This window comes from uncultured Bacteroides sp. (genome assembly GCF_910586915.1).
Taxonomy (GTDB): Bacteria; Bacteroidota; Bacteroidia; order Bacteroidales; family Bacteroidaceae; genus Bacteroides.
The window spans coordinates 1-57671 of record NZ_CAJULN010000007.1 but is presented as its reverse complement, the minus strand read 5'-3'; the positions used below and the strand labels follow the sequence as shown (position 1 = coordinate 57671).

Annotated in this window: 34 protein-coding genes (1 of these 34 running past the window's edge); 32 read left to right on the top strand and 2 right to left on the bottom strand. The window is 48.2% G+C overall.

Translation table 11 applies throughout. The features are described 5' to 3' along the window. From QZ331_RS04650 to QZ331_RS04635, 4 genes are all read left to right on the top strand, one after another. Window positions 1-241, top strand: partial view of a right-handed parallel beta-helix repeat-containing protein gene (locus QZ331_RS04650; protein ID WP_294628459.1) — the final stretch only. 1628 nt of this gene lie to the left of the window's left edge; 241 of the gene's 1869 nt are visible here — the last part of the coding sequence; the start codon falls outside the window, past its left edge; the stop codon is at window positions 239-241. A gap of 20 nt (window positions 242-261) precedes the next feature. Continuing rightward, window positions 262-2466 (top strand): alpha-L-rhamnosidase C-terminal domain-containing protein, encoded by a 2205-nt coding sequence (locus QZ331_RS04645; RefSeq protein WP_294628457.1) that lies wholly within the window; start codon window positions 262-264, stop codon window positions 2464-2466. Between the two features lie 263 nt (window positions 2467-2729). Then, a complete protein-coding gene (locus QZ331_RS04640) occupies window positions 2730-5429 on the top strand; it encodes a glycoside hydrolase family 20 zincin-like fold domain-containing protein (protein WP_294628455.1) in 2700 nt (899 codons plus the stop codon). Window positions 5430-5438: 9 nt separating this feature from the next. Beyond that, window positions 5439-9638, top strand: a complete 4200-nt coding sequence (locus tag QZ331_RS04635; protein ID WP_294628453.1) for a malectin domain-containing carbohydrate-binding protein — start codon at window positions 5439-5441, stop codon at window positions 9636-9638. A gap of 144 nt (window positions 9639-9782) precedes the next feature. Here QZ331_RS04635 and QZ331_RS04630 read toward each other — a convergent pair whose 3' ends face one another. Beyond that, on the bottom strand, window positions 9783-11306 hold the full coding sequence (locus QZ331_RS04630) for a TlpA disulfide reductase family protein (RefSeq protein ID WP_294628532.1): 1524 nt from the start codon (window positions 11304-11306) through the stop codon (window positions 9783-9785). Between the two features lie 131 nt (window positions 11307-11437). Here QZ331_RS04630 and QZ331_RS04625 point away from each other — a divergent pair, with 131 nt between their 5' ends. The 22 genes from QZ331_RS04625 (at window position 11438) to QZ331_RS04520 (ending at window position 49042) form a co-directional block, all read left to right on the top strand. Further along, window positions 11438-14716, top strand: coding sequence for a glycoside hydrolase family 2 TIM barrel-domain containing protein (locus QZ331_RS04625; RefSeq protein WP_294628451.1), 3279 nt, complete (start codon window positions 11438-11440; stop codon window positions 14714-14716). A 23-nt stretch (window positions 14717-14739) separates the two neighbouring features. After that, the gene (locus tag QZ331_RS04620; RefSeq protein ID WP_294628449.1) at window positions 14740-17592 is read left to right on the top strand and encodes a glycoside hydrolase family 2 TIM barrel-domain containing protein; all 2853 of its coding nucleotides are present in this window, start codon (window positions 14740-14742) and stop codon (window positions 17590-17592) included. Window positions 17593-17828: 236 nt separating this feature from the next. Further along, window positions 17829-21125 carry a glycosyl hydrolase gene (locus QZ331_RS04615; RefSeq protein ID WP_294628447.1) on the top strand — a complete coding sequence of 1099 codons (3297 nt, stop codon included), beginning with the start codon at window positions 17829-17831 and terminating at the stop codon, window positions 21123-21125. Window positions 21126-21178: 53 nt separating this feature from the next. Then, complete coding sequence (locus QZ331_RS04610; protein ID WP_294628445.1) at window positions 21179-22612, top strand: sialate O-acetylesterase; 1434 nt, start codon at window positions 21179-21181, stop codon at window positions 22610-22612. Window positions 22613-22621: 9 nt separating this feature from the next. After that, on the top strand, window positions 22622-24940 hold the full coding sequence (locus QZ331_RS04605) for a DUF5703 domain-containing protein (protein WP_294628530.1): 2319 nt from the start codon (window positions 22622-22624) through the stop codon (window positions 24938-24940). 7 nt (window positions 24941-24947) lie between these two features. After that, window positions 24948-27590: a glycoside hydrolase family 2 TIM barrel-domain containing protein gene (locus QZ331_RS04600; RefSeq protein WP_294628443.1), complete on the top strand. Its 2643-nt coding sequence runs from the start codon at window positions 24948-24950 to the stop codon at window positions 27588-27590. 312 nt (window positions 27591-27902) lie between these two features. Further along, window positions 27903-32330 carry a two-component regulator propeller domain-containing protein gene (locus QZ331_RS04595; RefSeq protein WP_294628441.1) on the top strand — a complete coding sequence of 1476 codons (4428 nt, stop codon included), beginning with the start codon at window positions 27903-27905 and terminating at the stop codon, window positions 32328-32330. A 60-nt stretch (window positions 32331-32390) separates the two neighbouring features. Continuing rightward, window positions 32391-35486 (top strand): DUF6298 domain-containing protein, encoded by a 3096-nt coding sequence (locus QZ331_RS04590; RefSeq protein WP_294628439.1) that lies wholly within the window; start codon window positions 32391-32393, stop codon window positions 35484-35486. Window positions 35487-35660: 174 nt separating this feature from the next. Next, complete coding sequence (locus QZ331_RS04585) at window positions 35661-36212, top strand: sigma-70 family RNA polymerase sigma factor (protein ID WP_294628437.1); 552 nt, start codon at window positions 35661-35663, stop codon at window positions 36210-36212. An 84-nt stretch (window positions 36213-36296) separates the two neighbouring features. Then, window positions 36297-36548 (top strand): hypothetical protein, encoded by a 252-nt coding sequence (locus tag QZ331_RS04580; RefSeq protein ID WP_294628435.1) that lies wholly within the window; start codon window positions 36297-36299, stop codon window positions 36546-36548. Between the two features lie 57 nt (window positions 36549-36605). Further along, the gene (locus tag QZ331_RS04575; protein WP_294628433.1) at window positions 36606-37373 is read left to right on the top strand and encodes a threonine/serine exporter family protein; all 768 of its coding nucleotides are present in this window, start codon (window positions 36606-36608) and stop codon (window positions 37371-37373) included. 1 nt (window position 37374) lies between these two features. After that, window positions 37375-37863 (top strand): threonine/serine exporter family protein, encoded by a 489-nt coding sequence (locus QZ331_RS04570; protein WP_294628431.1) that lies wholly within the window; start codon window positions 37375-37377, stop codon window positions 37861-37863. A gap of 52 nt (window positions 37864-37915) precedes the next feature. Next, window positions 37916-39001 (top strand): tetratricopeptide repeat protein, encoded by a 1086-nt coding sequence (locus QZ331_RS04565; RefSeq protein ID WP_294628430.1) that lies wholly within the window; start codon window positions 37916-37918, stop codon window positions 38999-39001. A 126-nt stretch (window positions 39002-39127) separates the two neighbouring features. After that, window positions 39128-39289 (top strand): hypothetical protein, encoded by a 162-nt coding sequence (locus QZ331_RS04560; RefSeq protein WP_294628428.1) that lies wholly within the window; start codon window positions 39128-39130, stop codon window positions 39287-39289. A gap of 84 nt (window positions 39290-39373) precedes the next feature. After that, entirely contained in the window at window positions 39374-42508 is a 3135-nt protein-coding gene (locus QZ331_RS04555; protein ID WP_294628426.1) for a DUF2723 domain-containing protein, read from the top strand. 14 nt (window positions 42509-42522) lie between these two features. Further along, a complete protein-coding gene (locus QZ331_RS04550) occupies window positions 42523-42768 on the top strand; it encodes a DUF3098 domain-containing protein (protein WP_294628425.1) in 246 nt (81 codons plus the stop codon). Window positions 42769-42881: 113 nt separating this feature from the next. Continuing rightward, window positions 42882-44360 (top strand): 4Fe-4S binding protein, encoded by a 1479-nt coding sequence (locus tag QZ331_RS04545; RefSeq protein WP_294628423.1) that lies wholly within the window; start codon window positions 42882-42884, stop codon window positions 44358-44360. Window positions 44361-44383: 23 nt separating this feature from the next. Then, window positions 44384-45787, top strand: a complete 1404-nt coding sequence (locus QZ331_RS04540; RefSeq protein ID WP_294628421.1) for an aldo/keto reductase — start codon at window positions 44384-44386, stop codon at window positions 45785-45787. A 4-nt stretch (window positions 45788-45791) separates the two neighbouring features. Next, a complete protein-coding gene (locus QZ331_RS04535) occupies window positions 45792-46196 on the top strand; it encodes a DUF1893 domain-containing protein (RefSeq protein WP_294628419.1) in 405 nt (134 codons plus the stop codon). 39 nt (window positions 46197-46235) lie between these two features. Further along, window positions 46236-46766, top strand: a complete 531-nt coding sequence (locus QZ331_RS04530) for an ECF transporter S component (RefSeq protein WP_294628418.1) — start codon at window positions 46236-46238, stop codon at window positions 46764-46766. 146 nt (window positions 46767-46912) lie between these two features. Beyond that, window positions 46913-48406: a proline--tRNA ligase gene (proS, locus tag QZ331_RS04525; protein WP_294628416.1), complete on the top strand. Its 1494-nt coding sequence runs from the start codon at window positions 46913-46915 to the stop codon at window positions 48404-48406. Between the two features lie 198 nt (window positions 48407-48604). Then, window positions 48605-49042, top strand: a complete 438-nt coding sequence (locus QZ331_RS04520; RefSeq protein ID WP_294628414.1) for a PepSY-like domain-containing protein — start codon at window positions 48605-48607, stop codon at window positions 49040-49042. Between the two features lie 64 nt (window positions 49043-49106). Here the strand turns inward: QZ331_RS04520 and QZ331_RS04515 are convergent, their stop codons facing one another. Then, window positions 49107-53498 (bottom strand): translocation/assembly module TamB domain-containing protein, encoded by a 4392-nt coding sequence (locus QZ331_RS04515; protein WP_294628412.1) that lies wholly within the window; start codon window positions 53496-53498, stop codon window positions 49107-49109. A gap of 200 nt (window positions 53499-53698) precedes the next feature. On the opposite strand from QZ331_RS04515, the gene tsaD reads away from it, so the two are divergent. The 6 genes from tsaD to ftsY all read left to right on the top strand — a co-directional run. Continuing rightward, a complete protein-coding gene (gene tsaD / locus QZ331_RS04510) occupies window positions 53699-54718 on the top strand; it encodes a tRNA (adenosine(37)-N6)-threonylcarbamoyltransferase complex transferase subunit TsaD (protein WP_294628410.1) in 1020 nt (339 codons plus the stop codon). A gap of 64 nt (window positions 54719-54782) precedes the next feature. Further along, window positions 54783-56015, top strand: a complete 1233-nt coding sequence (locus QZ331_RS04505) for a competence/damage-inducible protein A (RefSeq protein ID WP_294628408.1) — start codon at window positions 54783-54785, stop codon at window positions 56013-56015. 122 nt (window positions 56016-56137) lie between these two features. Beyond that, on the top strand, window positions 56138-56398 hold the full coding sequence (gene rpmB, locus QZ331_RS04500) for a 50S ribosomal protein L28 (RefSeq protein WP_004314359.1): 261 nt from the start codon (window positions 56138-56140) through the stop codon (window positions 56396-56398). 21 nt (window positions 56399-56419) lie between these two features. Next, window positions 56420-56608 carry a 50S ribosomal protein L33 gene (gene rpmG / locus QZ331_RS04495; RefSeq protein ID WP_002560155.1) on the top strand — a complete coding sequence of 63 codons (189 nt, stop codon included), beginning with the start codon at window positions 56420-56422 and terminating at the stop codon, window positions 56606-56608. A 14-nt stretch (window positions 56609-56622) separates the two neighbouring features. Further along, the gene (locus tag QZ331_RS04490) at window positions 56623-56781 is read left to right on the top strand and encodes a DUF4295 domain-containing protein (RefSeq protein ID WP_294628406.1); all 159 of its coding nucleotides are present in this window, start codon (window positions 56623-56625) and stop codon (window positions 56779-56781) included. A gap of 139 nt (window positions 56782-56920) precedes the next feature. Beyond that, window positions 56921-57671 (top strand): signal recognition particle-docking protein FtsY (gene ftsY / locus QZ331_RS04485; protein ID WP_294628404.1); only part of this gene is annotated, 751 nt, incomplete at its 3' end.

Here is a 57671-nt window from a genome sequence, read left to right as displayed (position 1 = left end):
TTGCGTGCATAGTATTTACAAACCAGGCTATGTGCACGATCCGAACCACTGGTTTTATCTCTATACCGACGAAGGCTCTTCATTTATTACCGTACGCGACAATTGGACGGAGGGAGAAAAGTTCCTGCAAAATGCCAACGGTCCCGGAAACGTGTGGGAGAACAACGGCCCGGGAGTAGACAAAGCCGTCAGGGAACGTGCCGGACTGGAGAGTGAATACAAGGAATTATTGAAACTTTGACTCCAAATTGAAGATACGAAATGAAAAAGAAATATAAGATATTACTTGCTGCCTTGTCTTTGGCAAGCAGTACCGTTGCACAGACTTGGATATGGTATCCGGGAGATTATGAAATCTGGTTGGGCAACCAAATGAACAACCGCCGTACGGAGCGTGGTGCTTTCTTCCCGCCTTTTTGGAAGACGGATAGTCATTATGTGGTGGTAGAGTTCAGCAAACAACTGAATCTTGCCGAACCGGAAGAGATTCGGATTGTTGCCGAAGGGAAATACAACATCAAACTGAATGGCAGGCTCCAATTCGGTATGCCCGAAACAATGCGGCTTCCGGCAGGAAAACACAACTTAAACATCAAGGTGTGGAATCAGGAGACTCCACCTGCTGTCTATGTAAAAGGAAAGACCGTAAAGTCCGATTCCTCCTGGCGTGTGACGTATGAGGACAAGGAATGGATTGATGAAAGCGGCAAGGCAAGCGACACTTCCGCCACCGTCTATATGGATGCCGGATGCTGGAACTTTGACGATGCCGCCCAACGTCCTTCCCGGTTTAGGCTGATGCGCCGGCCGCAGCAGCCGGTTGCCCGTACCGAACAACCCGAAGGAGGGTTTTTTTACGATTTTGGGAAAGAGACATTCGGGTTCGTCACACTGAAGAATTTGTCCGGACAGGGTAAAATCGAGCTATACTACGGCGAAAGCCTTGAAGAAGCCAAAGACAAAGCGCATTGCGAAACATTGGACAAATTGCTGCTGGAGCCGGGACAAATCACCGACCTTGCAGTCCGCACTACTTCGCCTTTGCAACATCCTGACAACGCATATACGTTGAAGAACAGCAAGGCTTTCCGTTATGTTTATATTACCCACGAACCGGGTGTGAAGATAGGCGGGGTATCCATGCAATATGAATATCTTCCCGAAGAATACCGTGGCAGTTTTCGATGCAATGACGAAGAGTTAAACCGTATTTGGGAGGTGGGCGCATACACCATGCACCTTACAACCCGCGAATTTTTCATTGACGGCATCAAACGCGACCGTTGGGTGTGGAGTGGCGACGCCATTCAAAGTTACCTGATGAATTATTATCTTTTCTTTGATAGCGAAACTGTCAAACGTACGATTTGGCTGCTTCGTGGCAAAGACCCCGTAACCAGCCATAGCAATACCATCATGGATTATACCTTTTATTGGTTTCTCAGCATCTATGATTATTATATGTATAGCGGCGACTGTCGTTTCGTGAATCAACTTTATCCCCGTATGCAAACCATGATGGATTACGTACTTGGGCGCACTAATGAGAATGGCATGGTAGAGGGGATGGCAGGCGACTGGGTGTTTGTGGACTGGGCAGACGGTTATTTGGATAAGAAAGGAGAGCTCTCCTTTGAACAAATCTTGTTTTGCCGGAGCCTGGAAACGATGGCTTTGTGTGCCGGCCTGGCCGGAGATACGGATGGCAGGCGGAAATATGAGCAACTGACTGCTGCTTTGAAAGCCAAATTAGAACCCGCTTTTTGGAACAGCCGGAAGCAAGCCTTCGTGCACAACCGCGTGAACGGGCAACAGAGCGATGCAGTGACCCGCTATGCGAATATGTTTTCCATATTCTTCCAATATCTGGGTGCAGACAAACAGCAAGCCATCAAACACTCCGTCCTTCTGAACGACAGCATCCTGAAGATAACCACTCCTTATATGCGTTTCTACGAACTCGAAGCCCTATGCGCTCTTGGCGAACAAGAGGCGGTAATGAAGGAAATGAAAGCCTATTGGGGTGGAATGCTGAAAGAAGGCGCGACTTCGTTTTGGGAGAAATATAATCCCGCCGAGAGCGGCACACAACATCTTGCCATGTACGGACGTCCCTACGGAAAGAGCCTGTGCCATGCTTGGGGAGCAAGTCCGGTTTATCTGTTGGGCAAATATTATTTGGGAGTGAAACCCGTAAAAGAAGGTTATAAGGAATTTGCCGTCACCCCAGTCTTGGGAGGATTGAAATGGATGGAAGGCACTGTCCCTACTCCGAACGGCAACATTCATGTCTATATGGATTGCAGGACAATAAAAGTAAAAGCAACGGAAGGTCAGGGGTATCTCACCATCAAAAGCCGTCGCCAACCGAAAGCAAATATAGGAACTGTGCAGAAAGTCTCGGCAGACACATGGCGGCTTTGGATTGATTCGCCGGAAGAAAGAACGGTTACTTATCGCTTGTAATCTATTTGTTGTTCCTGTTCTGGTACATATCATTCATTTCATAGGATGAAACGGTAGTTTCAATGGGTTGAAACTTTTGTTTCCATGCGGTTGAAACTATAGTTTCTTCCCAATGAAACTTTCGTTTCAACCAATCGAAACTGTAGTTTCATGCGGAAGAAACTGATTTGAAACCCGCATCTCTGAGTACAAACAAGCGTTTGTTCCGTCCTTTTCTCAGATAGAAACTGAATTTCCATAATTAACATATATATATCAGAAGAATGAAAAATACCAGATTGTTCATGTTGGCTGCCTGCGCACTCCTATTGACAGCGTGTGGCAGGCAGACAGTGAAAATTATCACTCCGCCCGACGCATCGAACCGCGTCCTGTTTGGGGCGGAGCAGTTACAGGCTACCCTGAATGATGCAGGTTACCAAGTAATGATGCAACAAGGGGACACCACATTCTCCCACCCGGAAATAAAGACGATTCTGCTGACCGAAGTAAATGATACCACACTGAAAAAAGAGGGTTTCCACATTACGACTGCCGGCAATCTTACCACAGTTGCCGGAAAAGACGGCAGTGGCGTCATCTACGGATGCCGTGAACTGATAGACCGCATGAACGGTTCGGAAGGAGAGCTGAACTTTCCGGAAGAGTTGAAAGACAGCCCCGAAATGGTGCTTCGCGGTGCGTGCGTCGGCTTGCAGAAAATGACTTACCTGCCGGGACACGGTGTTTACGAATATCCTTATACTCCCGAAAGTTTCCCGTGGTTCTATGACAAGGAGCAGTGGATAAAATATCTGGATATGTTGGTTGCCAATCGCATGAACTCGCTTTATCTTTGGAACGGACATCCGTTTGCATCGTTGGTGAAGCTGGAAGATTATCCCTTTGCGCTGGAAGTAGACGAGGAGACATTCAAAAAGAACGAAGAGATGTTCTCCTTCCTTACCGCAGAAGCCGATAAGCGCGGTATTTTCGTTATACAGATGTTCTATAACATCCTGCTTTCGAAACCGTTTGCCGAGCACTACGGGCTGAAGACCCAGGACCGCAACCGCCCCATCACCCCGCTGATAGCCGATTACACCCGCAAGAGCATTGCCGCCTTTATCGAGAAGTACCCCAACGTAGGACTGCTGGTCTGCCTGGGCGAAGCGATGTGTACGGTAGAAGACGACGTGGAATGGTTTACCCAAACGATTATCCCGGGAGTAAAGGACGGATTGCAGGCGTTGGGACGGACAGACGAACCGCCGTTGCTGCTGCGTGCGCACGATACGGACTGCAAGCTGGTGATGGATGCCGCCTTGCCTCTATACAAGAATCTCTATACGATGCATAAATACAACGGCGAGTCGCTGACAACCTACGAACCGCGCGGTCCGTGGGCGAAGATTCATACGGATTTGAGCTCTTTAGGCTCCATCCATATCAGCAATGTGCATATCCTGGCAAACTTAGAACCGTTCCGTTGGGGCTCTCCCGATTTTGTTCGGAAAGCCGTGCAGGCCATGCACGACGTACACGGCGCGAATGCCCTGCACCTGTATCCGCAGGCTTCCTATTGGGACTGGCCTTATACTGCCGACAAACTGCCGGAGGGCGAGCGTGAGTTCCAGTTAGACCGCGACTGGATTTGGTATCAGACGTGGGGACGCTATGCCTGGAATTGCCGCCGCGACCGCACGGAGGAAGCCGCTTACTGGAACCGTCAGTTGGCAAAGTTCTACGGAACGTCCGATGAAAATGCAGGCAATATCCGCACGGCTTACGAAGAGAGCGGCGAGATTGCTCCGAAACTGCTCCGCCGCTTCGGTATAACGGAAGGAAACCGGCAGACATTGCTGTTGGGTATGTTTATGAGCCAGCTTGTCAATCCCTACAAATATACCATCTATCCGGGATTCTACGAAAGTTGCGGCCCCGAAGGCGAAAAGCTCATCGAGTATGTAGAGAAAGAGTGGAAAAAACAACCCCACACAGGAGAGCTGCCTTTGGACATTGTGGCGCAAGTGGTGGAACACGGCGACAAGGCAGTGGCGGCAATAGATAAAGCAACCGCCTCCGTTACTTCCAATAAGGAAGAGTTCGCACGTTTGCAGAACGACATACACTGCTATCGCGAATTTGCCTATGCCTTCAATCTTAAAGTGAAAGCAGCGAAATTAGTTTTGGATTATCAGTGGGGAAAAGAGATGAAGAACCTCGAAGCAGCCATTCCCCTCATGGAGCAAAGCCTCGGACACTACCGCAAGTTGGTGGAACTCACAGACGGACATTACCTGTATGCCAACAGTATGCAGACCGCACAACGCCGCATTCCCATCGGCGGAGATGACGGGAAGAACAAAACCTGGAAAGAATTGGCAGTGCACTATGAGAAGGAGTTGGAGAACTTCAAGAACAATCTTCTTCTGTTGAAGGAAAAGCAGCACGGCAATGCCGTTTCCCAAACAGCCGAACCCGCCGCCTGGACGCCTGCCGATGTGAAACTGACCTCCGGCTGTCTCACCGTGAACTTAGACGAAGGAGCCTCCTTGTTTACCGACCTTCCGGGCAAGATAGAAGCGATAGCTCCCGAACTGAAGGGAATGAAAGCATTCCGTTTCAGTGGCAGCAAACAACGCGAGCAGGGAACAAGCATCACCTTTGAAACGAATGCTCCGGTAAAATTGATGGTGGCCTATTTCAAGGACGACCAGAAGAAATATGCCAAAGCTCCGAAATTGGAAACGGACGCTTCCGCCAATGACTACGGACAGGCGGAACCGGTACTGACAAATGCAGTGCGCATCAGCGGAATGCCTTTGGCAAATGTACACGCATACAGCTTCGCGGCAGGAAAACATACACTGATGCTGCCCAAAGGGTATTTGCAAGTGTTAGGATTTACGGCTGCCGACACACAAGCCCGCAATGCCGGGCTTGCCGGAGACGAAGAGACAATGGATTGGCTGTTCTATTAATATCTGACCATGAAAAGAGTATTATTGGCCATCTCCTGCATCGCATTTGCATTGTCTGTTCTTGCGCAACGCAACGTTCCGCAAGAACGGATGAAACAGATTTACGAGGAGGTGAAGACACCTTATAAATATGGACTTGCCGTGGCTCCGGCAGACAATCATCACAAGATTGACTGTCCCACGGTTTTTCGTCACGGCAACAAGTGGCTGATGACTTACGTCGTTTATAACGGCAAAAGCGGAACAGACGGTCGTGGCTACGAGACTTGGATGGCAGAAAGCGACAACCTCCTCGAATGGCGCACCTTAGGACGTATCCTCTCTTATCGGGACGGAAAATGGGATTGTAACCAACGGGGCGGTTTTCCTGCGTTGCCCGATATGGAGTGGGGTGGAAGCTACGGACTGCAAACCTACAAAGGACGCCATTGGATGACTTACATCGGCGGAGAGGGTACCGGCTACGAAGCTGTGAAAGCACCGCTCCACATCGGACTGTCGTGGACAAAGGAGGACATTTCCACTGCCCACGAATGGCGCGCTTCGGACAAACCGATTCTCAGCATCCATGATAAAGATGTCCAGTGGTGGGAGAAGCTCACTCAGTATAAGAGTACGGTCTATTGGGACAAGGACGAGACTTTGGGTGCTCCTTTCGTCATGTTCTACAACGCAGGCGGACACCATCCGGCAACGGGGCTGAAAGGAGAGCGCGTAGGCCTTGCCCTTTCCAAAGACATGAAGTCGTGGAAGCGGTATGCCGGAAATCCCGTCTTTGCCCACGAGGCAGACGGAACCATCACGGGAGACGCGCACATCCAGAAAATGGGGGACCTTTATGTGATGTTCTACTTCTCTGCTTTCGACCCTTCGCGCAAGTACAAGGCGTTCAATACCTTTGCCGCAAGTTACGATTTGGTTCACTGGACGGATTGGACGGGGGCGGACCTGATTGTTCCTTCCAAAAGCTACGACGAGCTGTTCGCCCACAAGAGTTATGTGGTGAAACACGACGGGGTGGTTTATCATTTCTATTGCGCGGTAAATAATGCGGAACAACGGGGTATTGCCATCGCCACAAGCAAACCGATGGGACGCTCGGCAGTCCGTTTTCCCAAACCGGAGACGAAGAACCGCCGCATGATTACGGAATTGAATAAAGGATGGAAAACCTGGTTGACGGAAGCCACTCATCTGAAAGGTTATTTCAGGATGCCGGCAAAGACGGTCGACATCCCTCACAACTGGGACGATTATTACGGATACCACCAGTTGACACACGGAAATATGCACGGCACGGCTATGTATGTGAAAGACTTCACCACGGAAGTAATAGCCGGCAAACGCTATTTTCTTCGTTTTGAGGGAGTAGGAACTTATGCAACTGTCACTTTGAACGGAAAGGATTTCGGTCGTCATCCCGTAGGGCGCACTACTTTGACGTTGGATGTGACCGATGCATTGAAACAGGGAGCCAATACATTGGAAGTGAAAGCCGAACATCCCGAAATGATAGCCGATATGCCCTGGGTATGCGGCGGATGTTCGTCCGAATGGGGATTCAGCGAAGGTTCTCAGCCTATAGGGATTTTCCGCCCTGTCGTGTTGGAAGCTACGGATGAAGTACGCATCGAACCCTTTGGCGTACATATATGGAATGACGACCGCGCGGCAAATGTATTTGTAGAGACGGAGGTAAAGAATTACGGCAATACGGCAGCTACCATCGAAGTGGTGAATAAGTTGAGTGATGCCGACGGCAGACAAGTATTCCGTTTGTCGGAGAAAGTGACTTTAGCGGCGGGAGAAATGAGAGTGATTCGCCAGCAGGCTCCTGTAGAGAAGCCGATATTGTGGGATACGAAGAATCCGTATCTTTATAAATTGGCAAGCATGATTAAACGTGACGCAAAGACAACGGACGAGATAGCGACTTCCTTCGGTATCCGAACCATCAGTTGGCCGGTGAAGAGGAACGACGGTGACGGCCGTTTCTACCTCAACGGGACTCCCGTCTTTATCAATGGTGTCTGCGAGTATGAGCATCAGTTCGGACAAAGTCATGCTTTCAGCAAGGAACAAGTGGCTGCTAGAGTAAAACAGATGCGTGCAGCAGGTTTCAACGCTTTCCGTGACGCCCATCAACCACATCACCTCGATTATCAGAAATATTGGGATAAAGAGGGAATCTTGTTTTGGACACAATTTTCCGCTCACGTATGGTATGATACACCTGAATTTCGTGAGAACTTCAAGAGATTACTTCGTCAATGGGTAAAAGAACGTCGTAATTCTCCGTCGGTAGTGATGTGGGGATTGCAGAACGAAAGTACTTTGCCTCGTGAATTTGCACAGGAGTGCAGTGAGATTATTCGTGAAATGGACCCGACTGCACATACGATGCGTGTTATCACAACTTGTAATGGCGGTGAAGGTACAGACTGGAATGTAATTCAGAACTGGAGCGGTACGTATGGCGGAGATGTGACCAAGTATGGGCGTGAACTCGCTCAATCCAACCAATTATTGAATGGAGAATACGGGGCATGGAGAAGCATAGATTTGCATACAGAGCCCGGAACGTTTGAAGTCAATGGAGTATGGAGCGAAAGCCGTATGTGCCAGTTGATGGAAACTAAGATTCGCTTGGCTGAACAGGCTAAGGATAGTGTCTGCGGACAGTTCCAGTGGATATACAGCAGCCATGACAATCCCGGACGCCGCCAGCCGGACGAAGCCTATCGGAAAATAGACAAAGTAGGGCCGTTTAACTATAAGGGACTGGTGACTCCGTGGGAAGAACCGCTGGACGTATATTATATGTATCGTGCAAACTATGTTCCTGCGGCCAAAGACCCGATGGTTTATCTGGTATCGCATACATGGGCGAACCGTTTTGAGAAAGGACGTCGCCGGGCTACGATTGAAGCGTACAGTAATTGTGATTCCGTACTACTCTATAATGATATGGCGGATGACAAAGTTACTTTCCTCGGACGTAAAAAAAATAATGGCGTAGGCACTCATTTTATGTGGGAGAACCGGGATATCCGTTATAATGTGCTTCGTGCCGTAGGATACTATCAAGGTAAGCTGGTGACAGAAGACATAATTGTGCTTAACGGATTGGAACAAGCCCCTAATTTTAATTCCCTTTATCAGAATGCAAAGCCGATATTGAAAGGAGAAGACGGATATAATTATATCTACCGTATCAACTGTGGCGGAGATGATTATACGGATAGTTTCGGGCAACTGTGGATGCAGGATAATACGAATTATTCCCGCTCGTGGGCAGAAAACTTTAAGGAACTGAATCCTTACCTTGCAAGTCAGCGTACCACTAATGACCCGATTCGGGGAACCCGTGACTGGAAGCTGTTCCAGCATTTCCGTTTCGGACGTCATCAACTGGAATACCGTTTTCCGGTATCAGATGGTACCTATCGCATAGAGCTATATTTCACGGAACCTTGGCATGGAACAGGTGGCAGCGCTTCTACCGATTGCGAAGGGTTACGTATTTTCGATGTTGCCGTAAATGATTCGCTGGTATTGGATGATTTGGACATTTGGGCGGAAAGTGGCCACGACGGGGCATGCAAGAAAGTGGTGTACGCCACAGTAAAAGGTGGAACGTTGAGAATACATTTCCCGGAAGTGAAAGCTGGGCAGGCTTTGCTGTCTGGCATTGCCATTGCTTCTATTAATCCGAATCTGAAACCGGTAATCTTTCCGGCATCCGGCTGGAGTTGGGAAAAAGCCGATAAGGAAGTTATGGAGAAAACTCCGAAAGAACTGCTGCCTGAAGACAAGAATGCCCGCGTTAGCGTGGCTTATGAAGCGGAAACTGCTGCACTGAAAGGCAAATTCCAAAAGAAAGAACATCGTAAGCAGATGGGAGTGTTCTTCGGCAAAGGAAAAGACAATAGTATTGAGTGGAATGTCTCTACTGGGTTGGCTCAAGTCTATGCCCTTCGATTCAAATATATGAATACAAGCGGCAAACCAATCCCTGTATTAATGAAGCTCATTGATGCGAAAGGAGTAGTATTGAAAGAAGATACTCTGACCTTTCCGGAAACACCGGACAAGTGGAAAATGATGAGTACCACTACCGGGACATTTATCAATGCCGGACATTATAAGGTGTTGCTTTCGGCAGAGAACATGGAAGGACTGGCGTTTGACGCATTGGATATTCAATAGCTTTTCTAATGAGTTAATCTGTAAATATAAGTAATGATAGAAGCGGGATACAAGGAAGTTCGAACAACTTCCCGTATCCCGCCTTTTATTTTCAAATAGTTTTCTTATTATAGAATATAGATGTTATTTTTTAAGATTCGATACTCATTTCGTAAGTTTTACTCCATTTATTTGCCAATCATTTTTGTCTGGTCCTTCTGCAAAACTGAACGATTTCATTTGGGGAGACAATGGTTCAAATGTCAGTGAAAATTCAGCTTCTCCACTTTCGGGCAAAAAGAAATGTTCACCAGGTGTAATGCCGTTGGCGCTCTTTAAAGTATATGCCGTTCCTTTCTCGTCAATTAACTTGGCATTAGGGCTCACTTGTATCCAGTATTTAGGAATATAGTAGGCATAGAAATGGATGATTGTTGCCGTATCTGTCAGCTCCACCTGCTTTATCTCAAGAATATCTGTATTGGTCGATTCTATAATCGGATGGTTTACTAATTTCGTGTTGCCGTTTTGGATGATACTCATCTCATGTTTCGATGCATCCAAGTACCTGCGCATTTTTAGTTTCAGGCTGCCTTTTCCATATCCCGACCACATCTTTATGATTTTACCTTCGGGAGAAATAAGAACATAATTGGGGATACCACGAACACCATACTTTGCATATAATCCTGCTGTTTGTTTCAGGTCGCTTAAGTTCTGCCACGTCATCTCATGTTGTGCCGAAGCGGCTTTCCATCGGCTTTGGGTGTCTGAGCTAAGGCTAACGATAGTAAGACGCTCTTTATATTGTTCCTGAATCTCTTTCATCTCAGGCAAAGCCATAACACAAGGTCCGCAACCGCTACTCCAAAAATCGAGTAGGATATATTTCCCTTTGAAATCAGCCAAATGATGAATATTCCCGTCCAGGTCGAAAAGGTCGGTATCTGCCAAATCGTCTCCTTCTTTCACAACCGTAGGCGGAAAGAGGTTGACTGTAATTTCTTGTCCTAGATTAGATGCTTTTTGTTCTTCGTTCAATCTGTTATACAAAGCCAGTGTTTCCTCTTTATATGAGAACTTCGGATTATATTTTGCAGAAAGACTTAGTCTGTGTAATTTTTCCACCCAAACAGAAGAGATGGGAAGTTCCTGCATTAGTTTCAATTCACGGCTACTGATTATAGCAGATATACTGTCTTCTTTTGCACGTATTGCCTTTCGGTCGGCTTCCGGTGCAGAACGCATTTTTCTTGCTTCAATGGATAGGCGTTGATACTCATCCCACAAATCACGTGATGCATCTATGAATTTGTTATATTCCTGTTGTTCCTTTACAGGACTGTCTACTTTCCAAGTGTAGATTAACGTGTTTGTACCGGTTACTTTAATTTTGGCATTGGGAGTTGCATAGATTTTCAGTGACATAGAGGGGAAATCTGCGTCACGGGTACACATAAGAGATAATTGGTCTAAACCACTTTCTCCGGCATTACGCTTAAAGAAGAAGTTTCCATTGCGTATGCTATCTGTGGCAACAGTACTTCCCACATTGCCGTCAAGTAAAAACAGAGAGACAAGAGTCCCGTCTTTTACTCCTTCTACATGTCCTTCAATCGTATATTCGTGTTGTGCTTGCGAAGTGAGGCAGCTTAGTAAAAAGAAGCTGATAAATAGTAGTTTTCTCATAATAAAATCATTTAAGATAATAATAATCTGCAAGGTAGGGCTTTTCTTTGTAGAATGTTTTTCTTTTATTATTCTTTAATATTTCCGTGAGGGAAGGGGGTACAAAACGGCGTTTCATCCGTCTACTTGATATGAAGAAAAAAGAACGAATGAAAATATATACTTTACTGCTCGGAGCATTGATAGCTTGTCCGATGCACGCACAAACTATCAATGATTGGGAGAATCATCATGTACTTCAAATCAACCGGGAGCCGGCACGGGCTGCGTTTATTCCTTTCTCCGCACAGAAAGGAGATTGTTCAATGTGTTTGGACGGGATGTGGAAATTCAGATGGACTCCTGTGCCTGACCAGCGAATCGTTGATTTTTATCAGACGAATTTTAATGATAAAGCCTGGATTGACTTTCCGGTTCCCGCCAATTGGGAAATAAACGGATATGGCACACCTATTTATGTATCGGCAGGTTATCCGTTCAAGATAGACCCGCCACGGGTAATGGGAGAGCCGAAAGCAGATTATACGACCTATAAGGAGAGGAATCCGGTAGGGCAGTATCGCCGTACTTTTGTCCTGCCTGCCGGATGGGAAGCCAAAGGACAGACATATCTTCGTTTTGAGGGAGTGATGAGTGCCTTTTATGTTTGGATAAATGGTGAGCGGGTAGGGTATAGCCAGGGAAGTATGGAACCGAGTGAGTTCAATATCACAAAGTATCTGCACTCCGGAGAGAATCAGATAGCATTGGAAGTCTATCGGTATAGCGACGGCTCTTATCTGGAAGACCAGGACTTTTGGCGTTTCGGAGGCATTCATCGGAGCATTCATTTGGTACACACGTCGGATGTTCGTATTCGTGATTATGCGGTGCGCACTCTTCCTTCATCTGCTGGTAATTATGAGGATTTCATTTTGCAGATTGACCCGCAGTTCAGTGTTTATAGAGGATTCACAGGTAAAGGTTATACTATACAGGGAGTTTTGAAAGATGCTTCCGGAAAAGATGTGGCAACTCTTCAAGGAGACGTGGAAGATATTCTCGATTTGGCACATAAGGCAAGCCGGATGAATGAGTGGTATCCGCAACGTGGTCCTCGCAAGATGGGACGATTATCCACCGTCATAAAATCACCGGAAAGATGGACTGCGGAAACTCCTTATCTCTATAAACTACTCATTACTTTGCAGGATGCAGAAGGAAAAGTGGTGGAACAAGTAGAGCAGCCGGTAGGTTTCCGCTTGGTGGAGATTAAGAAAGGACAGCTATTGGTAAATGGCAATCCGGTTCGTTTTCGTGGAGTAAACCGCCATGAGCACGACCCACGGACAGCACGGGTAATGAGTGAAGAACGAATGATTCAGGATATTCTCTTAATGAAACAGGCCAATATCAATGCGGTGCGTACCAGCCATTATCCCAATGTGAGTCGTTGGTACGAGCTTTGTGACAGTATCGGGCTTTATGTCATGGACGAAGCGGATATTGAAGAACACGGATTGCGGGGAACTTTAGCCAGTACCCCCGATTGGCATGCCGCATTTATGGACCGTGCAGTCCGCATGGCGGAACGTGATAAGAACTATCCGAGTATCGTAATGTGGAGCATGGGAAATGAAAGTGGTTACGGCCCTAACTTTGCGGCTATCTCGGCATGGCTGCATGATTTTGACCCCACGCGCCCTGTTCATTACGAAGGGGCACAAGGGGTAGACGGTAATCCTGACCCAAAAACAGTTGATGTAATCAGCCGTTTTTATACACGGGTGAAACAGGAATACTTGAATCCGGGTATTGCGGAAGGTGAGGATAAAGAACGGGCGGAAAATGCACGTTGGGAGAGGCTGTTGGAGATTGCCGGACGTACCAACGATAATCGTCCGGTAATGACAAGCGAATATGCTCACTCGATGGGAAATGCATTGGGCAATTTCGGGGAATATTGGGAGGAGATATACAGCCATCCCCGTATGTTGGGCGGATTTATTTGGGACTGGGTAGACCAGGGTATTTACAAGACCCTGCCCGACGGGCGTACGATGGTAGCATATGGCGGCGACTTCGGAGATAAGCCCAACTTGAAAGCCTTCTGCTTCAACGGCTTGCTGATGAGCGACCGCGAAACCACTCCCAAGTACTGGGAAGTGAAGAAGGTATATGCTCCCGTCCGGTTGAGCATGGAGAACGGAATGCTGAAGATAACCAACCGTAATCATCACACGGACTTGTCATCCTATCGTTGTTTGTGGACACTGTGGGTAGATGGCAAAGAGAAAGACCGGGGAGAACTCACACTTCCCGAAGTAGCTCCGGGAGAAACCGGAATCCTTCCTTTGCCAGCTTTCCGTTCCTTGCCTAAAGAAAGCCCTTTCCGTCAAAATTTTACGGCGGATTGTCAGCTTAAAGTAAGCATTGTCTTAAAGTCGGATGCTCTTTGGGCGAAAGCCGGACATGAAATAGCGTGGGAACAGTTCTGTTTGCAGCAGGGCGGTCTGTTGCCTGCCGATTTAGCCAATAAGGGAGAGTTGCAAATCAAAGAGGAGGATGAAACCTTACAGGTCGGCGGGCGTGCTTTCTCCATCCGGTGGGAAAAGAGATTGACCGGAGGAGTTGCTTCCCTTATCTACAACGGCAAAGAGATGCTGGCGCATCCCGAATATTTTCCGTTCCAGCCCCTAACGCAAGCCTTTCGTGCTCCTACCGATAACGATAAGAGTTTCGGCAACTGGCTGGCGAAAGACTGGAAACAGCACGGTATGGATGCTCCGCAGGTGAGTTTGGAATCTTTCAGTCACCGGATGCGTGAGGATGGCGCGATAATTGTCCGTGTATGTACCAACTATATATATAAGGAGGGCAAGATAACGACTACGGCCATTTATACAGTCTTTGTCGACGGCACGATAGACCTGAAAACTTCTTTCCTGCCGCGAGGTGTGCTTCCGGAACTTCCCCGTCTGGGAATTGCTTTCTGCTTGGCTTCGCCCTACGACACTTTCACATGGTATGGCAGAGGGCCGCAGGACAACTATCCCGACCGTAAATCTTCTGCCGCAACAGGGCTTTGGCAAGGCACGGTAGACGAACAATATGTACACTACCCCCGTCCGCAGGATAGCGGGAATAAAGAAGACATACACTTTCTGACACTGACCGACAAACGGAAGAGGGGTATCCGTATCGATGCGGTGGAGAGCACTTTCTCTGCATCCGCCCTGCACTACACGGCACGGGACTTGTACAGAGAGACACACGACTGCAACTTACAACCCCGTTCCGAAGTAATTCTCAGCCTCGATGCCGCCGTGCTCGGACTGGGCAACAGCAGTTGCGGCCCGGGTGTGCTGAAAAAGTATGCCGTCGAAAAGAAAGAACACACCCTGCATATACGCATAACAGCCATTAAATAACCAATACAATAATAAAAGTAACAATGAAAAAAGTAACCACCTTATTATCTGCCTTCGCGTTGGCGACTACCTTGACCGCCCAACATCTTCCGCAGACGGAGCGGCAGTACCTATCCGGTCGCGGATGTGACGACATGGTAGAATGGGACTTCTTCTGCACCGACGGACGCAATTCAGGCAAATGGACGAAGATAGGTGTGCCCTCTTGTTGGGAGTTGCAAGGTTTTGGCACTTACCAATACGGTATCAGTTTCTACGGTAAAGCATTTCCCGAAGGAGTAGCCGATGAGAAGGGAATGTATAAGTACGAATTTGAGATTCCCGAAAAATTTCGCGGACAACAGGTAAACTTGGTCTTTGAAGCCTCCATGACAGATACGGAAGTGAAAGTGAACGGTCGGAAAGTCGGTCCGAAGCATCAGGGAGCTTTCTATCGTTTCTCCTACAATGTCACGGATTTCCTGAAATACGGCAAGAAGAACCTGTTGGAAGTGACAGTAGCCAAAGAGAGCGAGAATGCAAGCGTCAACTTAGCCGAGCGGCGTGCCGACTACTGGAACTTTGGCGGTATCTTCCGTCCGGTATTCTTAGAGGTGAAACCTGCCGTCCACTTGCGTCATATCGCCATAGATGCGCAGATGGACGGTACTTTCCGTGCAGACTGTTATACGAACCTGTCCGACAACGGAATGAGTATCCGCACACAAATCTCGGATGGCAAAGGCAGGAAACTGGCCGAAACGACCGTACCGGTGAAAGCCGGCGGAGACTGGACTTCCGTCCGGTTCAATGTATCCCGTCCCGCCTTGTGGACGGCAGAGACGCCGAATCTCTATAAAGCGCACTTCTCCCTGCTCGACAAGCACGGAAAGGTGTTGCACAACGAAACGGAAACATTCGGCTTCCGCACCATTGAAGTCCGCGAGAGCGACGGGCTTTACATCAACGGAGTCCGCATCAACGTGCGTGGCGTCAACCGTCATAGCTTCCGTCCCGAAAGCGGACGTACGCTGAGCAAAGCGAAGAATGTGGAAGATGTGCTTCTGATAAAAAGCATGAACATGAACTCCGTCCGTCTGAGCCATTATCCTGCCGACCCGGAATTTCTGGAAGCGTGCGATTCGCTCGGTCTGTATGTGATGGACGAATTGGGCGGTTGGCACGGCAAGTACGACACCCCGACCGGCACACGCCTGATTGAAGGGATGATTGGACGTGACGTCAACCATCCTTCCATCATATGGTGGAGCAACGGCAACGAAAAGGGCTGGAACACGGAGCTGGACGGAGAGTTTCACAAATACGATCCGCAAAAGCGTCCGGTGATTCATCCGCAAGGCAACTTCTCGGGTTTTGAAACCATGCACTACCGTTCGTACGGCGAGAGCCAGAACTATATGCGCCTGCCCGAAATCTTTATGCCGACGGAGTTCCTGCACGGTTTGTATGACGGCGGTCACGGTGCCGGGCTGTATGATTATTGGGAGATGATGCGCAAGCATCCCCGTTGCATCGGCGGCTTCTTGTGGGTATTGGCAGACGAAGGTGTGAAGCGTGTGGATATGGACGGCTTCATAGACAATCAAGGCAATTTCGGTGCTGACGGTATTGTAGGCCCGCATCATGAGAAAGAGGGTAGTTACTATACCATCAAACAGTTATGGAGTCCGGTGCAGATAATGAATAGCTCCGTCGACCGAACATTTGACGGTAAGTTCGCTGTCGAAAACCGTTACGATTACCTGAACCTGAATACGTGCCGCTTCCTCTGGCAACAGATGAAATTTCCTTTGACAACGGATGCTCCCAAAGCAAAGGCGCAGGTGTTGAAGCAGGGAGAGGTGCAAGGCAGTGACGTCGCCGCCCATGCTGCGGGTACCTTAGATATCGGAACAACGATTCTCCCCGAAGCGGACGCTCTCTTCGTCACGGCCATCGACAAGCAGGGACACGAACTTTGGCGTTGGACATTTCCGGTAGATAAACTGCACCGGTCGACAGCAGAGGAGTCTCCATCGTCCGGCAAAGCCACTTATACGGCGACGGAAAACGAACTTACCGTAAAAGCCGGCAATCGTACTTTTGTCTTTTCGAAGAAAGACGGCCAACTGAAAGGTGTATCCGTCAACAACCGCAAAATCAGCTTTGCCAACGGTCCCCGCTTTATCGCTGCCCGCCGTGCCGACCGTTCGTTAGACCAGTTCTATAACCACGATGACGAAAAGGCAAAGGAGAAAGAGCGCACCTACAGCGAATTTCCCGATGCGGCGGTATTCACTAAGTTGGATGTAAGAGAAGAGGGCAGTAATCTGATTGTCACCGCAAACTATAAGTTGGGCAATCTGGAGAAAGCACAATGGACAATCGCCCCGAGCGGAGTAATGACACTCGACTATACTTACAATTTCTCCGGCGTGGTCGATTTGATGGGAATCCGTTTCGACTATCCCGAAGAGCAGGTAGTCGGCAAACGCTGGTTAGGGGCAGGCCCGTACCGTGTATGGCAAAACCGCATCCACGGCACGCAGTACGACGTTTGGGAGAACGATTACAATGACCTTATTCCGGGCGAAACGTTCACTTACCCCGAATTCAAGGGATACTTCGGCAATGTATCCTGGATGAATATCCGTACCACGGAAGGCACTATCAGCCTGACAAACGAAACACCCGATGCTTACATCGGAGTATATCAGCCGCGCGACGGCCGCGACCGTTTGCTCTATACGCTTCCCGAAAGTGGGATTTCCGTTCTGAACGTAATCCCGCCCGTACGCAATAAGGTGAACGCTACCGACTTGTGCGGCCCTTCTTCACAGGCCAAGTGGGTAGACGGCTCGCAAACGGGACGGATTGTGTTCCGGTTTATGGAATAAGACGGCTACTTGCCGAATCGACCTGTATATCCGGTCGGTTCGACAAGTATATTTGAACAAATCATACGGTCGATTGGATGGAAACGTACGTACGAATCTATCCAATCGACCGTATGATTTAAGCCAATGATACAATCGTTTCAGGCAAATGGAAAGGACGTTTGAAAAGGAACGGCAGGTAGTGAGTACAAAATCACCGGATTTCCGTCTTTACTTTAGTAAAAACAGATATTGGAATGAAAAACCGACTGAAACAACGAATATTTGCAATCACCCTGTTGGCCTGTACTGCCGTATCGCCTTCCGGGGCCCGGCAGACGGATTCGCTCCGCGAACGGTTCCTCAACCCGTCGGACGAAGCAAAGCCCTGGACCTTTTGGTATTGGATGTACGGCGCTGTCTCCAAAGAGGGAATCACCGCCGATTTGGAAGCAATGAAGCACGCCGGATTGGGAGGTACTTATCTGATGCCCATCCGGGGAGTCGCAGAAGGAGCGCAATACAACGGAAAGGCACAGCAGTTGACACCGGAATGGTGGGATATGGTACGCTTCAGCATGGAGGAAGCCGACCGGTTGGGATTGAAACTGGGGATGCATATCTGCGACGGATTTGCGTTGGCAGGCGGTCCGTGGATTGCTCCGGAGGAATCCATGCAAAAGGTCGTCTGGAGTGATACCATCGTTGCCGGCGGCACACTCAAAGCCCTGCATCTGCCGCAGCCGGAAGCATATGAGGGGTATTATGAAGACATTGCCCTCTTTGCGCTTCCCGTAGAGGACGCGGCAGATGAGATGCCGGCAAAGATTACCTGTGTCAATACTGCCGAAGGCACTCATGTCGATATTCAAAAGACGGTCAACAGGGATGCCGCAGGCGTGATTCGCTCCTCATATCCCTGTTACATACAGTATGAATACGAGCATCCTTTTACTTGCCGCAACATCGAAATCGTCCTGAGCGGAAACAATTATCAGGCACACCGCCTGAAGGTGATGGCAAGCGACGATGGCCTTCGTTATCGTTTGGTGAAACAATTGGTTCCTGCCCGTCAGGGATGGCAGAATACAGATGAAAATTCCACGCACGCTATTCCTACAACTACGGCGCGTTATTTCCGTTTCTATTGGACTCCCGAAGGAAGCGAACCCGGAAGCGAAGATATGGATGCCGCCAAATGGAAACCGAACCTTAAAATAAAGCAACTGCGCCTGCATCGGGAAGCCCGTCTGAATCAGTGGGAAGGAAAAGCCGGACTCGTATGGCGCGTGGCTCCCGCCACGAAAGAGAGCGAAATAGGAAAAGAAGACTGCTATGCCCTTTCGCAAATCATCAACCTGACCGACCGGTTCAAGAAAGAAGGCAACCTTCCGGAGAAGACATTGACAGTCGTCTTGCCCGAAGGCAGATGGAAACTGCTGCGTATGGGACATACCTCGACCGGACACACCAACGCAACCGCCGGAGGCGGGAAGGGGCTGGAATGTGACAAGTTCAATCCGGCGATTGTACGCAAGCAATTCGACAACTGGTTTGCACAGGCGTTTGTAAAGACCCATCTGCAAGTGGCGCGGCGCGTACTGAAGTATATGCACGTCGACAGTTGGGAATGCGGCAGCCAGAACTGGAGCAGACATTTCACCGTTGAGTTCAAGAAACGGCGCGGATATGACCTGATGCCTTATCTGCCGCTCTTGGCGGGTATCCCGATGGAAAGTGCCGAACGAAGCGAGAAGATTCTGCGCGACGTACGCACGACTATATCCGAACTGGTGGCCGACGTGTTTTATAAAGTCCTGGCAGACTGCGCCGAGGAATACGGCTGCCAATTCTCTGCCGAATGCGTGTCGCCTACGATGGTGAGTGACGGATTGCTGCATTATCGGCAAGTGGACCTGCCGATGGGAGAGTTTTGGCTCAACAGCCCGACGCACGACAAACCCAATGATATGCTCGACGCCATTAGCGGAGCACATATCTATGGCAAGAATATCATTCAGGCGGAAGGATTTACGGAAGTACGCGGCACTTGGAACGAACATCCCGGGATGTTGAAACCACTGTTGGACCGTAATTACGCACTTGGCATCAACCGTCTTTTCTATCACGTTTACGTACATAATCCCTGGTTGGACCGCCGGCCCGGAATGACTTTGGAGGGTATCGGATTATTTTTCCAACGCGACCAGACTTGGTGGGACAAGGGTGCGAAAGCGTTTTCCGACTACGTCACCCGTTGCCAGTCGTTGCTGCAATACGGACATCCGGTGACGGACATCGCCGTATTTACAGGAGAAGAGGTTCCCCGGCGTTCCATCTTGCCCGAACGCCTGGTTCCTTCCTTGCCGGGGCTCTTCGGTGCGCAACGGGTGGAGAGTGAACGCATCCGTTTGAAGAACGAAGGAGAGCCTTTGCGTGTGCGTCCGGTAGGCGTCACCCATTCCGCCAATATGGCCGACCCCGAAAAGTGGGTGAATCCGCTTCGGGGGTATGCATACGACAGTTTTAATAAAGACGCCCTTTTGCGTTTGGCAAAAGCGGAAAACGGCAGAATGGTATTGCCGGGCGGAGCCGCTTACAAGGTCTTGATACTGCCGCTTGCCCGTCCGATGAATCCCGACCCGGTAGAGCTTTCGCCGGAGGTGAAGCAGAAGATAGACGAACTGAAAGAGGCGGGCGTATTGATACCCGCCATCCCTTATACGGACGATGACTTTTTGGCCTACGGATTGGAGCGTGATTTGATTGTGCCGGACGACATTGCCTGGACGCATCGCCGTGGCGACTTGGGGGATATCTATTTCATTGCCAATCAGCAAGAAGAAACACGCACGTTCACCGCAAGTATGCGTATCGACGGCGGCAAACCGGAATGTTGGAATCCTGTAACGGGCGAAATGGATGTCAACCCGCCTTATGCTTTAAAAGGCAATCGCACGGAAGTCACCCTGACATTGGCTCCCAATGAATCGGTATTTGTTGTTTTCTCTGCAACAGAAGGCGGCAAGGATGCGCAAAAGTTGTGGAAGGCGAAAAAGGCGGTCTCCTCCCAAACACGGGAGATTCCTTTACATCCGGCAGAATACAGGATTCATTTCCTCGCTACGGGAAAAGAAATCGACCGCAACGTACTGTTCGACTGGAGCAAAGAGGAAGATGAACAGATTCGTTACTATTCGGGAACTGCCGTTTATCAGACAACGTTCCGTTGGAAGGAGAAAGTAAAGCAAGGCGGACAGGTTTGTCTGAACTTGGGAAAGATTGGTAATATCGCAACCATTCGCGTGAATGGGGTGGAGTGCGGCACAGTTTGGACGGCTCCTTATCGGGCGGATATCACCGGTGCTTTGAAAAAAGGAGTGAATAAGCTCGAAATAGAAGTGACAAACACATGGGCAAACGCATTGCAGGGAGCCGACGAGGGCAAAGCGCCATTTGACGGAATCTGGACGAATGCCAAATACCGCAGAGCGGAGAAAACGTTGCTTCCGGCAGGATTGCTCGGTCCTTTAAGTTTCTCTGTCGCAGAATGAAAAGAGATTTTCGGTCAATGAATGCAATGATTAAACGATAAAGACATACTACAATGAAAAGTTCAATGATTAAAACAGGTGCGGTATTGGTAAGTTTGCTGCTTGCCGCCTGCCTGCCGATACACGCGGAAGTAAAACTGCCTGCCATCTTTTCCGATGGAATGGTGATGCAACAACAGGCAAAGGCCAACCTTTGGGGAACGGCAACCCCGAATAAGAAAGTAACGGTCACTACCGGCTGGAACAACCAACGCTATGTGACGACATCCGACAAGAACGGTGCGTGGAAAATTTCCGTCTCTACTCCCGGTGCCGGCGGCCCCTACACACTGACTTTTGACGATGGAACGAAAAAGACACTGGATAATATTCTGATAGGCGAACTGTGGCTTTGCTCGGGACAAAGCAATATGGAAATGCCGATGAAAGGATTTAAGAACCAGCCGGTGGAGAACGCCAATATGGATATTCTTCGCAGCAAAAACTCCCGCATCCGCATGTTTACGGTGAAGCGCGCTTCTGCCTTTGTTCCGCAGAACGATGTAATCGGCTCGTGGAAGGAAGCAACCCCGGTCAATGTCCGCGATTTCAGTGCAACGGCCTATTACTTCGGCAGGTTGGTCAATGAGATATTGGACGTTCCGGTAGGCTTGGTAGTAGCCGCCTGGGGCGGTTCGGCGTGCGAAGCATGGATGAGGGCCGATTGGCTGAAAGCCTTTCCCGATGCGAAGATTCCCCAATCGGAAGCGGACATCCGGTCGAAGAACCGCACTCCGACAGTGCTCTACAACGGAATGTTGCACCCGCTCATCGGGATGACGATGAAAGGAGTCATCTGGTATCAGGGAGAAGATAACTGGAACCGTGCCCACACATACGCAGATATGTTTACTGCACTCATTAACGGTTGGCGTGCCGAATGGAAACAAGGGGATTTTCCTTTTTACTATTGCCAGATAGCTCCATACGATTATGGCCTTATTACCGAAAAAGGCAAAGAGGTCATCAATTCCGCCTATCTTCGCGAAGCACAGTCGGAAGTGGAACATCGCGTGGCAAACAGTGGTATGGCAGTATTGCTGGACGCGGGAATGGAAAAAGGAATACACCCCGCAAAGAAACAGGTTGCCGGCGAACGGCTGGCACTGCTTGCGCTGACCAAGACCTATGGGGTGGAAGGTGTGAACGGCGAAAGTCCCTGTTACAAAAGTATGGAAATAAAAAACGATACGATAATGGTGAGCTTTGAGCGGGCCAAAATGTGGATTAGCGGCAAGAACTGTTTTGAATCGGCAAACTTCGAGGTGGCAGGTGAGGACAAGGTATTCTATCCCGCAAAAGCCTGGATTGAGCGTAGCAGAATAGTTGTGAAAAGTGATAAAGTGCCGCATCCTGTAGCTGTCCGCTACGGATTCAAGAATTATGTGGAAGGTGATGTTTACTGCGACGGGTTGCCTTTGGGCTCTTTCCGTTCGGACAACTGGTAGTGGGGAATGATGAAAAGATTTTATCTGCTTATAAGCATACTGTGGATTGGCGTGTCGGCGTTCGCGTTCGGAAGCCGCTATGCCAATGTCGTTTGGAACACTCCCAGCCGCAATTCTTCCGAATCCATGCCCTGCGGCGGCGGAGACATCGGTATGAACGTCTGGGTGGAAGAGGGCGATATCCTGTTTTATGTAAGCCGTAGTGGCACGTTTGACGAAAACAACTGCCAATTGAAACAGGGCCGTTTCCGCCTTCGTCTCTCTCCCAATCCCTTTAGGGAAGCAAAAGATTTCCGGCAGGAATTGAAATTGGAAGAGGGCTGTGTGGAATTGAAAGCCGGCGGTACGCAAATCCAACTTTGGGTGGATGTTTTTCATCCGGTTGTCCATGTCGAAATAACGAATGCGCAGCCTTTGCAGACGGAAGTCGCCTATGAGAACTGGCGTTACCGGGAACGTCCCATCCGGAAAGGAGAGGGGCAGCAGTGTTCCTACAAATGGGCTCCACCGAAAGGAGCGGTCACACGTGCCGATATCGTGGCTCCTCAAAGTAACGCCACCGGCAGGAAGAACCGCCTTTTGTTTTATCACCGCAACCCCGAACAGACGGTTTTCGATGTCGCCGTAGCCCAGCAGGGAATGGACGAAGTAAAGTCGCAAATGATGAATCCGCTGAAAAACCTGACCTTCGGCGGCTGTCTCTTCGGGGAGCATCTGGAGTTTGCAGGCACTACGGATGGGGTATATGCCGGAACGGATTATCGTGCATGGAATTTCCGCACTTCTCACGCATCGCGCAAAGAGCAATTCTGCATCGTACTGCATACAGAACAGACGGAAAGTGCGGCACAATGGGAGCAGAGTATGCAACTTGCTTTGGAGAGAATTGCCCCCGAAGGCAGAAAATCGGCTAAAACCATCGCACAGGACAGAGAACGTACCCGCGAATGGTGGAAGGCTTTTTGGCAACGCAGCTTTATCGTTGCAGAAGGAGAAGCACAGGAAATAGCCCGAAACTACACACTGTTCCGCTATCTGTTGGGTTGCAACGCTTATGGCAGCGCACCGACGAAATTCAATGGCGGATTATTTACTTTCGACCCTTGTCATATAGACGAAAAGCAGTCGTTTACTCCCGACTACCGGAAGTGGGGTGGCGGCACGATGACTGCACAAAACCAACGGCTGGTCTATTGGCCGATGCTGAAAAGCGGTGACTGCGACATGATGCTTCCGCAATTCGATTTCTACAACCGGATGCTGAAGAACGCCGAATTGCGCAGCCGTGTATATTGGCAACACGAGGGAGCCTGTTTCTCCGAGCAGACGGAAAACTTCGGTTTGCCCAATCCGGCGGAATATGGTTTCAAACGTCCGCAATGGTTCGACAAAGGAATGGAATACAATGCATGGTTGGAATATGAATGGGATACGGTACTCGAATTTTGCCAGATGATACTGGAAACAAAGAACTATGCGGATGCAGACATCACTCCTTATCTTTCCCTGATAGAAAGCTCACTCACATTCTTCGACGAGCACTATCGGATGCTCGCTTCCCGTCGCGGCAGGAAAGCATTGGATGGCAACGGACATCTGATTCTTTTCCCCGGGTCTGCCTGCGAAACTTACAAGATGACAAACAATGCCGTCAGCACCATAGCTGCTTTGCGTACCGTGCTCCAAACGTATGGCAAAAAGGAGGAAATGCTGAAAACGATTCCACCGATTCCGTTACGGTATATAGAAGTAAAAGACTCCTTAAACCCTGCATCGGCTCCGAAGCTGAAACAAACGATTGCTCCCGCCGTCAGTTGGGAACGCATCAACAATGTAGAGACCCCTCAACTCTATCCTGTATTTCCGTGGCGTATCTACGGAGTGGGCAAAGCGAACCTGGAAATGGCCCGCTACACCTATTATTATGACCCGGAAGCAGTCAAGTTCCGTTCGCATATCGGATGGAAACAAGACAACATTTGGGCAGCCTGCCTCGGACTGACCGAAGAAGCCAAAAGGCTGGCCCTTGCCAAACTGGCCGACGGATCACATCGCTTTCCCGCCTTTTGGGGACCGGGATACGACTGGACTCCCGACCACAACTGGGGCGGTAGCGGGATGATAGGATTGCAAGAGATGTTGTTGCAGACCAACGGAGAACAAATTCTTCTCTTTCCCGCGTGGCCGAAAGAATGGAATGTACATTTCAAACTGCACGCCCCGGGCAAGACTACCGTAGAAGCGACACTCAAGGACGGGGAAGTGAAAGAGTTGAAAGTCTCGCCCGAAAGCAGAAAGAAAGACATTGTGATAATGATAAAGAAATGAAAAAAGCATGAATAGAAAATCGTTTTTACTCTTATCGGCTTTTCTGTTATTGTTCTCGCTGATAGCGAAAGGACAGGCAACAGAAACATACCGTCCCGAAACATCGGTTGCCGGGTTTATCCGACTTCCCGGTAGCGGACGGCAGGTGTATAACTTCAATCCGGAATGGCGGTTCTTCAAAGGAGATATCCGTGGTGCGGAAGCTGTAGACTTCGACGACCGTTCCTGGGAAATCGTTTCTACCCCTCATACGGTCGAATTGATGCCTGCCGAAGCGAGCGGATGTCGCAATTATCAAGGTCCGGCGTGGTATCGCAAACATTTTGTAGTTCCTGCCGAAACCGACAGGCAACGGGTCACGATTCATTTTGAAGCAGTAATGGGCAGACAGGTTATTTATCTGAACGGGAAACGTATCCAGGAGCACATCGGCGGCTATCTTCCTTTCACGGTAGACCTGACTGCCAACGGGGTGCAGGCGGGTGATTCTTGTCTGTTGGCTGTCTTTACGGACAATAGCGATGATAAATCTTATCCTCCCGGCAAACGCCAATATACATTGGACTTCGCTTATCACGGCGGTATCTACCGGGATGTATGGATGATTGCCAAATCTCCGGTTGCCATCACGGATGCCATTGAATCGCAAACCGTTGCCGGTGGCGGAGTATTTGTGCATTGCGATAACATCAGCGAGCAGCGTGCACGGGTCTATGTAAAGACCGAGTTGCAGAACGATGCATCGCATCGGGAATCCGTTACCGTAGAAACAACACTGACCGACGCTGAAGGGAAAATAATCAAACGTGTCTCCGGCAGACTCTCTCTGAAGCCGGGCGAAAAGAAATCCATCGGACAGCAGATGGAGGTGAAAGAGCCGAAACTGTGGTCGCCGGATATACCTTATTTATATAGGGTACAATCGCGGATAAAGAAAGGCAACCGCTCTGTCGACGGAGGTATTACCCGAGTAGGTATCCGCCTTGCTGAGTTTCGCGGTAAAGATGGTTTCTGGCTGAACGGAAAACCTTTCGGACAACTGGTAGGTGCCAACCGTCATCAAGACTTTGCCTACGTGGGCAATGCACTGCCCAATTCGCAGCAATGGCGTGATGCCAAACGGCTGCGCGATGCCGGATGTACCATCATCCGCGTTGCCCACTATCCGCAAGACCCTGCCTTTATGGATGCTTGCGACGAACTGGGTCTGTTTGTCATTGTAGCCACTCCGGGATGGCAGTATTGGAACAAAGCCTCCGAATTCGGCGAATTGGTTCATCGGAATACCCGTGAGATGATTCGCCGCGACCGCAACCATCCGTCTGTCCTGATGTGGGAACCGATTCTGAATGAGACCCGTTATCCACTCGACTTTGCCTTGAAAGCACTGAATATAACGAAAGAAGAATATCCATATCCGGGACGTCCCGTAGCTGCCGCCGATGTACATTCGGCAGGTGTGAAAGAACATTACGACGTAGTGTACGGCTGGCCGGGAGACGATGAAAAGGAAGACAGACCGCAACAATGCATCTTCACCCGCGAATTCGGGGAGAATGTGGACGACTGGTATGCTCACAATAACAACAACCGCGCAAGCCGCAGCTGGGGCGAACGCCCGTTGTTGGTGCAGGCACTATCTTTGGCAAAGAGTTATGATGAGATGTACCGCACCACAGGATTATTCATCGGTGGTGCGCAATGGCATCCGTTCGACCACCAGCGCGGTTATCATCCCGACCCTTACTGGGGCGGTATCTATGATGCTTTCCGTCAGAAGAAGTACGCTTATGAGATGTTTCGCAGCCAGTCGACTGCCAATCTCCACCATCCTGTGGCAGAATGCGGACCGATGGTGTTTATCGCTCACGAAATGTCACAGTTCTCCGACAGTGAGGTAGTCGTGTTCAGTAATTGCGATTCCGTCCGCCTTTCTGTTTATGACGGTACGAAATCATGGACGAAGCCGGTGGTTCACGCAAAAGGACATATGCCCAATGCGCCTGTTGTCTTTGATGATGTATGGGATTTCTGGGAAGCACGCAAATACAGCTATACCCAAAAGAACTGGCAGAAGGTCAATATGGTTGCCGAAGGTATTATCGGCGGGAAAGTGGTGTGCACACAGAAGAAGATGCCCTCCCGCCGTTCGACCAAATTGCGTATGTATGCAGACATTCAAAAGGTGAATTTGGTGGCAGACGGTTCCGATTTTATCGTAGTGGTTGCCGAAGTAACCGATGATAGCGGAAACGTGCGTCGGCTGGCAAAAGAAAACATCGTATTTACAGTGGAAGGAGAGGGAGAGATTATCGGAGATGCCGCCATCCATGCCAATCCCCGCGCCGTTGAATTCGGTTCGGCTCCCGTATTGATTCGCTCTACACGGAGAGCCGGAAAGATAAAGGTAAAAGCCCGTGTACAGTTTGAAGGCACACAGGCGCCGACCGCTACCGAATTGGAATTTGAAAGCGTTCCAGCCGAACTTCCTTTCTGTTACGAAGAACAGCAAAGAATCGTTTCACCCACCCCGAAAACAGGCTCACCGGCCAATAAATCCGAAGGTAAAGTACAACTGACGGACGAAGAACGCCAGCGTGTATTGGACGAAGTGGAACGTCAGCAAACAGAATTTGGAACTGAAAAATAGAAATGATTATCCGCTATTTCCCCTCTATATAGGACCAATTTGCAGGAGCTATAACTCCTGCTTTCACCGCATATATGTCCTGCACGCAGCATCTATATGCGCTACGCCCAGCATCTATATATCCTGCACGCAGCGCATATATGCGCTGTAATAAGCTGATTATTAGGTTGTAAATGCATCATTTTGGCAGATAGGGAAGATAGCGGATAATCATTAAACAGAATAAGAACCATAAGAAGATAGCGATTCGGGTCGTTATCTTCAAAAAAACGATTATCTTTGGCTACTTTTTAATACCAATTCATATCATACATGAAAAAACGGAATATTCTAATACTATTATTATTGGTGATGGGTCTGTCTGCTTTTGCCTATCCGAATATGATTGTAGAACATTACACCACCGAACGCGGCTTGCCGAATAACATAGTCAACTGTACATTGAAAGGAAAAGACGGTTTCATTTGGTTCGGCACCTGGTATGGGCTCTGTAGTTTTGACGGAACAAAAATACGTTCGTATGATAACCGGGACGGATTCTATTCCACCGATATCCCTCCCCGTAAGATTCAACGCATCGTAGAAGACAAAAACGGTTTTCTGTGGATTAAGACTATCGACCGTAAACTTTACTTGTTCGACAAGCGGCACGAAAGTTTCCATGCCGTCTATGACGATGTGAAGGAATATTCTGAAAACATCCAGATAATCAAGATTCAAACCACAGAAGACGGAGATGTTTTGCTGCTGACCAAAAACAAAAGTCTTCTGCGCGCCTATACCGATAAGGAAGGCAAAATCACCATTAAACAGTTGCACGACTCACGCCCTCATGTGAACATCTATGATATGCGGTTGAAACACAATGTCTTTTGCGAGACAACCGAATTTATCAATTGGATTGGCATGGACTATCAGATATTGTCTCTTAAAAAAGGAGAGGGGCTGAGAGACAAGCCCGGAAACTTTATACTGAAGAAGATTTCCACCAACCCCGAACATTTCACCTGCGCTGCCTATAACTCCAGATTTCTCTGGTTGGGCGACCGGAACGGACATATCTATAGCATTGATTCTCAAAACGGAGTAGTGAACCGTTATGAAATACCGGAAATAAAAGTTGCCGTATCCAATTTATTGGTTACAGAATCCGGTATCCTCTATATTACCACCGATGAAGGAACTTACGAATATAACATAGGGTACAAGCAACTGACCAAACTGTCGTTTACTATTCCCCAGACAGACAAAGGAATCATCTTCTACGACAAATACGATAAAATATGGTTTCAGGAAGGCAACCGTGCTTTGATATATTACGACCCTCTGAACAAGAGCAGCCATCGTTTTGCATTTCCCGAACACAACGTCATCGGAAACTTTGAAATACAGGACGCGGGCGAACAGGGGATGTTCTTCCTGACGCCTTCCGGCGAAATTCTTCTGTTCGACAGAGATAAGATGGAGATGACACGCATCAATCAGATGAAACCGTTTGCCGATGATTTTCCGAACCAACTTTTCTTTCACCTTCTGTTGGATAAGGACGGGATACTTTGGCTCGCCTCTACCGGAAACGGAGTTTATCGGGTGAACTTCCCTAAAAAGCAATTTCAATTATTGAAAGAACTCTCTTCCGCTTCCATTGCCGCCGATAAACTTGTTTCTCCGAATTGGGGAATACGCGCTATCTACCAGGCACAAAATGGGGATATATGGGTAGGAACCCGTCGGCAGGCCTTGTATCGTTTGGACCGCAACGGACAGGTAAAGCAGATTTTCTCCGAGGAGAACTATCTGTTGGGAGCCGTGTATCATATCATGGAAGATAAAGAGGGGAATATGTGGTTCTCTACCAAAGGAAACGGGCTTGTCAAAGCCGAACCGGATATGAACTCACCGCACGGTCTGCGTTTCACCCGTTATAAGAATGACCCTAAAAATCCGAATTCCATCAGTAACAATGATGTGTACTTCACCTATCAGGATAGCCGTGGACGCATTTGGGTAGGATTGTTGGGCGGCGGACTCAACCTTATTTCCGAAGAGAACGGGGAGGTTGCCTTTATACATAAATACAATGGATTGAAACAGTATCCTCCTTACGGGCTGTATATGGAAGTGCGGACAATGACGGAGGATGAAAACGGACGTATTTGGGTAGGAACAATGGACGGTCTGATGTCTTTCGATGTGCATTTCAAGACTCCTGAGCAGATTCAGTTTGAAACATACCGCCAAGCCAGCGACCGTTCCAATGTGGCCGACAACGATATTTATGCATTATATAAAGATACGGATGCGCAAATCTGGGTAAGCGTATTTGGCGGCGGACTGAACAAGCTGGTCGGATACGACAAAGAAAAGCAGGAACCTGTTTTCAAATCCTACGGACTGCGTGAAGGACTGAACAATGATGTTGTGAAATCCATCGTAGAAGACAAGAACGGTAATCTGTGGTTTACCACGGAGATTGGCCTCTCCTGTTTCAATAAAACAACCGAGCAGTTCCGCAACTATGACAAATATGATGGCCTTTTGAACGTGGAATTGGAAGAGGGAAGTGCTCTCCGCACACTGAATGGCGACCTGTGGATTGGTACGCGGCAAGGGATTATGGCTTTTTCTCCCGACAAACTGGAAACCAGTCAGATAAACTACGATACGCGTATTGTCGATTTTAAAGTATCCAACCGCGATTTGCGCAGTTTCCGGGATTGTCCGATTCTGAAGGAATCCATCATCTATGCCGATGCCATCCGGTTGAAGTATAACCAGTCTATGTTTGCAATCGAGTTTGCTGCGTTGAATTTCTACAATCAGAACCGCGTGTCTTATCGTTATATACTCGAAGGGTATGAGAAAGAGTGGCACTATAGCGGTAAGAACCGCATAGCCTCCTACACCAATGTGCCGCCAGGGAAATATACCTTCCGTGTGGAATCAATGGACGAAGCCAATCCCGAGTTAGCCTCCAGCCGTACTTTGGCTGTTACCATTCTTCCGCCCTGGTGGTTAAGTTGGTGGGCAACACTTATTTATGCGATTTTAGGGATTGCCGCCCTCTATTTCGGTCTGCGCTTGGCTTTCTTCATGATTAAGATGAAGAACGACATCTATATCGAACAAAAGGTGTCGGAGATGAAAATCAAGTTCTTTACCAATATATCACACGAACTTCGTACTCCTCTGACGCTGATAAAAGGGCCGATACAGGAATTGAAAGCACATGAAAAACTATCTTCCAAAGGATTGCAGTATGTAGACCTTATGGAGAAGAACACCAATCAGATGTTGCAATTAGTCAATCAGATTCTCGATTTCCGAAAGATTCAGAATGGCAAGATGCGCCTGCACGTTTCCCTGATAGACTTGAATGAGATGATTTCCTCTTTCCAGAAAGAGTTCCGTGTGCTTTCGGAAGAAAATGAAATCAGCTTTACTTTCCAGTTGCCGGACGAAGCAATTATGGTATGGGCTGACAAAGAAAAAATGAGCATTGTTGTACGCAACATCCTATCGAATGCATTCAAGTTCACGCATTCCGGCGGAAGCATCTATGTCACGACAGGACTGACCGACGACGGCAAACGCTGCTATGTGCGGGTAGAGGACAACGGAGAGGGGATTCCGCAAAACAAACTGGCCGAAATATTCGAACGCTTCTCGCAAGGAGAGCAGACCAAGAACTCCTATTACCAGGGCACGGGCATCGGACTGGCACTCTCCAAAGAGATTGTCAATATGCATCACGGATTCATCCGTGCCGAAAGCCCTGATGGCCAGGGAGCTGTTTTCACAGTAGAATTATGGATGGACAAGGAACACTACCGCTCGTCGGAAGTCGACTTCTACGTCAGCGATACGGAGACCGTCACTTCACACGAAGAAGCGGCTTCCAAACCAGTTTCTCCGGCAGAAGAGACGGTGCAAGAGCCGGAGTTTGATGCTTCGTTGCCTACGCTTCTGCTGGTGGAGGACAATAAAGACCTGTGTCAGCTAATCAAACTGCAACTGGAGGACAAGTTCAATGTTCACATAGCCAATAATGGAGTGGAAGGCTTGAAGAAGATACATCTTTATCATCCCGACATTGTGGTAACCGACCAGATGATGCCTGAAATGGGCGGGTTGGAAATGTTGCAGTCGATTCGGAAAGATTTTCAGATTAGCCATATTCCGGTTATCATCCTTACTGCCAAGAACGATGAAGGAGCCAAGACAAAAGCCATCACGTTGGGAGCAAACGCCTATATCACCAAGCCGTTCAGCAAAGAATACCTGTTGGCACGTATCGACCAACTGCTTGCCGAACGTAAAATATTCCGCGAACGTGTCCGTCAGCAGATGGAAAATCAGACAACTGCGCAAGAGGACAGCTACGAACAATATCTGGTAAAGAAAGACGTTCAGTTCCTTGAAAAGATTCATCAGGTGATAGAGGAGAATATGGACGACAGCGACTTCAATATAGATACGATAGCCACCGGTATCGGTCTGAGCCGTTCGGCTTTCTTCAAGAAACTGAAAAGCCTTACCGGATTGGCGCCCATTGATTTGGTAAAGGAAATCCGTTTGAACAAATCGGTCGAACTGATTAAGAGTACGGATTTGAGTGTTTCGGAAATAGCCTTTGCCGTGGGGTTCAAAGATTCGGGTTATTACAGCAAGTGTTTCCGGAAGAAATACAACCAGACTCCCCGCGAATACATGAACGAATGGCGGAAAGGAGAGAGATAACCGATTACAAAATACTTTCTTAATCGTCTTTTTAGAAAACCTGATTAAGATTTTGAAAGAATGAATAGGATACAACTAAGAACAATCCTTTTAGGATTATTGAGTATCGGGTTTGTGCAGAGTCATGCGCAAACCTTTGCTTTGCAGGTAAAGAATGACCGTATTGCTTATTTGCCCGACGAACGCGGAAACCGGATACTTGATTTCTCTACTTGCGGTTATCAGTCGTCCGAGCAGGACATCCCTTCCGTCGGCAATAAAGTGTTCGTCTCCTGGAAGGCGGGAGACAATACGGCGCGTATCCAGCGAGCCGTCGACTATGTTTCTTCACTTCCCCCCGACGCTTCCGGTTTTCGTGGAGCCGTAATCCTGGATAAAGGAGAGTTTTCCCTCTCCGGAAGCATCCGTATCGCAGCATCGGGAGTCGTATTGCGAGGAGTGGATAAAGAGAAAACAGTGTTGTTGAAGAGAGGAACAGACAGAGGTTCGCTTATCTATATGGAAGGAACGGACGACTTGACGACTTCGGATACCTTGCAAATACGCTCCGGCTACGTTCCTGTAAATGAGAGGACATTGGAGATTGCTTTGGGAACCCCGTTGAAGAGAGGCGACCGTGTGCTGATAACCCGTCCCTCCACAAAAACGTGGATTGCTGCTTTGGGTTGCGACATCTTCGGCGGCGGAATCAGCGCCTTAGGATGGAAAGAAGGAGATATGGACGTGACTTGGGACCGGACTATCACCGGAGTGAACGGTAATCAAATCACATTGGACGCTCCCTTGACCGTAGCCTTAGACAGCCGGTACGGTACTTCGACAATCAGCCCCTATCAATGGAACGGACGCATCCGCCAGTGCGGGGTAGAAAACATGACACTGGTTTCCGATTATGATAAACGTTATCCCAAAGACGAAGACCATTGCTGGACAGGCGTCTCCATCGGGAATGCGGAAAACTGTTGGGTAAGGCAGGTCAACTTCCGGCATTTTGCGGGAAGTGCCGTTATCGTGCAGCGTACAGGCTCAAAAATAACCGTCGAAGATTGTATCTCCCGGCAGCCTGTTTCCGAACTGGGCGGGATGCGCCGTTGCACCTTCCACACACTGGGACAGCAAGTGTTATTCCAGCGTTGCTATTCGGAACAGGGGATTCACGACTTCTCCGCCGGTTATTGTGCCGCCGGTCCCAACGCTTTTGTACAATGCGACTCCTACGAATCTTTCGGATTCAGCGGCTCTATTGAAGCCTGGGCTTGCGGCTTGTTGTTCGATGTTTGCAACATAGACGGACACAACCTCGCTTTCAAGAACCTGGGACAAGACAAGAACGGGGCAGGCTGGAACACGGCAAATAGCCTGTTTTGGCAGTGCACTGCCGCCGAAATCGAATGTTATACTCCTGCCCAAGATGCGAAAAACCGTGCATATGGTTGCTGGGCGCAGTTCTCGGGCGATGGAGAATGGGCACAATCCAACAATCATGTACAACCGCGCAGCATCTTTTACGCCCAATTGACAGAGCGGTTGCAGAAAGATTGCAGTGCCCGCGCCCGCATCCTTCCCAGAAACACAAGCGCCACCAGCAGTCCTACCGTAGAAGTAGCCATGCAGTTGGCGAAAGAGGCCTACATCCCCCGCCTTACTTTGGAACGCTGGATTGACGAAAACAAGTTCGTTTCCTCCGTTTCCCCGTCGGTGAAACCGGTGGAAGCCATCAAAGAGAAAAAGAGTACTTCGGACAAGCAGCCCGCACAGGCGGAAGTGGCGATTGTCGACGGACGTATCCAAATGGGCGGCGCTTTGTTGGTAGGCGGAAGCCATACCACTCCCTGGTGGAACGGAAAACTCAAGACCAACTTCTTGGAGAAGGCAAGCCCCGCCATCACCCGTTTTGTTCCGGGACGTGAAGGAACGGGACTGACCGACCGCATAGACTCTGTGGTCGACTTTATGAAACGGAAACACATCTTGGTGTTCGACCAAAACTACGGATTATGGTACGACCGCCGTCGCGACGACCACGAGCGTATCCGCCGCCGTGACGGAGACGTATGGGCGCCTTTCTACGAACAACCCTTCGGGCGAAGCGGCGAGGGGAGAGCCTGGGAAGGATTAAGTAAATACGACCTTTGCCGTCCCAACGCCTGGTATTGGTCGCGCTTGAAGGAGTTTGCAGAAAAAGGGAGCAAGGACGGATTGCTTTTATTCCACGAAAACTATTTCCAGCACAACATCATAGAAGCCGGAGCACATTGGGTAGACAGTCCGTGGAGAAGCAGCAACAATATCAACGGAACCGGATTTCCGGAACCTGTCCCGTTTGCCGGCGACAAACGAATCTTTGTAGCCGATATGTTCTACGACACGACCCATCCGGTACGCCGCGAGCTGCACAGGCAATACATCCGTCAATGTCTGGATAACTTTGCCGATTGTCCGAATGTCATCCAACTGACCAGTGCTGAGTTTACAGGCCCGTTGCATTTTGTACAATTCTGGCTGGACGTGATAGCCGAATGGGAAGCGGAAACAGGAAAGAAAGCCAAAGTTGCGCTAAGCGCGACCAAAGACGTGCAAGATGCTATCCTTGCCGATTCCGGACGTGCCGCCGTGGTAGACATCATCGATATCCGTTACTGGCATTACAAGACAGACGGAATCTTTGCGCCGGAAGGCGGAAAGAATATGGCGCCCCGTCAGCATATGCGCAAGATGAAAGTAGGGAAAGTGACCTTCGACGAAGCATACAAGGCAGTGAGCGAATACCGTCGGAAATATCCCCGGAAAGCAGTAACATACTACGCACAGAATTATCCGGCAATGGGGTGGGCGGTATTCATGGCAGGCGGTTCGTGTCCCGCCATTCCCTGCACGGACAACGCCTTCTTGAAGGATGCTGCGGCGATGGAAGTGGAAGAAACCGATACCGACAAGTATAGGAAACTGGTAAAATCTGGTATCGGAAGTATCATTTATTCCAAGTCGGGAACAGATATTCCCCTTCAGCTCCCCTCCGGAAAATACGTGCTGAAGTATATCCACCCGCATAGCGGAGAGATAGAAACGATAAATAAATCTTTGAGAATAAACGGATTGTACGAATTGAAAGTACCCGACAAGAAAGAAGGTATTTATTGGTTCCACAAATTATAGCAAAGAGAATCCCGCTGACGACCGGTTAGCGGGATTCTTTTTTTATCGGTAATTTCTAATAAAAGCGTGTTATAAAACATGATATTTGTTTTTTCAATCCACAAATCAGATTTTACCCGGGGTTGCGGTCGGCAGTGCTTAGTTTTGCAGCGTCAAAATCAATCGAAGAATGCTATGATGGAACAAACTAATAATTCGACCGAACATTTATTCGCCTCTTTTCAGGCAGGGAATATGGCAGCTTTTTCCCAGTTGTACGATGCACATATCCACATCCTCTTCAACTACGGGCTAAGGCTTACCATCGACAAAGAGCTGCTTCAAGACTGTATCCACGATGTCTTTGTGAAACTCTATACCAAAAGAGCGGAGTTGGGCGCCATTGAAAACTTGAAATCATACCTGTTCATCTCGTTGAAGAACAAACTCTGCGACGAACTCCGCAAGCGTATGTATATGTCGGACACAGACATTGAAGAGGTGAACATAGCAGCTCCCACCGATGTGGAAGACGACTATGTGGAAAGAGAACAACGCAGCAACGAGTGCTCGCTGCTGAAGCGTCTGTTGGGACAACTGTCGCCCCGTCAGCGCGAAGCGCTTACCTTATATTATATAGAAGAGAAGAAATACGAAGACATTTGCGAGATTATGCATATGAACTACCAGTCGGTGCGCAACCTGATGCATCGCGGACTTTCCAAACTGCGTACGCTTGCCTGTTGATTTCAGGAAAAAAAGGATATTTCATTGAGTACATATGCAGGACAACGCCGTCCTATTTATGTAAACGCTTAAAAAGGATGCGATATGTGCTCGAAGGTAAATGATTTTTTGACGGATGACGATTTTATCAACTACGTATTGGGGGCGGCTCCCCAATCGGTTTCCTATTGGGAAACTTATTTCAGCGAGCATCCGGAAGAGATAGCGGATGCTGAAGAAGCCAAAGCGGTATTACAGGCACCGGCAGATGTCGTATGCAGTCTGTCGGAAGGGGAGAGCAGGCAACTGAAAGATAGGATTATTAGCAGTATAAAAGATTTTTCGGATATTTTGTAGTTGCCGCTACGCCCCTTTTTTGTACTTTTGCGTCTGATTCAAAAAAACATCACACTCATGAATACAGGCGAATCTTTATTACCCACAAGTAGATTCATTGCGGAATATGCGGCCCACCTGATGGGGGCAGGGGTGCACACCTCGCGGGTCGTACGCAATTCCAAACGTATCGGAGAGGCTTTCGGCGTAGACGTCCGGTTGGGCGTATTCCATAAAAACATCGTTCTTACGATAACAGACAAAGAGACGTCCGAGTCGTGCAATGAGGTGGTGGACATTCCTGCGCACCCTATCAGTTTCGAGCATAACGCGGAACTGAGCGTATTGAGCTGGGAAGCGGCCGACCGTCATCTCCCGTTGGAAGAACTGACGGAAAGATACCGGAAAATTGTCTCCGCTCCGGTGATACATCCCCTGTTAGTGCTCCTGTTAGTGGGGCTTGCCAATGCTTCCTTCTGCAAACTGTTCGGCGGCGACCCTGCCTCTATGGGAATTGTCTTCCTTGCCACCGTGGCGGGCTTTTACCTCAAGCAGCAGATGCAGAAAAAGAAAATCAACCATTACATCACGTTCATCGTATGCGCCTTTGTCGCTTCGCTGTGTGCTTCGGCGGCACTGATGTTTGATACGACATCCGAGATTGCGATGGCAACCAGCGTACTCTATCTCGTTCCCGGCGTACCTCTGATTAACGGTGTGATTGATGTGGTCGAGGGATACATACTCACCGGTTTTGCCCGCTTGACGGAAGCCTTTCTGCTGATAATCAGCATAGCCATTGGGCTTTCCCTCACTTTATTGATGGTAAAAGACAGTTTAATGTGATATGATAGCACTTGATATTCTTACAGACGGATTTTTTGCTGCGGTAGCAGGTATTGGGTTCGGTGCTATTTCCAACCCTCCCTTGCGTGCCTTCAAAGTGATAGCCCTGTTGGCGGCTTTGGGACACGCCTGCCGTTTTTGCCTGATGACGTATGCGGGGGTAGACATTGCCACCGCCTCCTTGTTTGCCGCCTTGCTGATAGGTTTCGGCAGCCTGTGGCTGGGCAAGCGCGTACACTGCCCGATGACGGTACTCTACATTCCGGCTCTGCTTCCGATGGTTCCGGGCAAGTATGCCTACAACATGGTGTTTTCGCTCATTATGTGTTTGCAGCACATGGAACAGCCCGAACAGCTCGACGCATTTATGAGAATGTTTTTCTTCAACAGCTTAGTAGCCGGTACGGTGATATTCATGTTGGCGGTGGGAGCCTCCTTTCCTATGTTCCTGTTTCCGCGCCGTGCCTTTTCGCTGACAAGGCACTCGTAGCCCTATGCCGGCAAAGCCTTATCGAAACTGCTATATTATAACGACAAAGAGTATGAGCAACTTACGGATTTTATTGTATGCATTTATGTTTTCTTTGGCAGCTTGCCACCCCGAAACAAACAGAGTGACTCAGGGATTGGATAAGGCCGCCCGGCTGATGGAGCAAGACCCGGATACCGCTTCCGTTATCCTCGAAGCAATCCGCCAACACCGGATGAACGAAGCGCAGCTTGCCGAATACACGCTGTTGTGCACCCAGCTCGACGAAGACAAGCATATCCCCCATGCTTCCGACAGTCCCGTCCGCCGGGCAGTCTCTTATTACGAACAGTACGGCGACGAAGCCCAAAAGGCGAGAGCCTACTATTATTTGGCTTGCGTGGAAAGCGGCTTGAATCGGAAAGAAGAGGCCGAAACTCATTTCAAGGAAGCGATAAGGCTTGCCGCACAGACGGAAGCCTACGGACAGATGACTAAAATCTGCCAAAGATGCAGCCTCTACTATCAGCAACAGGGCAAATACGACGAAGCGTTGGAAATGGAAAGAAAAGCATATGCCGGCCGGTTGATGCTGATGGAGAGCCAAAACAGTTCTCCCGTGCTGTTCGCTTCCGCTTTGGGGCTGTTCGGGGTGCTGTCGTTGTTGCTCGGACTGCTTTGGAAGAAGCATTTGTCGGTACATTCACAACTGGATACTTTCAGGAAGGAGATGCAGCAGAAAGAGGTGGAATCCTATAAACTAACGTTGCAGTGCAGCTACCTCGAAAAGAGATACCGGTCGCTCCAGCAGGACATCTATGAGAATGCGCCGGTAGTCTCCAAAGTCCGCCAGTTGAAAGAGCGCGCTGTCTCCGCCAAAACGCCCTCTTTCTCCGAGAAGGATTGGAGTGAACTGCTCCGGCTTCAGGAGAACGTCTACGGACTGGTATCCAAGCTGAAAGAGCTGAGTCCCAAGCTCACCGAAGAGGATTTAAGGGTATGCGCCTTTCTGCGCGAAGGCGTCCAGCCTGCCTGCTTTGCCGACTTGATGAAACTGACTACCGATACATTAACCCGGCGAATCTCCAGAATAAAAACAGAGAAACTGATGTTGGCAAACGCTAAGGAATCCTTAGAGGAGATTGTAAAGGCGTTGTAAACCTTCCCATTCCGGCTGAAAGAATTTCTCTTCATGCCGATGTCTGACAAATAAAGATATGTGTCTGACAATGAATCTATTGCAGTTTCCTGTCGTTTCCTACGTAGGAAACGACAGTATCTTGCTATGGAAACGCGCGTATCTTCCGAAGGAAACGGCCGTTTCCTGCAATGGGAACCGGCGTTTCTCCGTATGGAAACGAACGTATCTTCCATAGGTTCCGATGCCGTCGTCCGTATTTGTCTGCCGTTCTTGGCGGACGTCTTTGAAAATCAATTCTTTATATAACTCCTTCGTCCGCATCCGTCCGGCCGGAAAGTCAGTTTTTCCGTGTGTGTTCCCTAACTTTGCAGGCAAAAAAGTTACCGAACCATGAGCGACTTATTATTCAAAAGATGGAACGACTGCTGCGGTTGGGCGGCCTTCCTTATTGCAGCGTTTGTTTACGGGACGACTGTCGAACCTACTGCAAGTTTCTGGGATTGTCCCGAATTCATTTCATGTGCCGAGAAGTTACAAGTAGGCCATCCGCCCGGTGCGCCTTTTTATATGCTTGTCGGGAATCTCTTTACTCAGTTTGCTTCCGATGCGAAAGACGTGGCCTACACGGTCAACTTCTTGAACGCCTTGCTGAGTGCCGGTTGTATTCTGTTTCTTTTCTGGAGCATAACCCGACTGGTGAAACCCTTGCTTGCAACCGGCAAAGAGAACCTGTCGGTTGCAGACCTCATTCTTATTTTAGGCGCCGGAATGACAGGCGCGTTGGTCTACACCTTCAGCGACACCTTTTGGTTCAGTGCCGTCGAGGGCGAAGTGTATGCTTTCTCCTCTTTCCTCACTGCCGTGGTCTTTTGGATGATTCTGCGATGGCAAGACGAAGCCGACGCCATACACGGCGACCGTTGGATTGTCCTTATAGCCTATGTCATCGGACTTTCCATCGGGGTGCATTTACTCAACCTGCTCTGCATCCCAGCCATTGTGCTGGTGTTCTATTACCGGAAATACCGGACAATATCCCTTTGGGGAGTCACCGGAGCCATAGCCGTGTCGGGACTCCTTATCCTGTTTATTCTCTTTGTCTACATTCCCGGTATGGCGGATGTGGGAGGATGGTTCGAATTACTCTTTGTCAACCTCCTCGGTTTTCCTTTCCACACCGGACTGATTTTCTTTGTCGTTCTGCTGATTGCCGCACTCACGGGAGCCATCTTCCGTTTCCGCAAACGCGTAGTACACACTACTTTGTGGTGTTTGCTCATGCTTACCGTAGGCTATACCACCTATGCGGTGATACTGATTCGTGCCAACGCCAATACGCCGCTTAATGAAAACGCACCCGACAATATCTTCACCCTCAAAAGCTACCTCAACCGCGAACAGTACGAAAGCGCCCCGCTGCTTTATGGAAAGACGTATGCTTCCGAACCCGAATACGTGCCCGAAGGCGACTATTACAAAGTAAAAACCAAGAAGGGCGCCGCCATCTATCGTCCGGACAGGGAGGCGGGCAACTATGAACTTATCCGGCACAAAGAGGAGGTGTGCTACACGCAGCCCATGTTCTTCTCCCGGATGTGGAACGAACGCATGGCTTCCGCTTACAAGAGCTGGACGGGAAACAACGGAACGCCTCCCACCCAAAAAGAGAATCTGACCTATTTCATTACCTATCAGCTTAATCATATGTATTGGCGTTATTTCCTGTGGAACTTTGTCGGACGGCAGAACGACATACAGGGAAACGGCGAACCGGAACACGGCAACTGGATAACAGGAATCTCCTGGCTGGACAACTTAAGACTGGGAGACCAAAGCCTGCTGCCGGAATCCTTGCGGCAGAACAAAGGACGCAATGTATTCTACGGATTGCCTCTTTTGTTAGGGCTCTTCGGAATTTATTGGCAATGGAACCGCAGCCGGACAGGCAGGCAGCAGTTCAGCGTGCTGTTCTTTCTCTTTTTCATGACGGGACTTGCCATTGTGCTTTACCTGAACCAGCCTCCCTGCCAGCCGCGCGAACGGGACTATGCATACGCCGGTTCGTTCTATGCCTTCGCCATTTGGATAGGGATGGGAGCGGCAGGAGTGTGCGACGCACTCCGCCGGAGAACGGCTTCGACCGCGCCAGTGGGTGTGCTGATGGCGATTTGTCTGTTGCTTCCGGTGCAGATGGCAAGCCAAACGTGGGACGACCACGACCGGAGCGGCCGTTTTACCTGCCGTGACTTTGGGGCGAACTACCTGATGACTCTGCCCGACAAAGGGAATCCGATTATCTTCTGCAACGGCGACAACGATACTTTCCCCTTATGGTACAACCAGGACACGGAGAACGTACGCCGGGATGCACGTGTTTGCAACCTGAGTTACGCGCAGACCGACTGGTATATTTACCAGCAGCAATGTCCGTTGTACGACGCGCCGCCCTTGCCCATAAGCTGGAACAAGCATCAGTACCAGGAAGGTAAAAACGAATATGTAGCCGTGCGTCCGGAACTGAAGAAGCAAGTGGAGGAACTCTACCGAAAACATCCCGAAGAGGCACGGAGAAGTTTCGGAGATGACCCGTTCGCGCTCGGCAACATTCTGAAATATTGGGTCTTTTCGGACAAAAAGGAATTTCGTGTCATCCCCACGGATACGATAAACATTCCTGTCAACAAAGAGGCGGTACTCCGTTCGGGTATCATGCTTCCCCGCGCCATCCGTTCTCTGAAAGGCGAAGCGTTGAGAAAGGCGATACCGGACAAGCTCCGTCTTTCCCTGAAAGAGATACGTATGCTTACCAAAGTCGATTTGCTTCTCTTGGAAATCCTTGCCAACTGCAACTGGGAGCGTCCGCTTTATGTCGCCCTCTCCGTAGGAGACATCAGCCGGTTGAAATTTGACAATTACTTCGTGCAGGAGGGACTGGCACTCCGTTTCACTCCCTTCGACTACAAGGAGTGGGGAGACGCCGACAAGGACAGGCCTTATGCAGTAGACGTGGAACGGCTCTACGACAATGTAATGAACAGATATGCCTATGGGGGAATGGATGCTCCGCAACTTTACTTGGACGAAACTACCCTGCGTATATGCTGGTACCATCGGCGACTCTTCGCACTGCTTGCCAAAGAGCTGATTGCACAGGGAGACGATGCGCGTGCGCGGAAAGTTCTTGCATACGCGGAGCAGGTTGTTCCCGCCCGCCATGTTCCCCCAACGTACGAAAGCGGTTCTTACGACCTGGCAACAGCCTATGCCGCCGTCGGAGAAAAAGAGAAAGCCGCCGCCTTGACGGAGTATCTGATAGCCGAAGCGGAAGATTACATCGAATGGGCTTTTTCATGGCAGGCGGACGGTAGGGAAAGTCTGCGCAACGACTGTATGTATAAGCTCTGGCAGTGGAACCGTTACAACGAACTTTTGAGAGAGGTGGACGAGGAGATGTACAGGACGAGCAGCCAACGGTTGGAAGAGAACTATGTACGTCTTGCTTCCGGCACGAATGAGAACAATTGAAATATGAAGCGTGTATGAAACAGAAAGAGAAAACAACCGTATTCGGCAGAAGGAATTATAGGATTCTCGTCGTAGGTTCGGCAATGATTGTGGCAGGTTATCTGCTGATGAGCGGCGAGGGGAGTACTCCTGCCGCCTACAATCCCGATATTTTCAGCGAATGGCGCATCCGAATCGCCCCCGTCATCTGTCTGGCGGGATACCTGATAAATGTATTCGGACTCTTGTACCGGACGGGTTCAAAAGAGAAGAATCTGTAATTCAGGTATAACTTTCGGTAACAGATATAGTTGATAATTCGACTTATCTGCTTAAATTTGCGCGGTATATAAGAATGGACTTCAAACTACTATAAATCGAAAAAGAATACATTATGCTGCGTACTATCAGACTTACAGCCGCGCTTCTGTGCTTTACGCTTGTCACCCTGTTGTTTCTCGACTTTACGGGGACTCTGCACGCATGGTTCGGATGGCTGGCGAAAATACAGTTCTTGCCGGCGTTATTGGCCTTGAATATAGGTATCGTATCGGTGCTTGTCATACTGACACTGCTTTTCGGGCGTATCTATTGTTCCGTCATTTGTCCGTTGGGTGTCTTTCAGGATGTTGTGTCCTGGGTATCCGGCAAGCAAAAGAAGAACAGGTTCCGCTATTCGCCGGCGAAGAGATGGTTGCGATACGGCGTATTGGGGGTGTTCTTCGTGCTGATGGTGGCGGGAGTGAATGCTTTGGCCATACTGATTGCTCCTTATAGCGCATACGGCAGGATAGCTGCCAGTCTCTTTGCCCCAGTGTGGCAATGGGGGAACAACCTGCTTGCCTGCATCGCCGAACGGATGAACAGTTACGCCTTCTACGAAACAGAGGTGTGGATGAAGAGTCTTCCGACATTTCTTATCGCCGTAGGTACTTTCGTTATCGTCAGCATCTTGGCCTGGCGCAACGGACGTACTTACTGCAACACGGTCTGTCCGGTAGGTACGGTGTTAGGGTTCGTCTCCCGGTATGCGATGTTCAAACCAGTGATTGATACTGCCAAATGCAACAGTTGCGGCTTGTGTGCCCGCAACTGCAAAGCCTCCTGCATCGACCCGAAAGCACACGAAATCGACTACAGCCGTTGCGTGGCTTGCATGGACTGTATCGGAAAGTGCAGGCACGGAGCCATCGGATATACCCGGCGAACAGCCGAAAAGCAAACGCCCGTCACAACGGAAGCCGGCAACTCCCGCCGCAACTTCCTTTCGTCTTCGGTACTCTTGGCTACGACTTTCATACTGAAAGCGCAGGAGAAGAAGGTGGACGGCGGACTGGCTGCCATCGAGGAGAAAAAGATTCCTCACCGCGAGCATCCTATTTATCCGCCGGGAGCACTGAGCGCGCGGCACTTTACCCAACATTGCACCGCGTGCCAGCTTTGTATCTCCGTATGTCCCAACCAGGTGCTCCGCCCTTCGGGCAACCTGATGACTTTGATGCAACCCGAAATGTCATACGAACGCGGATATTGCCGTCCCGAATGTACCAAATGCTCGGACGTATGTCCCGCAGGAGCCATCCGCCCCATTACCACGGCAGATAAGTCGGCCACCCAAATCGGGCACGCCGTATGGATAAAAGAGAATTGCATACCTTTGACGGAAGGGGTGAAGTGTGGCAACTGTGCCCGCCATTGCCCTACGGGAGCCATCCAGATGGTAGCTTCCGACCCCGACGAACCCAAGTCGCCGAAGATACCGGTAGTCAACGTGGAGAAATGCATCGGCTGCGGAGCGTGTGAAAACCTTTGCCCGTCGCGTCCGTTCAGCGCCATCTACGTCACCGGACATCCCATGCACCGGACTATTTGATTGAACTAAATCAGCAGAAGATTATGGAAGAAAGAAACAGGAAAGATATAAATAGGAGAGACTTTATCAAAATCGTAGGTATCAGTGCCGCCACTTCTACGGGGCTGCTGTACGGATGTTCGTCGAAGGGTAATCCGGCTTCGGGCAGTATTGCGGCAGAAGGGGAGATACCTGCCGACAAAATGACGTACCGTACATCGCCAACCACCGGCGACCGCGTTTCACTCTTGGGATACGGCTGTATGCGCTGGCCGCTCACACCCGCACCCGATGGCAACGGAGAGGTAATCGACCAGGACGCCGTCAACAGTCTGGTAGACTATGCCATTGCCCACGGAGTGAATTATTTCGATACGTCTCCGGCTTATGTGCAGGGCTTTTCGGAAAGGGCAACGGGGATTGCATTGAGCCGCCATCCCCGCGACAAATATTTCATTGCTACCAAACTGTCCAACTTCTCTCCGGACACATGGTCGCGCGAGGCTTCGCTCAAGATGTATCACAAGTCGTTTACGGAGCTCCAGGTCGACTACATCGACTATATGTTGCTCCACGGTATTGGTATGGGAGGTATGGATGCGCTCAAAGGACGATACATAGACAACGGAACGCTCGACTTCCTGATAAAAGAGCGTGAAGCCGGACGTATCCGTAACCTCGGTTTCTCCTATCACGGTGATATCGAAGTGTATGATTACCTGCTTTCACGCCACGATGAAATAAAGTGGGACTTTGTGCAGATACAGCTCAACTACGTAGACTGGAAGCACGCCAAAGCCACCAACCGGCGGAATACCGACGCCGAATACCTGTATGGCGAACTGAGCAAAAGAGGAATCCCCGCCATCATCATGGAACCGCTTTTGGGCGGACGCCTGTCCAAACTGAACGACAACTTAGTGGCACGGCTCAAGCAACGCCGTCCCGAAAACAGTGTCGCTTCGTGGGCTTTCCGCTTCGCCGGTTCTTTTCCCGGCGTACTGACGGTATTGAGCGGAATGACTTATATGGAGCATCTGCAAGACAACCTCCGCACATACTCGCCTTTGGAACCGTTGACGGACGAAGAGATGGACTTCCTCGAAGAAACGGCACAGTTGATGCTGAAATATCCCACCATCCCCTGCAACGACTGCAAGTATTGTATGCCTTGCCCGTACGGACTGGATATTCCGGCGATTCTCTTGCACTACAACCGTTGTGTCAACGAAGGAAACGTTGCCAGGAACAAGCAAGACGAGCATTACGCAAAAGCCCGCCGCGCCTTTCTGGTAGGTTACGACCGCCGCGTGCCGAAACTTCGTCAGGCAAGCCACTGCATCGGCTGCAACCAGTGTGTGTCGCATTGTCCGCAAAACATCAACATACCGAAAGAGTTGCACCGGATAGACCGGTTCGTCGAACAACTGAAACAGGGTACATTATAATAGAATGAAGGAGTTAATCGACTTGCTGCATAGCGGAGGATATTCCTGCGTGATTGCCAACGAAGGAAAGACGCACACCTTCACCCAACGCGGAGTAGCCGATTTGTATTATTTGCTGACACAGGAACCGGCGTTACTGAAAGGAGCACTGATAGCCGACAAAGTAGTCGGCAAAGGAGCTGCCGCCCTGATGATATTGGGCGGAATAAAGGAGTTATATGCGGACGTCGTCAGCTCCGACGCTCTGAGTCTGCTTCAGACTTCGGACGTAAAAGTCAGCTTTGCACAGGAAGTTCCTTTTATTTGGAACCGTACCCGCACCGCCAGATGTCCCGTAGAGACTCTGTGCCACAACGAGCAGTCGGCAGCAACTATCCTGCCGTTGATTCGCGACTTTCTCAAACAATGATTTATTTCTAAAACAGTCAATAACAAACAACTAAGGAGTATGAAATCAACAACAATAAAACTTTACTCGCTGGATTACAGTAATGTGAATACCTATTTGGCAGCTTTGCTATTCGTTGTCGGAAACATCGTCTTTCCCCAACTCTTTCATCTTATCCCGCAAGGAGGGATAACCTGGCTGCCGATTTATTTCTTCACACTCATCGGCGCATATAAATATGGTTGGAAGGTAGGAGTGCTGACTGCTATCTTGTCGCCGGTGCTCAATTCCCTGTTGTTCGGTATGCCTTCTTCCGCAGTTCTGCCTGCCATCCTGTTGAAATCCGTATGGTTAGCTCTTGCCGCCGGCTGGGCAGCCCGACATTTCAAACGCGTCTCCATTGCCATACTGGCAGGCGTAGTGTTTACTTATCAGGTATTGGGCACGTTGGGCGAATGGGCCATCACCGGAAGTTTCTATCTTGCCGTCCAAGACTTCCGTATAGCTGTTCCGGGGATGTGTTTGCAGGTATTCGGAGGATATCTGTTCATTAAATATTTGATTCGTAATTCATTACTTTCCAACAGATAAAGAGACAAGTTTGTACGTATACAAGAATCAGGTAACAATCATAAGATTTTTACCTGATTTTTGTATGTAGAATAGGGAAGTTCATGCATTTTTCGTATTTTTGCGCCCTATTACAGTACTTAAAGAACTTTAAATACAAAAATATAATGGCAAAAGAACTGAAAGACCTTACCAAACGTAGCGAGAACTATTCGCAATGGTACAACGATTTGGTGGTAAAAGCAGACTTGGCAGAGCAGTCTGCCGTACGCGGATGTATGGTGATTAAGCCTTACGGATACGCAATTTGGGAGAAAATGCAGCGTCAGTTAGACGATATGTTTAAAGAGACGGGACACGTAAATGCATACTTCCCGTTGTTAATTCCCAAATCATTCCTGAGCCGTGAAGCTGAACACGTGGAAGGCTTTGCAAAAGAATGCGCCGTAGTGACGCATTACCGTTTGAAAAATGCGGAAGATGGTTCGGGCGTAGTAGTAGACCCCGCCGCTAAACTGGAAGAAGAGCTGATTATCCGCCCGACATCAGAGACTATTATCTGGAATACCTATAAAAACTGGATTCAATCTTATCGCGACCTGCCTATTCTTTGCAATCAGTGGGCGAACGTTTTCCGTTGGGAGATGCGTACCCGTCTGTTCCTGCGTACTGCCGAATTCCTTTGGCAAGAGGGACATACTGCCCACGCCACTCGCGAAGAAGCCGAAGAAGAAGCAGTCAGAATGTTGAATGTATATGCGGATTTCGCAGAGAAATATATGGCAGTTCCCGTTGTGAAAGGTGTGAAATCTGCCAATGAACGTTTTGCCGGCGCATTGGATACATATACCATCGAAGCCATGATGCAGGACGGAAAGGCACTGCAAAGCGGTACTTCCCACTTCTTGGGACAGAACTTTGCCAAAGCATTCGATGTTCAGTTCGTGAACAAAGAGAACAAGTTGGAATATGTTTGGGCTACGTCGTGGGGTGTTTCCACTCGTTTGATGGGTGCATTGATTATGACTCACTCAGACGATAACGGTCTGGTATTGCCGCCGCATTTGGCTCCGATTCAGGTGGTAATTGTTCCTATTTATAAGAATGACGAACAACTGAAACAAATCGATGCTAAAGTAGAAGGTATTGTTGCCAAACTGAAAGCATTGGGCATTTCGGTGAAATATGACAATGCGGACAACAAACGTCCGGGCTTCAAGTTTGCGGATTATGAATTGAAGGGTGTGCCTGTCCGCTTGGTAATGGGAGGCCGCGACCTTGAAAACAACACAATGGAAGTGATGCGCCGCGATACACTGGAAAAAGAGACAATCACGTGCGACGGTATTGAGACTTATGTACAGAATTTGCTTGAAGAAATGCAGGCAAATATCTACAAGAAAGCATTGGATTACCGCAACTCGAAGATTACGGCAGTAGATACTTACGAAGAGTTTAAGGAACAAATCGAGAAAGGCGGTTTTGTACTGGCTCACTGGGACGGTACTTCCGAAACGGAAGAAAAGATTAAAGAAGAAACGAAAGCTACGATTCGCTGTATCCCGTTCGATTCTTTCGTGCCGGGCGACAAAGAACCGGGTAAATGCATGGTTACAGGCAAACCGTCGGCCTGCCGTGTGATATTCGCACGTTCTTATTAATATAAAACCTGTATAGATTTCCCATGAAGAGCCCGAAATTTAAGTTAGAATTTCGGACTCTTTTGCATTTTGGCAATATAAGTCAGAGGAAATTGCCATACGGAACAATAAATTGCTATGTGAAATAGAACTTTTATATCCGAATTTACGTTTTAAATAGATAGTTACAGTGAAAACCAATTTTAAAAAACAACGATTATGAAAAAGTTAGTATTCTTATTAGTGTGCTTGTTTACATTGCAGACAGTAGCGTTTGCAGACGACGACCGTCCCATCCAAGTTACTCAAATGCCACAATCGGCACAACGGTTCATCAAACAGCATTTTGCCGACAGCAAAGTGGCTTTGGCAAAGATGGAAAGCGATTTCTTCAATAAAAGTTATGAGGTGATTTTCACGAATGGCAATAAAGTGGAGTTCGACAAGAAGGGGGATTGGGAAGAGGTGAATTGCAAATTCACTTCCGTTCCGTCGGCAGTTGTTCCCCCCGCCATCCGGAAATATATCGCAACCAATTATCCCGACACAAAAGTGTGGAACATAGGGCGCGATAAAAAAGAATATGAAGTGAAACTCTCCAATCGTGTGGAATTAAAGTTCGACTTGCAGTTCAATTTGATTGATATTGATTTCTAAACCTCTTTGGCGCAAAAGCCACCCGTTTCTGCAATTGGCGGAGTGCGGTGGCTTTTTTCTTTTCTTATTCAGTCGTATCGGTCTGTTGGCGAGCCTTTTCTTCCTGTTTCCGCTTATTGCGCAGCTTCCACTTTCCGAAGAACAAATCGCTCCATTTGTTGAAATCCTTCTTGTACATAATGCCTACGCCCTGTGTGGTGAGGTTGGTCTTTGTATAATAACGGTCGTTTGTTTCGTTATAGGCTTTCAGGCGGATATCTCCCGAGCGGTTTATCAGCCATTCCGCTTCAAAGTCTCCCACAAAGTTGGTGTTTGCCATCGGATTGTCACGATAGCCGAAGTTACCGTTAATCAACAGGCGGTTGTTCAACAGTTGACCCGACAGGATTCCTTCCACTTCCACATCCGTCCAGCCTTTGTCACCCGTACTCAGATTGGTTCCGATGTTCCAGTTGTTTGTTTCAAAAACCCGCGACAGGGCGTTATTCAACTGTCCAGAGAGGGTAGAAGAGAGTACCGACGACATCACATTGGAGTTCTGATTGTTGTTTCGGGCGTCTTCCGTATAGAACTTGCCGATTCCCAACAGATAGAGAATCTGCATATTCATCTGTTCTTCCGTGCTGATGTAGTTGCGCACCAATGTTTGTACTTCATCCCTTTCATTCGGAAGTTCGATACCCAATTTAATGGTCGGACGCACCAACATTCCACTCAGGTTCATGATGCAATTCACCCGCACGTTGGGTTGCTGGATGATGGTCGAAGCATCAGGTATCAAATCGTTCAGGGAAGCGGAGTTTACCGTATATGCAGCCTGTATGTCCATATTGGCATCCAAAGGCGCACCATGAAAAGTGATTGTGCTTCCGTTCTTTATGACAAAGTCCTTGCGGATGACTTCTTGCAGACTGAACTTGTAGACTCCTTGAGTAATTCTGTAATTACCGAACATCTTCACATCGCCTTTGTTGTAAAACTCTGTCCGGATGTTTCCCGTACCTTTTCCACTGATGTAATCTCCGGCTATCGGGTCCATGATAATCCGCATCGTCGCATCGGGTGTAGCATCTACAAGGATATTGAGACGGATATCCGTCTGCTGCTCAGCTTCCGCCTGTCGTTTCTGTTGCACCTGCTCGTAATGGGAAGCTATCTGTACGGAATCGCGGATAGTGCGGCGGGGTGTCTTGTCGACAAACTTGATAAACTGATTGTTAGTGGCCGATGCTACGCTGCCGTTGATGTAAGTGAAGGTTGTATTCCGGTTGGTTGTCATGGCGGCATTGACTTCCAGTCCTTGAATGGCATTACCGTATAGCAAAACGTTTCCCGTGCCGTACACCGTTCCATAGAAAGGCATATCGGCCGATTCCTTCGTATTCATCACAAGCATATTGTCGGCCTGTACCTCGAAGCGATAGTTCATGTTCTTGAAATGCTTGAAACGCAGATATCCGTTGATTCTTCCCGCATGACCTTCCATGTCGGAAATATACATATTGTTGAAAGTCAATCCGGTAGGAGCAAGGTGTACCGTGTCCTTGATGATAAAATGAGTATTCAGTATATCAAACTTCATAGACGCATCCGCCATGACTGCGCCGTCTAAATTCAATCCTTTGAACTTTCCGTAGAAATGCACCTTTCCCGTTCCCCGTCCTTTTATGTCGGTAGCGATGGACTTCATGTAATGTTCAAGAAATTTAAGGTTCAGTTCGTTGGCTTCGATATGCAGGTCGAGCCCGCTCTCTGGTTTCAACGGATAAATAATACCGCTGACGCGCGATGGAGCGGGAGATATATCGCGGATGGAGGCGTTCAGACGGATACCTCTGTTGTCATTGTCCCATTCGCCATATATATCCAGGTCGCCCAACCGCCCTTGATTGAGTGAGAAGTTCTTAACAAACAGGCGGGTATTCATGACCGGCTTTTTCAGTACACCGCTCGCATAAGCCGTTCCCGTCGCATCTCCCTCAAAGTTTACATCGTCGGAAACGTTTGCTATATCAAATACATATCCCATATTGATATCTTTCAAATCGACCTTCACCGTATCTTGCGGATTGTCGGAAAGGCGTCCGTTGATACGCACATAGCGATCTCGGTGGCTGAAGTAGAAATTATTCACGTTCACCTTGCCCGAATCTACCACCACTTGCGAAGGATGTACTTTCCACAAGGTATCATTCAGTATAATATCCGTCGGTTTCACATCTACCGTTGCCTTCAACAACGGCTTTTCGCCCTCTGTGCGCAGAAACTCCGCCACGGCAGCCAACCGTCCGCTATAAGTTACCGCCGCACTGTTTCCCCAATTCAATGTCGTACTGACACGATCGTCTTTCGCCTGTGCATTCAGCGAGAGATTGACTGCCCCTTTTTTCTTCAGATTGGTTAAGCGCACCTGCGCACGAATATGGTCTGCCGGATTCTCGCACAACACCATTCCCGATTCTATATAATTATTCTTGTACTGCAAACGGGGAAAATAGCCTTCTACTCGTAAACGCTGCATGGAATCATTGAAATATCCCTTCACGGTGGAGTGGGTATATACGGTAAGCGGAATATCGAACACCTTCGACAAGAGGTCCGTATTATAAATATGTATATCAAACAGAAAGTTATTGTGTGTCTCAACCGGCTTTTTGGGCGGCAATATCAACGACGGAACGTACTTTCTCATGATATTCAGCATACTGACAGGTAGCGTATGGTATTGAAACTTTCCAGTTACGCTTGCTGTCAGAAACTCGGAAGTCAGCTGCAGTTGATTCTCGTCGTCTTGTCTGGTTGCCCGAATATTTATATTTCTCATGAAATACTCCTTGTCTGGAGCCGTAAACGTCAGACTATCTACATTGATTTCTCCCATCATCTCGTCAACGGAACCGCCCGTGAAGTTGGCTTTCAGTTTCAGAGAAAATTCCGAATCCGAGTATTTGTCAGTGAGATTCAAGTCATTGGGACGTATTTTGTCTACTACCGCTAAAAAATTAAAAGTCGGCACTTTGGAGGCAGTATTGATGTCTCCATTCAAATAGATGGAGCCGTTCGGGTCATCCAATATCGCTTTACCGTTGAATCCGCCTCGTTTATATTCACCATCCAGCGTAATATTCTCATATCGGTATCTACTATAATCGACGGAAGCAATCAGCCCTTTCAGTTCGACAGCCGGAAGCTGGTCGGCAATGTGCCTGCCATATACATCCAGATTGAATGTGATTTCTCCTAACTTCTCGTTGGCAAGCAGTTCACCGAGTTTGTAATCTTCCGTTTTCACCGCGCCGGAGTAAGCGAATAATCCTTTACTCTTGTCCGAACTTAATTTCAAGTCGGTCTTTATGCTTCCCAAACCGGTACGTAATTGTCCGTAAGTGACCAAATCCGTAAAATATCCGGAGATTTCTCCACGGAAACTGACGTCACCCAAGCGTTCGAGAATAGGGGGAACTCCGTTGTAATTGTGCCCCAGGTTACGTACCAAAAAGCCGACGCCACGGGTGTTAGCCGAGAGTTCGGAAAGAGTACCATATATATATGCGTTTTGCGGATGTGACAAATCGTGAAGCGACACCTCTCCCCGAAGACGGAATTGCCGATTGTCTGCCGTAATCTCTAAATGCGGACAATTCAACTGATCGGCGGTGCCTTGTACCTCCATATCTAACGTGACCGGTTCCTTAAAGTGTGACAAGGTCGGTACGAAAGGCGAAATATCCTTCAACGTAACTTGTGACGGAAGTGTACGGAATGAAAAGCGAACCTGCTCGGCAAAATGATTGAAAGCCTGCAAACTGTTATAGTCTAAACGGATGGTATCCATTTTTAAAGAGGTCTCAGGCAGTTCAATGACAAAATTTTCAATACTTGTCTGTTTGCTGTTGGCAACCAATTTCAGGCTCAGCTTTTTCAAGGAGAACCCCGATGCACTCTCATCAAGGCTCAACCGTTTGATTCCCAAATTCACCGAATCCTTGTTCAAGGCCTTCAAAGAGACATTGGCAATGATGTTCTGAAGCTGGATATGCTTGGAGTTGAACTTCCCAGGAGTTTCCTCTTCCGAAAGTACATGATAGGACATCCGCCCGCGACGAATCAGAATCGAATTGATACGCAAGTCGAGCGAACTTTCTTTTACCGTATCTTTGGATGCGAAAGCGTCCAGCACAAACTTGAAATTGGGTGAAGCATCCGGCGTATCCTTCCGGAGACTGATGTTAAAGCCAAAAAGCTGGACACTGCTGATGGAAATCTTTCCTTTAAAGAAAGGCACGATGTCAAACTTGGCAGAGAGGCGGGTAACTTTAAGCATTTCTTCCCCGCTTTGATCGTTAAGTAATACATCATCAATGATGATGCGGTTCAACAATCCCATATTCATTCTTCCGATAGTAACCTGAGTTCCCAACACTCCGGAAAGTTCTTTGGCGACAAACGAACTCATTGCTCGCTGAACAGTTGGTATATTCAGCAAGATAATAGCCCCGATATATACTCCCAGTACAATACCGACTATCCAGCGTACAGTCTTTTTCAGCGTTCTGATAAGCGTTTACTTTTATTTTGCGAACAAAAATATAAAATAGTTCGTTATGAATCGTAGTTTTATGATTACTTTTGCACCGTTTAATAGTATAAAATCTTATGAGTGCAATAATATTAGGAATCGAATCCTCTTGTGATGATACGTCGGCAGCCGTTATCAAAGACGGTTATCTGCTGTCAAATGTAGTGTCAAGTCAGGCCGTACACGAAGCATACGGTGGTGTAGTCCCCGAACTGGCTTCACGAGCACACCAGCAAAATATTGTACCGGTAGTACACGAAGCATTGAAACGTGCCGGTGTCACTAAGGAAGAACTGAGCGCAATAGCATTCACCCGAGGTCCGGGGCTAATGGGTTCGTTGCTTGTCGGTGTTTCTTTCGCTAAAGGATTCGCCCGCTCTTTGGATATTCCTTTAGTTGATGTTAACCACTTGACAGGTCATGTATTAGCTCATTTTATTAAAGTAGAAGGAGAGGAGAACAAACAACCGCAATTCCCGTTTCTTTGCCTGTTGGTGTCCGGAGGAAATTCACAGATTATATTGGTAAAAGCGTATAATGATATGGAAATTTTGGGACAGACCATTGACGACGCCGCAGGCGAAGCGATTGACAAATGTTCGAAAGTCATGGGATTAGGATACCCGGGCGGTCCTATTATCGACAAACTGGCACGTCAGGGAAATCCGAAGGCTTTCACATTCAGCAAGCCGCATATTCCGGGCTTGGATTATAGCTTTAGTGGATTAAAAACTTCATTCCTGTATTCGTTGCGCGACTGGCTGAAGGAAGACCCTGACTTTATCGAACATCACAAAATGGATTTGGCAGCATCGTTGGAAGCGACTGTTGTAGATATCCTGATGAATAAATTGCGGAAAGCAGCCAAAGAATATAAAATCAAGGAAGTAGCCGTAGCGGGAGGAGTTTCCGCAAATAACGGATTGCGCAATGCATTCTGCGAACACGCGGAAAAATACGGCTGGAACATATATATTCCCAAATTCAGCTATACGACCGATAATGCGGCGATGATTGCCATGACCGGATATTTCAAATATTTGGATAAAGAATTCTGTCCTATTGAACTTCCGGCTTATTCCCGCGTTACTTTATAAGTCGTTTTTTACACATCTTACTTATATATAAGGAGAATAGATTGTATCAATAAAGCAGGAAAATATGTTTGCCGAAATTATAACCATAGGCGATGAACTGTTGATAGGGCAGGTTGTCGATACTAATTCCGCCTGGATGGGACGGGAGTTAAATAAAATAGGTATTGAGGTGCTGCGCACTGTTTCAATCCGCGACCGGGAGGAAGAAATTTTGGAAGCGGTGGATCATGCGATGAAAAGGGTCGATATTGTTTTAGTCACAGGAGGATTGGGACCTACAAAGGACGATATAACAAAGCAGACGCTTTGTAAATATTTTCATACGGAACTGGTATTCAGCGAAGAGGTTTTTGAAAATGTAAAGCGGGTATTGGCAGGAAAAATTCCAATGAACGCACTCAATAAAAGTCAGGCAATGGTTCCCAAAGATTGCATTGTAATCAATAATCCTGTGGGAAGTGCTTCCGTCAGTTGGTTTGAGAAAGAGGGAAAAGTACTTGTGTCCATGCCTGGAGTTCCGCAGGAAATGACTGTTGTAATGACCGAAAGTATATTGCCAGAATTGCACAAAAGGTTTCAGACAGACGCAATCCTTCATCAAACTTTCCTCGTACAGAACTATCCGGAATCGGTATTGGCCGAGAAGTTGGAGGCGTGGGAGAGTGCCTTACCGGAGTGTATTAAATTGGCTTATCTGCCCAAGCCCGGAATAATCCGGCTGAGACTGACTGGGCGCGGACAAAGAAAAGAGGAAATCGAAAAGATTCTTGAGTGTGAAAAAATAAAACTGAAAGAAATCTTAGGCGAAGATATTTTCAGTGAAGAAGATGTATCATTAGAAACTGTCGTAGGTGAGCTGCTGAAAAAGAAGAAATTGACCGTTTCCACCGCAGAAAGTTGCACTGGCGGAAGCATTGCCGCACGGTTAACCTCCGTCTCCGGAAGCTCGGAATATTTCAACGGCAGCGTAGTGGCTTACTCCAATGAAGTAAAAATGAGACTTTTACAAGTGTCTTCCAAAACCTTAGAATATCACGGCGCTGTAAGTGAGGAGACTGTAATTGAAATGGTAAAAGGTGCGATGAAAGCATTGAATACAGACTGTGCTGTTGCCACATCAGGAATAGCCGGTCCGGGAGGCGGCACTCAAGAGAAACCCGTAGGAACTGTTTGGATTGCCGTTGGTTATAAAAACGAAATTCGTACTTACAAACAGGAAACCAATCGGGGAAGAGCCATGAACATTGAAAGAGCAGGCAATAATGCGTTGTTAATGCTTCGAGATTTGCTCAAATAAGGAAAAATAGCTGCTTATAAGTGAATTATTTTAAGAAATTCTTGTTTTATACGGATAAAAGTGCTTACTTTGCGTCCTGTTTGAAATAAGTATAGATATAAAACTATAAAAATAAGATAGAAATGTCGAAGATTTGTCAAATTACCGGAAAGAAAGCCATGATTGGCAACAATGTTTCACACTCAAAGAGAAGAACAAAAAGAACCTTTGATTTGAACTTGTTTAACAAGAAGTTCTATTACGTAGAACAGGATTGTTGGATCAGCCTTAGCCTTTGCGCTAACGGTCTGCGTATTATCAACAAAAAAGGACTGGATGCTGCGCTGACTGAAGCTGTAGCTAAAGGTTATTGTGATTGGAAAAGCATTAAAGTAATCGGCTAAACGTAGAGGAGAAAACTTACAATGGCAAAGAAAGCAAAAGGTAACAGAGTACAGGTGATTCTGGAATGTACAGAACACAAAGATAGTGGAATGCCGGGAACATCTCGTTATATCACAACTAAAAACAGAAAGAATACTACAGAAAGACTTGAGTTGAAAAAATACAACCCGATTCTGAAGAGAGTAACAGTACACAAAGAAATTAAATAAAAGAAGTATAACCCATGGCAAAGAAAACAGTAGCAACTCTGCATGACGGTTCTAAGGAAGGTCGTGCTTATACTAAGGTTATCAAAATGGTAAAATCTCCGAAAACTGGAGCTTACGTTTTTGATGAACAAATGGTTCCGAACGAAAAAGTACAAGATTTTTTCAAGAAATAATCGGAATAGCATACACGCTATAAATTCAAAATCCTCTCACTGATAAACAATGAGAGGATTTTTTGTTGCTTCTTTTTTTACTTTTTCAATCCTTTGTTATATCTTTGTAGCATAATGTATTATACAAACAACCGTAGATATGGGATTTTTTAGTTTTTTTTCAAAGGAAAAGAAGGAAACTTTAGATAAAGGATTATCTAAAACCAAAGAGAGCGTATTTAGTAAAATAGCTCGTGCCGTAGCTGGAAAGTCAAAGGTGGATGACGAAGTGCTGGATAATCTGGAAGAAGTACTGATTACATCCGACGTAGGTGTGGAAACCACTTTGAACATAATCAAACGCATAGAGAAACGTGCTGCTGCAGACAAATATGTGAATACGCAGGAATTGAACCGTATTCTACGTGAAGAGATTGCTGCTTTATTAACCGAAAATAATTCGGACGATGTAGCTGATTTTGACGTACCCATCGCGAAAAAGCCATATGTGATTATGGTGGTAGGTGTGAATGGGGTAGGCAAAACGACGACCATCGGCAAATTGGCTTATCAGTTTAAAAAGGCTGGCAAATCTGTTTATTTGGGAGCTGCCGATACATTCCGTGCCGCTGCAGTGGAACAACTCATGATTTGGGGAGAGCGGGTAGGAGTGCCGGTTGTCAAACAGAAAATGGGAGCTGATCCAGCTTCTGTTGCATATGACACACTCAGTTCTGCTGTTGCCAACAATGCCGATGTTGTCATTATCGACACTGCCGGACGTCTTCATAACAAAGTCGGACTGATGAATGAGTTGACAAAGATAAAGAATGTGATGAAAAAGGTGGTATCTGATGCACCCCACGAAGTTTTGTTGGTATTAGACGGTTCTACCGGGCAGAATGCTTTTG

Coding starts and splice junctions, on each gene's coding strand:
- QZ331_RS04645 (WP_294628457.1), top strand. CDS start 262: ATGAAAAAGAAATATAAGATATTACTTGCTGCCTTGTCTTTGGCAAGC.
- QZ331_RS04640 (WP_294628455.1), top strand. CDS start 2,730: ATGAAAAATACCAGATTGTTCATGTTGGCTGCCTGCGCACTCCTATTG.
- QZ331_RS04635 (WP_294628453.1), top strand. CDS start 5,439: ATGAAAAGAGTATTATTGGCCATCTCCTGCATCGCATTTGCATTGTCT.
- QZ331_RS04630 (WP_294628532.1), bottom strand. CDS start 11,306: ATGAGAAAACTACTATTTATCAGCTTCTTTTTACTAAGCTGCCTCACT.
- QZ331_RS04625 (WP_294628451.1), top strand. CDS start 11,438: ATGAAGAAAAAAGAACGAATGAAAATATATACTTTACTGCTCGGAGCA.
- QZ331_RS04620 (WP_294628449.1), top strand. CDS start 14,740: ATGAAAAAAGTAACCACCTTATTATCTGCCTTCGCGTTGGCGACTACC.
- QZ331_RS04615 (WP_294628447.1), top strand. CDS start 17,829: ATGAAAAACCGACTGAAACAACGAATATTTGCAATCACCCTGTTGGCC.
- QZ331_RS04610 (WP_294628445.1), top strand. CDS start 21,179: ATGAAAAGTTCAATGATTAAAACAGGTGCGGTATTGGTAAGTTTGCTG.
- QZ331_RS04605 (WP_294628530.1), top strand. CDS start 22,622: ATGAAAAGATTTTATCTGCTTATAAGCATACTGTGGATTGGCGTGTCG.
- QZ331_RS04600 (WP_294628443.1), top strand. CDS start 24,948: ATGAATAGAAAATCGTTTTTACTCTTATCGGCTTTTCTGTTATTGTTC.
- QZ331_RS04595 (WP_294628441.1), top strand. CDS start 27,903: ATGAAAAAACGGAATATTCTAATACTATTATTATTGGTGATGGGTCTG.
- QZ331_RS04590 (WP_294628439.1), top strand. CDS start 32,391: ATGAATAGGATACAACTAAGAACAATCCTTTTAGGATTATTGAGTATC.
- QZ331_RS04585 (WP_294628437.1), top strand. CDS start 35,661: ATGATGGAACAAACTAATAATTCGACCGAACATTTATTCGCCTCTTTT.
- QZ331_RS04580 (WP_294628435.1), top strand. CDS start 36,297: ATGTGCTCGAAGGTAAATGATTTTTTGACGGATGACGATTTTATCAAC.
- QZ331_RS04575 (WP_294628433.1), top strand. CDS start 36,606: ATGAATACAGGCGAATCTTTATTACCCACAAGTAGATTCATTGCGGAA.
- QZ331_RS04570 (WP_294628431.1), top strand. CDS start 37,375: ATGATAGCACTTGATATTCTTACAGACGGATTTTTTGCTGCGGTAGCA.
- QZ331_RS04565 (WP_294628430.1), top strand. CDS start 37,916: ATGAGCAACTTACGGATTTTATTGTATGCATTTATGTTTTCTTTGGCA.
- QZ331_RS04560 (WP_294628428.1), top strand. CDS start 39,128: ATGGAAACGCGCGTATCTTCCGAAGGAAACGGCCGTTTCCTGCAATGG.
- QZ331_RS04555 (WP_294628426.1), top strand. CDS start 39,374: ATGAGCGACTTATTATTCAAAAGATGGAACGACTGCTGCGGTTGGGCG.
- QZ331_RS04550 (WP_294628425.1), top strand. CDS start 42,523: ATGAAACAGAAAGAGAAAACAACCGTATTCGGCAGAAGGAATTATAGG.
- QZ331_RS04545 (WP_294628423.1), top strand. CDS start 42,882: ATGCTGCGTACTATCAGACTTACAGCCGCGCTTCTGTGCTTTACGCTT.
- QZ331_RS04540 (WP_294628421.1), top strand. CDS start 44,384: ATGGAAGAAAGAAACAGGAAAGATATAAATAGGAGAGACTTTATCAAA.
- QZ331_RS04535 (WP_294628419.1), top strand. CDS start 45,792: ATGAAGGAGTTAATCGACTTGCTGCATAGCGGAGGATATTCCTGCGTG.
- QZ331_RS04530 (WP_294628418.1), top strand. CDS start 46,236: ATGAAATCAACAACAATAAAACTTTACTCGCTGGATTACAGTAATGTG.
- proS (WP_294628416.1), top strand. CDS start 46,913: ATGGCAAAAGAACTGAAAGACCTTACCAAACGTAGCGAGAACTATTCG.
- QZ331_RS04520 (WP_294628414.1), top strand. CDS start 48,605: ATGAAAAAGTTAGTATTCTTATTAGTGTGCTTGTTTACATTGCAGACA.
- QZ331_RS04515 (WP_294628412.1), bottom strand. CDS start 53,498: ATGAGTTCGTTTGTCGCCAAAGAACTTTCCGGAGTGTTGGGAACTCAG.
- tsaD (WP_294628410.1), top strand. CDS start 53,699: ATGAGTGCAATAATATTAGGAATCGAATCCTCTTGTGATGATACGTCG.
- QZ331_RS04505 (WP_294628408.1), top strand. CDS start 54,783: ATGTTTGCCGAAATTATAACCATAGGCGATGAACTGTTGATAGGGCAG.
- rpmB (WP_004314359.1), top strand. CDS start 56,138: ATGTCGAAGATTTGTCAAATTACCGGAAAGAAAGCCATGATTGGCAAC.
- rpmG (WP_002560155.1), top strand. CDS start 56,420: ATGGCAAAGAAAGCAAAAGGTAACAGAGTACAGGTGATTCTGGAATGT.
- QZ331_RS04490 (WP_294628406.1), top strand. CDS start 56,623: ATGGCAAAGAAAACAGTAGCAACTCTGCATGACGGTTCTAAGGAAGGT.